47 protein-coding genes and 11 pseudogenes (2 of these 58 running past the window's edge) are annotated in these 56412 nt (G+C 72.7%); 33 read left to right on the top strand and 25 right to left on the bottom strand.

Features of this window, described 5'->3' with window-relative positions; translation table 11 throughout:
• From Pflav_RS43050 to hisF, 7 genes and pseudogenes are all read left to right on the top strand, one after another.
• Nucleotides 1–197: pseudogene (locus Pflav_RS43050) on the top strand (histidinol-phosphate transaminase); it begins 882 nt to the left of the window's first position.
• Nucleotides 194–805: an imidazoleglycerol-phosphate dehydratase HisB gene (gene hisB, locus Pflav_RS43055; protein WP_197937821.1), complete on the top strand. Its 612-nt coding sequence runs from the start codon at nt 194–196 to the stop codon at nt 803–805. Before Pflav_RS43050 ends, hisB begins: the two are co-directional and overlap by 4 nt.
• Nucleotides 802–969: a hypothetical protein gene (locus tag Pflav_RS43060; RefSeq protein ID WP_197938898.1), complete on the top strand. Its 168-nt coding sequence runs from the start codon at nt 802–804 to the stop codon at nt 967–969. The genes hisB and Pflav_RS43060 overlap by 4 nt, the downstream gene beginning before the upstream one ends.
• Nucleotides 970–981: 12 nt before the next feature.
• Nucleotides 982–1576, top strand: a pseudogene (gene hisH / locus Pflav_RS01530) (imidazole glycerol phosphate synthase subunit HisH).
• Nucleotides 1569–1886 (top strand): hypothetical protein, encoded by a 318-nt coding sequence (locus Pflav_RS01535; protein WP_173033144.1) that lies wholly within the window; start codon nt 1569–1571, stop codon nt 1884–1886. Before hisH ends, Pflav_RS01535 begins: the two are co-directional and overlap by 8 nt.
• 17 nt (nt 1887–1903) lie before the next feature.
• Nucleotides 1904–2623 carry a bifunctional 1-(5-phosphoribosyl)-5-((5-phosphoribosylamino)methylideneamino)imidazole-4-carboxamide isomerase/phosphoribosylanthranilate isomerase PriA gene (priA, locus tag Pflav_RS01540; RefSeq protein WP_173033146.1) on the top strand — a complete coding sequence of 240 codons (720 nt, stop codon included), beginning with the start codon at nt 1904–1906 and terminating at the stop codon, nt 2621–2623.
• The gene (hisF, locus tag Pflav_RS01545) at nt 2620–3381 is read left to right on the top strand and encodes an imidazole glycerol phosphate synthase subunit HisF (protein ID WP_173033148.1); all 762 of its coding nucleotides are present in this window, start codon (nt 2620–2622) and stop codon (nt 3379–3381) included. Before priA ends, hisF begins: the two co-directional genes overlap by 4 nt.
• Before the next feature lie 423 nt (nt 3382–3804).
• Here the strand turns inward: hisF and Pflav_RS01550 are convergent, their stop codons facing one another.
• The gene (locus tag Pflav_RS01550) at nt 3805–4221 is read right to left on the bottom strand and encodes a hypothetical protein (protein WP_173033149.1); all 417 of its coding nucleotides are present in this window, start codon (nt 4219–4221) and stop codon (nt 3805–3807) included.
• Nucleotides 4222–4279: 58 nt separating this feature from the next.
• Between Pflav_RS01550 and Pflav_RS47075 the strand changes: the two genes are divergently transcribed.
• Together Pflav_RS47075 and Pflav_RS47775 are read left to right on the top strand one after the other, a co-directional pair.
• Nucleotides 4280–4879, top strand: coding sequence for a family 20 glycosylhydrolase (locus Pflav_RS47075; protein ID WP_173033150.1), 600 nt, complete (start codon nt 4280–4282; stop codon nt 4877–4879).
• Nucleotides 4876–5714: pseudogene (locus Pflav_RS47775) on the top strand (family 20 glycosylhydrolase). The gene Pflav_RS47075 and the pseudogene Pflav_RS47775 overlap by 4 nt, the downstream one beginning before the upstream one ends.
• On the opposite strand, the pseudogene yczE reads toward Pflav_RS47775, so the two are convergent.
• Nucleotides 5655–6325, bottom strand: a pseudogene (gene yczE, locus Pflav_RS01570) (membrane protein YczE). The pseudogenes Pflav_RS47775 and yczE sit on opposite strands and share 60 nt — an antisense overlap.
• Nucleotides 6326–6384: 59 nt before the next feature.
• Between yczE and yczR the strand changes: the two are divergent.
• Nucleotides 6385–7835: pseudogene (gene yczR, locus Pflav_RS01575) on the top strand (MocR-like transcription factor YczR).
• Nucleotides 7836–7986: 151 nt separating this feature from the next.
• Here yczR and Pflav_RS01580 read toward each other — a convergent pair.
• The 4 genes from Pflav_RS01580 to Pflav_RS01595 form a co-directional block, all read right to left on the bottom strand.
• On the bottom strand, nt 7987–9813 hold the full coding sequence (locus Pflav_RS01580; protein ID WP_173033153.1) for an AMP-dependent synthetase/ligase: 1827 nt from the start codon (nt 9811–9813) through the stop codon (nt 7987–7989).
• Between the two features lie 152 nt (nt 9814–9965).
• On the bottom strand, nt 9966–10529 hold the full coding sequence (locus Pflav_RS01585; RefSeq protein ID WP_173033155.1) for a PepSY domain-containing protein: 564 nt from the start codon (nt 10527–10529) through the stop codon (nt 9966–9968).
• A 92-nt stretch (nt 10530–10621) separates the two neighbouring features.
• Entirely contained in the window at nt 10622–11851 is a 1230-nt protein-coding gene (locus Pflav_RS01590) for a sensor histidine kinase (protein ID WP_173033157.1), read from the bottom strand.
• On the bottom strand, nt 11848–12540 hold the full coding sequence (locus tag Pflav_RS01595; protein WP_173033159.1) for a response regulator transcription factor: 693 nt from the start codon (nt 12538–12540) through the stop codon (nt 11848–11850). The genes Pflav_RS01590 and Pflav_RS01595 overlap by 4 nt, the downstream gene beginning before the upstream one ends.
• A 103-nt stretch (nt 12541–12643) precedes the next feature.
• Between Pflav_RS01595 and Pflav_RS01600 the strand changes: the two genes are divergently transcribed.
• Entirely contained in the window at nt 12644–13111 is a 468-nt protein-coding gene (locus tag Pflav_RS01600) for a hypothetical protein (RefSeq protein ID WP_173033161.1), read from the top strand.
• Between the two features lie 8 nt (nt 13112–13119).
• Here the strand turns inward: Pflav_RS01600 and Pflav_RS01605 are convergent, their stop codons facing one another.
• A complete protein-coding gene (locus Pflav_RS01605) occupies nt 13120–13749 on the bottom strand; it encodes a TIGR03085 family metal-binding protein (RefSeq protein ID WP_173033163.1) in 630 nt (209 codons plus the stop codon).
• 105 nt (nt 13750–13854) lie between these two features.
• Between Pflav_RS01605 and Pflav_RS01610 the strand changes: the two are divergent.
• Both Pflav_RS01610 and Pflav_RS01615 read left to right on the top strand, forming a co-directional pair.
• Nucleotides 13855–15659: pseudogene (locus Pflav_RS01610) on the top strand (ABC transporter ATP-binding protein).
• A 26-nt stretch (nt 15660–15685) separates the two neighbouring features.
• Complete coding sequence (locus Pflav_RS01615) at nt 15686–17419, top strand: ABC transporter ATP-binding protein (RefSeq protein WP_173042173.1); 1734 nt, start codon at nt 15686–15688, stop codon at nt 17417–17419.
• Between the two features lie 83 nt (nt 17420–17502).
• Here the strand turns inward: Pflav_RS01615 and Pflav_RS01620 are convergent.
• Nucleotides 17503–18311 (bottom strand): annotated as a pseudogene (locus tag Pflav_RS01620) (DUF2470 domain-containing protein).
• 70 nt (nt 18312–18381) lie between these two features.
• On the opposite strand from Pflav_RS01620, the gene rpsD reads away from it, so the two are divergent.
• Nucleotides 18382–18990 carry a 30S ribosomal protein S4 gene (gene rpsD, locus Pflav_RS01625; RefSeq protein ID WP_173033165.1) on the top strand — a complete coding sequence of 203 codons (609 nt, stop codon included), beginning with the start codon at nt 18382–18384 and terminating at the stop codon, nt 18988–18990.
• On the opposite strand, the pseudogene Pflav_RS01630 reads toward rpsD, so the two are convergent.
• From Pflav_RS01630 to Pflav_RS01640, 3 genes and pseudogenes are all read right to left on the bottom strand, one after another.
• A pseudogene (locus Pflav_RS01630) lies at nt 18978–19591 on the bottom strand (TetR/AcrR family transcriptional regulator). The gene rpsD and the pseudogene Pflav_RS01630 sit on opposite strands and share 13 nt — an antisense overlap.
• A gap of 70 nt (nt 19592–19661) precedes the next feature.
• Complete coding sequence (locus Pflav_RS01635; RefSeq protein WP_173033167.1) at nt 19662–20399, bottom strand: ABC transporter permease; 738 nt, start codon at nt 20397–20399, stop codon at nt 19662–19664.
• Nucleotides 20396–21117 (bottom strand): annotated as a pseudogene (locus tag Pflav_RS01640) (ABC transporter ATP-binding protein). Before Pflav_RS01640 ends, Pflav_RS01635 begins: the two are co-directional and overlap by 4 nt.
• A 122-nt stretch (nt 21118–21239) precedes the next feature.
• On the opposite strand from Pflav_RS01640, the gene Pflav_RS01645 reads away from it, so the two are divergent.
• Both Pflav_RS01645 and Pflav_RS01650 read left to right on the top strand, forming a co-directional pair.
• Complete coding sequence (locus Pflav_RS01645; protein ID WP_173033168.1) at nt 21240–21608, top strand: MerR family transcriptional regulator; 369 nt, start codon at nt 21240–21242, stop codon at nt 21606–21608.
• Nucleotides 21605–22606, top strand: a complete 1002-nt coding sequence (locus Pflav_RS01650) for an aldo/keto reductase (RefSeq protein ID WP_232070912.1) — start codon at nt 21605–21607, stop codon at nt 22604–22606. The genes Pflav_RS01645 and Pflav_RS01650 overlap by 4 nt, the downstream gene beginning before the upstream one ends.
• A 75-nt stretch (nt 22607–22681) precedes the next feature.
• On the opposite strand, the gene Pflav_RS01655 is transcribed toward Pflav_RS01650, so the two are convergent.
• Nucleotides 22682–26254 carry a midas domain-containing protein gene (locus tag Pflav_RS01655; protein ID WP_173033169.1) on the bottom strand — a complete coding sequence of 1191 codons (3573 nt, stop codon included), beginning with the start codon at nt 26252–26254 and terminating at the stop codon, nt 22682–22684.
• 281 nt (nt 26255–26535) lie between these two features.
• Nucleotides 26536–26739, bottom strand: coding sequence for a hypothetical protein (locus tag Pflav_RS01660; RefSeq protein WP_173033170.1), 204 nt, complete (start codon nt 26737–26739; stop codon nt 26536–26538).
• Nucleotides 26740–26994: 255 nt separating this feature from the next.
• Between Pflav_RS01660 and hisI the strand changes: the two genes are divergently transcribed.
• From hisI to Pflav_RS01675, 3 genes and pseudogenes are all read left to right on the top strand, one after another.
• The gene (gene hisI / locus Pflav_RS01665) at nt 26995–27456 is read left to right on the top strand and encodes a phosphoribosyl-AMP cyclohydrolase (RefSeq protein WP_232070913.1); all 462 of its coding nucleotides are present in this window, start codon (nt 26995–26997) and stop codon (nt 27454–27456) included.
• Nucleotides 27453–28971 (top strand): annotated as a pseudogene (locus tag Pflav_RS01670) (anthranilate synthase component I). Before hisI ends, Pflav_RS01670 begins: the two are co-directional and overlap by 4 nt.
• Nucleotides 28968–29465 (top strand): Trp biosynthesis-associated membrane protein, encoded by a 498-nt coding sequence (locus Pflav_RS01675; RefSeq protein ID WP_173033171.1) that lies wholly within the window; start codon nt 28968–28970, stop codon nt 29463–29465. The pseudogene Pflav_RS01670 and the gene Pflav_RS01675 overlap by 4 nt, the downstream one beginning before the upstream one ends.
• Here the strand turns inward: Pflav_RS01675 and Pflav_RS44610 are convergent.
• Nucleotides 29378–29662 (bottom strand): hypothetical protein, encoded by a 285-nt coding sequence (locus tag Pflav_RS44610; protein ID WP_232070914.1) that lies wholly within the window; start codon nt 29660–29662, stop codon nt 29378–29380. The genes Pflav_RS01675 and Pflav_RS44610 overlap by 88 nt on opposite strands.
• 333 nt (nt 29663–29995) lie before the next feature.
• Here Pflav_RS44610 and trpC point away from each other — a divergent pair, with 333 nt between their 5' ends.
• The 3 genes and pseudogenes from trpC (at nt 29996) to trpA (ending at nt 32874) form a co-directional block, all read left to right on the top strand.
• A complete protein-coding gene (gene trpC, locus Pflav_RS01680; protein WP_173033173.1) occupies nt 29996–30865 on the top strand; it encodes an indole-3-glycerol phosphate synthase TrpC in 870 nt (289 codons plus the stop codon).
• A pseudogene (gene trpB / locus Pflav_RS01685) lies at nt 30862–32077 on the top strand (tryptophan synthase subunit beta). Before trpC ends, trpB begins: the two are co-directional and overlap by 4 nt.
• Nucleotides 32074–32874: a tryptophan synthase subunit alpha gene (gene trpA, locus Pflav_RS01690; RefSeq protein WP_173033175.1), complete on the top strand. Its 801-nt coding sequence runs from the start codon at nt 32074–32076 to the stop codon at nt 32872–32874. The pseudogene trpB and the gene trpA overlap by 4 nt, the downstream one beginning before the upstream one ends.
• Here trpA and Pflav_RS01695 read toward each other — a convergent pair.
• From Pflav_RS01695 to Pflav_RS01705, 3 genes are all read right to left on the bottom strand, one after another.
• Nucleotides 32864–33235 carry a type II toxin-antitoxin system VapC family toxin gene (locus Pflav_RS01695; RefSeq protein ID WP_173033177.1) on the bottom strand — a complete coding sequence of 124 codons (372 nt, stop codon included), beginning with the start codon at nt 33233–33235 and terminating at the stop codon, nt 32864–32866. The genes trpA and Pflav_RS01695 overlap by 11 nt on opposite strands.
• Nucleotides 33232–33489, bottom strand: coding sequence for a type II toxin-antitoxin system Phd/YefM family antitoxin (locus Pflav_RS01700; protein WP_173033179.1), 258 nt, complete (start codon nt 33487–33489; stop codon nt 33232–33234). Before Pflav_RS01700 ends, Pflav_RS01695 begins: the two co-directional genes overlap by 4 nt.
• A gap of 87 nt (nt 33490–33576) precedes the next feature.
• On the bottom strand, nt 33577–34071 hold the full coding sequence (locus Pflav_RS01705; RefSeq protein ID WP_173033181.1) for an NUDIX hydrolase: 495 nt from the start codon (nt 34069–34071) through the stop codon (nt 33577–33579).
• Between the two features lie 177 nt (nt 34072–34248).
• Between Pflav_RS01705 and lgt the strand changes: the two genes are divergently transcribed.
• From lgt to Pflav_RS01725, 4 genes are all read left to right on the top strand, one after another.
• Complete coding sequence (gene lgt / locus Pflav_RS01710; RefSeq protein WP_232070915.1) at nt 34249–35499, top strand: prolipoprotein diacylglyceryl transferase; 1251 nt, start codon at nt 34249–34251, stop codon at nt 35497–35499.
• A gap of 17 nt (nt 35500–35516) precedes the next feature.
• Nucleotides 35517–36713, top strand: a complete 1197-nt coding sequence (locus Pflav_RS01715) for an FAD-dependent oxidoreductase (protein WP_173033186.1) — start codon at nt 35517–35519, stop codon at nt 36711–36713.
• A gap of 134 nt (nt 36714–36847) precedes the next feature.
• Nucleotides 36848–39205: an AfsR/SARP family transcriptional regulator gene (locus Pflav_RS01720; RefSeq protein WP_173033188.1), complete on the top strand. Its 2358-nt coding sequence runs from the start codon at nt 36848–36850 to the stop codon at nt 39203–39205.
• The gene (locus tag Pflav_RS01725) at nt 39103–39885 is read left to right on the top strand and encodes a tetratricopeptide repeat protein (protein WP_173033190.1); all 783 of its coding nucleotides are present in this window, start codon (nt 39103–39105) and stop codon (nt 39883–39885) included. Before Pflav_RS01720 ends, Pflav_RS01725 begins: the two co-directional genes overlap by 103 nt.
• A gap of 13 nt (nt 39886–39898) precedes the next feature.
• On the opposite strand, the gene Pflav_RS01730 is transcribed toward Pflav_RS01725, so the two are convergent.
• Complete coding sequence (locus tag Pflav_RS01730; RefSeq protein ID WP_332107727.1) at nt 39899–40501, bottom strand: GNAT family N-acetyltransferase; 603 nt, start codon at nt 40499–40501, stop codon at nt 39899–39901.
• A gap of 373 nt (nt 40502–40874) precedes the next feature.
• On the opposite strand from Pflav_RS01730, the gene gltB reads away from it, so the two are divergent.
• Both gltB and Pflav_RS01740 read left to right on the top strand, forming a co-directional pair.
• Nucleotides 40875–45443 carry a glutamate synthase large subunit gene (gene gltB, locus Pflav_RS01735; protein ID WP_173033192.1) on the top strand — a complete coding sequence of 1523 codons (4569 nt, stop codon included), beginning with the start codon at nt 40875–40877 and terminating at the stop codon, nt 45441–45443.
• Entirely contained in the window at nt 45436–46911 is a 1476-nt protein-coding gene (locus Pflav_RS01740) for a glutamate synthase subunit beta (RefSeq protein WP_173033193.1), read from the top strand. The genes gltB and Pflav_RS01740 overlap by 8 nt, the downstream gene beginning before the upstream one ends.
• A 1-nt stretch (nt 46912) precedes the next feature.
• Here the strand turns inward: Pflav_RS01740 and Pflav_RS01745 are convergent, their stop codons facing one another.
• From Pflav_RS01745 to Pflav_RS01755, 3 genes are all read right to left on the bottom strand, one after another.
• Nucleotides 46913–47308, bottom strand: a complete 396-nt coding sequence (locus tag Pflav_RS01745) for a type II toxin-antitoxin system VapC family toxin (protein ID WP_173033194.1) — start codon at nt 47306–47308, stop codon at nt 46913–46915.
• The gene (locus Pflav_RS01750) at nt 47305–47577 is read right to left on the bottom strand and encodes a type II toxin-antitoxin system VapB family antitoxin (RefSeq protein WP_173033195.1); all 273 of its coding nucleotides are present in this window, start codon (nt 47575–47577) and stop codon (nt 47305–47307) included. Before Pflav_RS01750 ends, Pflav_RS01745 begins: the two co-directional genes overlap by 4 nt.
• A 77-nt stretch (nt 47578–47654) precedes the next feature.
• On the bottom strand, nt 47655–48722 hold the full coding sequence (locus tag Pflav_RS01755; RefSeq protein WP_173033196.1) for a hypothetical protein: 1068 nt from the start codon (nt 48720–48722) through the stop codon (nt 47655–47657).
• A gap of 163 nt (nt 48723–48885) precedes the next feature.
• Here Pflav_RS01755 and Pflav_RS01760 point away from each other — a divergent pair, with 163 nt between their 5' ends.
• Nucleotides 48886–49185 carry a hypothetical protein gene (locus tag Pflav_RS01760; RefSeq protein ID WP_173033197.1) on the top strand — a complete coding sequence of 100 codons (300 nt, stop codon included), beginning with the start codon at nt 48886–48888 and terminating at the stop codon, nt 49183–49185.
• Nucleotides 49182–50777 (top strand): amidase, encoded by a 1596-nt coding sequence (locus Pflav_RS01765; protein WP_173033199.1) that lies wholly within the window; start codon nt 49182–49184, stop codon nt 50775–50777. Before Pflav_RS01760 ends, Pflav_RS01765 begins: the two co-directional genes overlap by 4 nt.
• 153 nt (nt 50778–50930) lie before the next feature.
• Here Pflav_RS01765 and Pflav_RS01770 read toward each other — a convergent pair whose 3' ends face one another.
• The 4 genes from Pflav_RS01770 to Pflav_RS01785 all read right to left on the bottom strand — a co-directional run bounded on the left by Pflav_RS01770 (nt 50931) and on the right by Pflav_RS01785 (nt 54997).
• Nucleotides 50931–52469: a putative PEP-binding protein gene (locus Pflav_RS01770; protein ID WP_173033201.1), complete on the bottom strand. Its 1539-nt coding sequence runs from the start codon at nt 52467–52469 to the stop codon at nt 50931–50933.
• Nucleotides 52466–53086 (bottom strand): dihydroxyacetone kinase subunit DhaL, encoded by a 621-nt coding sequence (gene dhaL, locus Pflav_RS01775; protein ID WP_173033203.1) that lies wholly within the window; start codon nt 53084–53086, stop codon nt 52466–52468. Before dhaL ends, Pflav_RS01770 begins: the two co-directional genes overlap by 4 nt.
• Before the next feature lie 29 nt (nt 53087–53115).
• Nucleotides 53116–54114, bottom strand: a complete 999-nt coding sequence (gene dhaK, locus Pflav_RS01780; protein WP_173033205.1) for a dihydroxyacetone kinase subunit DhaK — start codon at nt 54112–54114, stop codon at nt 53116–53118.
• A 97-nt stretch (nt 54115–54211) separates the two neighbouring features.
• Nucleotides 54212–54997: an IclR family transcriptional regulator gene (locus tag Pflav_RS01785; RefSeq protein WP_173033207.1), complete on the bottom strand. Its 786-nt coding sequence runs from the start codon at nt 54995–54997 to the stop codon at nt 54212–54214.
• Nucleotides 54998–55069: 72 nt separating this feature from the next.
• On the opposite strand from Pflav_RS01785, the gene dhaM reads away from it, so the two are divergent.
• From dhaM to pyk, 3 genes are all read left to right on the top strand, one after another.
• Nucleotides 55070–55462 carry a dihydroxyacetone kinase phosphoryl donor subunit DhaM gene (dhaM, locus tag Pflav_RS01790; RefSeq protein ID WP_173033209.1) on the top strand — a complete coding sequence of 131 codons (393 nt, stop codon included), beginning with the start codon at nt 55070–55072 and terminating at the stop codon, nt 55460–55462.
• A complete protein-coding gene (locus Pflav_RS01795) occupies nt 55446–55706 on the top strand; it encodes an HPr family phosphocarrier protein (RefSeq protein ID WP_173033211.1) in 261 nt (86 codons plus the stop codon). Before dhaM ends, Pflav_RS01795 begins: the two co-directional genes overlap by 17 nt.
• A gap of 166 nt (nt 55707–55872) precedes the next feature.
• Nucleotides 55873–56412 carry the start of a pyruvate kinase gene (gene pyk, locus Pflav_RS01800; RefSeq protein ID WP_173033213.1) on the top strand. 915 nt of this gene lie beyond the right edge of the window, so the window shows 540 of its 1455 coding nt (coding positions 1–540); the start codon lies at nt 55873–55875; its stop codon lies beyond the right edge, outside the window.

Genomic DNA, 56412 nt, shown 5'->3' on the forward strand with positions numbered 1-56412 from the left:
GTCGCCGACAGCGACGCCAACTTCGTGCTCTTCGCGGTCCACGGCGACCAGAAAGCGGTCGGCGGCGACCAGAAAAAGGCCTGGCGGGCGCTGCTCGATCGTGGTGTGCTCGTGCGCGACGTGGGCCTGCCCGGGTGGCTGCGCGTGACCGCCGGTACCCCTCGGAAACGGACGCCTTCCTGGAGGCACTCGCATGACTCGCACCGCCCGGATCGAGCGCGTCACCAAGGAGACCAAGGTGCTGGTCGAGATCGACCTCGACGGCACCGGCAAGGGCGAGATCAGCACCGGGGTCGGCTTCTACGACCACATGCTCAACCAGATCGCCCGGCACGGCGGCTTCGACCTGACCGTCAACACGGTGGGCGACCTGGAGATCGACGCGCATCACACGATGGAGGACACCGCGCTCGCGCTGGGCACGGCGTTCGCGGAGGCGCTCGGCGACAAGGCGGGCATCCGGCGGTACGGTTCGGCCGTCGTACCCATGGACGAGGTGCTCGTGCAGGCCGCGGTCGACCTGTCCGGCCGGCCGTACGTGGTGCACGACGAGCCCGCCCTCGCCCCGTACATCGGGCCGGTCTACCCGACGAGCATGACCCGCCACGTGTGGGAGTCGTTCGGCCAGGCGGCCAAGGTGACGCTGCACGTGACCGTGCTGCGGGCGGCTCGCCCCGGCGGCCACCCGGACGCGCACCACGTGGTGGAGGGGCAGTTCAAGGCGGTCGCGCGGGCCCTGCGCGAGGCGACGTCGATCGACCCGCGCTCGGCCGGCGCGGTGCCGAGCACCAAGGGGATGCTATGAGCTTCCTGCCCGTCGTCCTCTTCGCCCTCGCTGGGGTGCTGGCCGGCGGTGCCTGGTCGCTGCACAAGCAGGGCGCGGCGCGTGGCGCGGTCGGCCTGGTCGCGGTGCTCGCCGCGCTCGCGGCCGGCGGTGGCGTGCTGTGGCTGATCCCCGGGGAGGGATGACGTGGCCCCAGCGTGGTGGTCCTCGACTACGGCTCCGGCAATCTGCGTTCCGCCGAGCGGGCCCTTTCCCGGGCCGGCGGCGACGTCACCGTAACCCCCGACCTCGACGCGGCCGCCGCCGCGGACGGGCTTGTCGTGCCGGGGGTCGGCGCGTTCGCGGCGTGCATGGCCGGCGTCGACAAGCTGGGCGCCGGCCCCGTCATCGCGGCGCGGGTCGCGGCCGGGCGGCCGGTGCTCGGCATCTGCGTCGGTGCGCAGATCCTCTTCGAGTACGGCGAGGAGCACGGCACGGTCACCCAGGGCCTGGGCCTCATCCCGGGCGGCGTGACCCGGCTGCCCGCCACCCGCGTCCCGCACATGGGGTGGAATACGGTCGAGCCGGCCGCCGGCTCGGTGCTCTTCGCCGGGCTGCCGGTGGGCACGCGCTTCTACTTCGTCCACTCGTACGCCGCGTTCGGCTCCGGCCCGGCGTCACCACGTGCACCCACGACGTGCCGTTCGTGGCGGCGGTGGAGCGGGGGTCGCTGTCGGCGACGCAGTTCCACCCGGAGAAGTCCGGTGACGCGGGGCGGCGCTGCTGCGCAACTGGGTAGCGACCCTTGTCTAAGGAGCGGGCCAGGCGGCGGGCCGAGCGGGAGGCGCTCGCCGCGCGGGAGAAGGCGGCCGCCGCTCGCCGCCGGCGCCGCCGCGAGGCACTGCGCCGCCTCAAGCCCACCCTGCCGCGCCGCCGCCGCACCGGGCGCCTGCTCGCGCGCCGCAACCGGTACGAGCGGGCCGGTATCGCCGCGGTCACCACCGTGCTCGTCGCCGCCGCCTGGTTCCTCGTCGACCCGCTGGGCCTGCGCCTTGTGCTGATCGTCCTGCTCGTGCTCGTCCTGCCAGCCGTCGTGGTCATCGCGCTCGGCCGCCGCACATAGTCCCGCTTGGAGTCTCCGTGAGCCTTGTCCTCCTCCCCGCCGTCGACGTCGCGGACGGCCAGGCCGTCCGTCTCGTGCAGGGCGCCGCCGGCAGCGAGACCGTGTACGGCGACCCGCTCGAAGCGGCCCTCGCCTGGCAGCGCGACGGTGCCTCGTGGGTGCATCTCGTCGACCTGGACGCCGCCTTCGGCCGTGGCTCCAACGCCGAGCAGCTCGCCGACGTGGTCGGCCGGCTGGACGTGGCCGTGGAGCTGTCCGGCGGCATCCGCGACGACGAGTCGCTGCGCCGCGCGCTCGGCACCGGCGCGGCCCGGGTCAACATCGGCACCGCCGCCCTGGAAAACCCGGAGTGGTGTGACCGGGTCGTCGCGGAGTACGGCGACCGCGTGGCGATCGGCCTCGACGTCCGCGGTCACACCCTGTCCGCGCGCGGGTGGACCAAGGACGGTGGCAACCTCTTCGAGGTGCTGGAGCGCCTGGAGAAGGCGGGCTGCCAGCGGTACGTGGTCACCGACGTGCACCGCGACGGTACGCTCACCGGCCCCAACCTCGACCTGCTGCGCGAGGTCTGCGCCCGTACCGACCGGCCGGTCATCGCGAGCGGCGGTGTGTCTACTCTGGACGATCTGCGCGCGCTGGCCGCCCTGGAGGCCGACGGGGTGGAGGGCGTGATCGTGGGCAAGGCGCTGTACGCCGGGGCGTTCACGGTGCCCGAGGCGCTGGCGGCCCTGTCGTGAGTGTGGCGGTTCGGGTCATTCCCTGCCTGGACGTGGACGACGGCCGGGTGGTCAAGGGCGTCAACTTCGTCGACCTGCGCGACGCCGGCGACCCGGTCGAGCTGGCCGCCGCCTACGACGCGGCCGGCGCGGACGAGCTCACGTTCCTCGACGTGACCGCCTCCTCCGACGACCGCGGCACGATGCTCGAGGTCGTGCGCCGTACCGCCGAGTCGGTCTTCATCCCGCTCACCGTGGGCGGCGGCGTCCGCTCGGTGGACAACGTGGACACCCTGCTGCGGGCCGGCGCCGACAAGGTGGGCGTCAACACCGCGGCGATCGCCCGCCCGGAGCTGATCGCCGAGATCGCCGACCGGTTCGGCAACCAGGTGCTGGTGCTCTCGCTCGACGTGCGCGGCACGGGGGACACACCGAGCGGCTACGAGGTCACCACCCACGGCGGCCGGCGGGGCACCGGCATCGACGCGGTCGAGTGGGCGCGGCGCGGGGCCGAGCTTGGCGCGGGCGAGATCCTGCTCAACTCCATGGATGCCGACGGCACCAAGGCCGGCTTCGACCTGCCGCTGATCCGGGCGGTCCGCGAGGTGGTCGAGATCCCGGTGATAGCCAGCGGCGGGGCCGGCGCCCGAGCCCACTTCCCACCAGCCGTCGAGGCGGGCGCGGACGCGGTGCTGGCGGCGAGCGTGTTCCACTTCGGAGAGCTGACGATCGGCGAGGTCAAGCAGACGCTCCGCGAGGCGGGCACCCCTGTCCGCTGACCCCGCGGGAGCGGCGATCAAGGGCTTTTAGAGGGCTGCCGCGATGTCCGCGGTGGTCCGGACCGCTGCTCCCGCGGCCTCACCCATCCGCTGTTCACAACCACCCCGGTGCTCGCGGCCCGCGGCGTCGCGCGGCTTCGTTTACGGGTGCTCTCGAGCTGGGCGCAGCACTGCGCCCAGCCGGTTGCGGTCGCCTGGCGGCGACCGGCGCCGGTTGCTCGCCGGGCGCATCCGCGCGCCCAGGTCGAGAGCTTGTCGTGGCAGAGCACGGCCGCTGGCCGCGCGGGCGGGGGTTGTGTGACGCGGAGGGTGAGGCCGCGGGAGCAGCGGTCCGGACCACCGCGGACATCGCGGTAGCCCAAATCTTCATCCCTCAATAGACCGTCTCGGTCCGCTGAAGCTGCGGGCTGACTGAGCAGTCGGTCAGGGGGCGAAGGCGGCGCGGACCGCGGCCGTGTAGTCGGACTCGGCCAGGGTCCAGGTGGGGTCCGAGCCGGGTGGCCGGTTGCGGGTCAGGATGCCGTGCATGGTGTCGACGGTGCTGGAGAGGCCAGATCGCGGCCGTGTGCGCCAAAGCGTCTCGCCGGCGGGTGTCAGGCGGAAGAACCCGTCATGGACCGTGACCAGGCCGGCGCCGCAGAGGCGCTGGACGGCAGTCTCTACCTCGTCGCGGCCGGGGACGGCGTCCTGGAGGTGCTCAGCGGTGGCGAGCAGCCCGGCCAGCGGCACGCCCTCGGGCCGGCGGGTGTTGGGGGAGCGCAGGTGCCGCCCGGCGCCGCCGCCGATGACCACCGAGACGAAGATCCAAGCGTCACTCCGATCCCAACCCGCCTCCACCATGGCGACATCTTGCCTTGGGGGCCTGCCTACCGGTAGTCCATGTGATTTGCTGATCAGTATGCTGCTTCCTCGATCCGCGGGCGCCACTGTCCAAGATGGACACTTCGAGCTGGCCGAAGGGGTTGGCCTGAGCGGCCCGCCCGCGATCGCCGATCTGGTGCGTGAGCTGCTGCCGTTGCCCACTACGGACGGTGACGCCATCACCTTCCAGATCCGCGACGACCCCGCGCTCGGGGCCGAGGGATATCACCTTCTGGTCACCCCCAGTGGGGTAACCGCCACCGCCGCCACCGAAGACGGTTTGCGCTGGGCGGTGCAGTCGCTGCTCCAGCTCATCCCGGACCGCGAGCCGCGGCGGCTGCCCTGCGTCGACGTTGTCGACCGCCCCGTGTACCCGTGGCGTGGTTCACTCCTCGACGTGGCGCGCTGGTGCCATCCGATGCCGTTCATCTACCGGTACGTGGACCTGCTCGCCATGCACAAGCTCAACACCCTGCACTTGCACCTCACCGACGACCAGGGGTGGCGCTTCGAGGTGCGGAAGTACCCTCGGCTCACCGAGATCGGCGGCTTCCGCCGCGAGTCGCCGGAAGGGCACGCGCGGGAGGGGCGCGAGGACGGTGTACCCCATGGGGTTTCTACACCCAGCGCGAGCTGAGCGACCTCGTCGCCTACGCCGCCCGCCGCGGCGTCCGGATCATGCCGGAGATCGACCTGCCCGGCCACACCCAGGCGGCTATCTCCGCCTACCCCGAGCTGGGAAACGTGCCCTCGCGGCAGCACGAGACACGCACCACCTGGGGCATCTCCAGCCACATCCTCAACCTCTCCGACACCACGATCTCGTTCGTGCTCGACGTGCTGGACGAGGTGGTGGACGTGTTCCCGTTCGAGTTTGTGCACATCGGCGGAGACGAGGTCCCCGTCGAGGAGTGGCGGGCCAGCGCCGACGAGTTGGCCCGGGCCGCGGCGCTGGGGCTGGACGACGTGCGCGAGTTGCAGGGGTGGTTCGCCGGGCGGCTCGCGGAGCACCTGGCCGCGCGGGGCGCAAGGTGGGCATCTGGGACGAGCTCGTCGACCGCGCGGCGCCGGCCGGCGCCACGGTCTTCGCGTGGCAGGCGGAGCGCCGGGTACGGGTCGCGCTGGACGCCGGCCACCCGGTGATCGCCGCGCCGCAGAGCCACACGTACTTCGACTGGGCCGAGACGGTGGAGGACCCGGACGAGCCGCTCGCGATCAACGGCCCGCTTCCGCTGGAGAAGGTGTACGGCTACCGCCCCGACGACGGCGTGATCGGCGTGCAGGGGCAGCTGTGGTGCGAGTACCTGCCAACGACCGACCTCGTCGAGTGGCGGGCGTTCCCGCGGCTTTCGGCGCTCGCCGAGCTGGGGTGGACCGGGCCGGGTGGCGACTTCGGCGAGTTCCGGCAGCGGCTAACCGGCCACCTCGGTCGATTGGACCGCCTCGGGGTCCGGTACCGCCCGCTGAGCTGAGGGCTGCGGGGCCGGGCGTGGCGGCACGGTGAAGAGCGGGATGAACGCGTGCGCGAGTGGGCCGATCGCCACCGCGTAGAGCACCGTGCCCACGCCGACCGTGCCGCCGAGCAGCCAGCCCACCGCCAGCACAGTCACCTCGATGACCGTGCGCACCAGGCGGATCGAAAACCTCGGCTTCCGCGCCACGAAACCGGTCATCAGCCCGTCCCGTGGGCCGGGCCGAGGCGGGCGCCGATGTAGAGGCCGGTGGCGACGCCGTTCAGCACGACGCCGGCGACCAGGTACGTGATCCGGAGCGCCATCGGCCCGGCGGTGGGCAGCAGCATGAGTACGGCGTCCACCGCGAGGCCGACCACCACCACATTGGCCACCGTGCCGATGCCAGGGCGCTGGCGGAGCGGGATCCACAGCAGCAGCACGGCCGCGCCCACGAGGATCACGATCAGCCCGAAGCGTAAGCCGGTGACCTCGGATAACCCCTGGTGGAACACGTCCCACGGGTCGAGGCCGAGCCGCGACTCGATCATCAGGGCCATGCTCGCGCCGTACAGCGCGAGGCCGGTGAAGAGCTGCGTCAGCCGTCGAGTGGCCCGCTCGATCACGATCATGATGTCCACTCTCGTGCCAGATTGGTATTCTCTCCAACGGCCAATCTAGGGAGGGTGGCATGACCAGCACCGTCAGAGGCAGCCAGCTCGCTCGCCTGCTCGGCCACTGGCACGCGCTGCCGGGCCGCCGGCGCAACCCCGACTACGCCGCGCTCGCGGGCGCCATCCGGGGGTTGCTCGCCGACGGGCGGCTGCCATTGGGGTACGGCTCGCGGCCGAGCGGGAGCTAGCCGAGGCGCTCAAGGTGAGCCGCACCACCGTGACGGCCGCGTACCGCGAGCTGCGCGAGTCGGGCCACCTTACGAGCCGGCGGGGCGCGGGCAGCTGGACGACCCTCCCCGGCGGTCACCGGGTGGCCAGCTCGGGACTGTGGACCCCGCAGGACGACCTCGACATGATCGACCTCGGGTGCGCCGCACTCGCCGCCCCGCCCGAGCTGATGCCGGCCGCCGCGGCCGCCGCGCAGGGCCTCCAGCGGTACGTGTCGGGCGCCGGCTACCACCCGACCGGCATCATCGAGCTGCGCGAGGCGGTGGCACAGGGGTACACCGACCGTGGCCTCACTACCAGCCCCGACCAGATCATGGTGACCAGCGGTACCCAGCACGCGCTCGACCTTGTGCTGCGGCTGATGGCACCGCCCGGCGCACCCGTACTCCTGGAGTCGCCGACCTATCCCAACGCGCTGGCCGCGCTCTCCGCACGGCGCGCGCGGATCGCCACCCACGGCCTGGACAACGACGAGGGTGGGACACCGACCTGCTGCTGGACGGGCTGCGGCAGACACGGCCGCGACTGGCGTACCTGATCCCGGAGTTCCAGAATCCCACCGGCCACCTCATGCCGGCCGCGCTGCGCGAACGGGTCGTGGCGGCAGCGCACGCCGCCGGCACCGACCTGGTCATCGACGAGTCCTTTGTGGACCTCCCGCTGGACGGCACCGAGATGCCGCCGCCGGTGGCCTGTTACGACCGCCACTCGCGGGTGGTGTCGATCGGCGGGATGAGCAAGCCGTACTGGGGCGGCCTGCGCATCGGCTGGGTGCGCGCCTCGGCCCCACTGGTGCAGCGGCTGGCCGCGCTGCGGGTCGGCGTCGACATGGCCAGCCCGGTGCTCGACCAGCTCGTGGCCGTGCAGCTGCTCGACCGCGCGGACACGATCGTGCCCGAGCGCCGCCGCCAGCTCGCCGAGCAGCGCGACGCACTCGTCGCGGCGCTGGAGCGCGAGCTGCCCGAGTGGGGATCCGCGTGCCACGCGGCGGCGTGACACTGTGGGCCGAGCTGGACGGCCCGGTGTCGAGCGCACTGTCCCGCGCGGCCGAGGAGGTCGGCGTGCGGCTGGCGCCAGGCCCGCGCTTCGGGGTCGACGGCACGCTGGAGCGCTTCGTCCGCCTGCCATTCACGCTGCCAGCCTCCGACCTGGAGGACGCGGTGAAGCGACTGGCCGCCGTCCGCTACGACCTAGACCGCACCCGCCGCCCCAGTGGCGCGAGCCCGCCATCCTCACCTGACCCCGGCCCACCCCTCCAAGACGAAGATTCGAGCTACCGCGACGCCCGCGGTGGTCCGGACCGCGGTCCGGACCAGCGCGGACATCGCGGTAGCTCAGATTATTTGATGGGGGCGAACCCGGAAGCCGGATTCGCCCCTCGAACGCGTGGGTTAGATCTCGGCGAGCGCGCCCTCGTACATGCTCTCGATCTCGCCGGCGAAGTTGGCCTCCACCATGCGGCGCTTGATCTTCATGGAGGGCGTCATCTCGCCGTCCTCGATCGTCAGGTCGCGGTGCAGGATCGTGAACTTCTTGATGGTCTCCCAGCGGTTGAGCTTGGTGTTCAGTTGCTCGACGTAGCCGGCCACCATCGCCTGGGCCTCGGCGGAGGCGGCGATCTCACCGTATGGCCGGCCGGCCAGCGGCGTGCCGGCTGCCCACCCCACGATCGCGTCGGGGTCGAGCGTGACGAGCATCGTGCAGTAGTTGCGGCCCTGCGTGATCACGACCACCTGCGAGGTGTACGGGCACAGCGCCTTGAACATGCCCTCGATGTGGGACGGCGCGATGTACTTGCCGCCGGAGGTCTTGACCAGGTCCTTCTTGCGGTCGGTGATGCGCAGAAAGCCGTCCGCGTCGAGTTCGCCGATGTCGCCGGTGCGGAAGAACCGGTCCTCGGTGAACGCCGCCGCCGTCTCCTCGGGCAGGTTGTGGTAGCCGCGCATGACCGGCTTGCCGCGGAGCAGCACCTCGCCGTCCTCGGCGATCTTGCATTCGAGGTCGCCCAGCGCCGGACCGCACGTGCCGATCTTGACCCGCTCGCGCCGGTTGACGAAGTTGCCCGCGCTCGTCTCGGTCAGCCCGTACCCCTCGCCGATCGGCAGCCCCGCCGCGGCGAAGAACTCGGCGATCGGCACCGACAGCGGCGCGGCGCCGGAGACGAGCTTGTGGATGCGGCCGCCCAGCCGGGCCTGGAGCTTGCTGAAGACGAGCCTGTTGGCGACGCCGTACCTGGTCGCGAGCCCGAACGGCACCGGCTTGCCGGCCTGCTCCAGCGCCACCTTCTGCTTGCCGGTGCGCACCGCCCACGAGAAGATCTTCGCCTTCATGCCGCCCGCGTCCTGGGCCGACGACACCGCACGGTTGTACACCTTTTCGAAGATGCGCGGCGCCCCACACATCAGCGTTGGCTTGATCACCGAGAGGTTGTCGACGAGCTTGTCGAGCCGCCCGTCCACGTACGTGGGCATGCCGACGTGGATGATCCCGCTGATCAGCGTCTTGCCGAACGAGTGGGAGAGGGGCAGCCACAGGTACTGGAGGTCGTGCGGCTCCATCAGCCCCGGTCCGGCCTGCGCCACCGCCTGCCAGCACCACCCGCCGTGCAGCAGCTCGACACCCTTGGGGCGGCCGGTGGTGCCCGACGTGTAGATCAGCGTCGCGAGGTGGTCGTGGGTGATGCCCTCGGTGACCTTCTCGATCAGGTCGGGCTCGCTCGCCAGCCGCTCCGCGCCCGCGGCCTCCAGGTCGGCGAGCGTGGTCTGCGGCGGCGAGGCGGCGGGGTCGGCCGTGCCGTCGATGAGCACGACGTGCTTCACGTCCGACAGGCTGGCACCGGCGAGCTTGCCCGCCTGGGTGGCGTTTTCGGCGATGACGACGATCGAGCCCGAGTCGCCGATGATGTACGCGACGTCCTCCGGCTCCGTCGTCGGGTACACGGTGGTCGTCGCGCCGCCCGCGCACATGATGCCGAGGTCCGCGAGGATCCACTCCAGCCGCGTGTTGCAGATGATCGCGACGCGGTCCTCGACGCCGACGCCGAGCCCGACGAGGCCGGCCGCGATCGCCTTGGACCGGCGACCGATCTCCGACCACTTCAGCCACACCGGCCCGGAGTCGTCCGGTGCCGGGTGGGCGAGCGCGTCGCGGTCGGGGGTGGCCGCGACACGCTTCAGGAACATGTCCGGTATGGATCGGTATGGAATCTCAAGAGACATAGCGGGGGCCGCCTCACAGGTCTACGACGTGATCGCCGTCACGTTAAGGTAGTGTGACCAAAGGGTATTGACGCCCCGCCGTATCGCCAAGTCCCGCACAGCGGTGTCGGCCACATCCGGGCGGGACGCGGCCGACACTTCGCTACGCGGGATCAGTCGTCGTAACCGCCGCGCCCCTTGCCGCCGCGGTCGTCGTCGCCCCCGTGCCCGCTGCTACCACTGCCGCTGCGGTCGTCGTCGCGGTCGTACTTGACGATGCCGCCGGTCTCGCGGTCGACGTAGACCTTGTACTCCACGCCGCCCTTCACGATCTCGATTTTCCAGGCCGGCCGGCCGTGCTCCCACTCCCGCTCGGTGTCGACCACCGTGCCACCACCGGTCTTGCCGAGCGCGATGTCGATCGCCCGGTCCCGGCTGACCGCGTCGGCGGCGGGCGCCTTCGAGGTCGGGTCGTCCGACGGCGGCGTGCTGTTGTCGTCACCCGGCGGCGTCGAGCTGTCCTCGGACGGCGTGCTGTCGTCCGAAGGCGTGGTGAAGTCGTCGGACGGCGTGGTGAAGTCGTCCGACGGTGTGCTGTCGTCCGACGGCGTCGACGAGACCGCCACACCGAGCCGGTCGTTAGAGCCACCCGTGAACGCCGCCGCGGCCGCTCCGGTCGCGATGACCCCCACGGCGGCCGCTCCGGCGACCATTACCAGCAATGACTTGCGTGCCATGACGCACCTCCTTGACATGGAGGTTCGCGCGGCGCTGGCTAGGGGCGCGCTGTGCGAATGCTAAGGCCGCGCTAAGAGCGCCGGCGGAGCCGTCACCGGAGTTTCAGGGTGACCACCGCGCCGCCGGCCGGGGCGGCCGACAGCACGAGGGCGCGGCCGGCGCGGCGGGCGATGTCCAGGCCGAGGCCGGTGGAGCCGGCGCTGCTCTCGCCGCGTTCGCCGGCGCCTTCCGGGAGGCCGGGACCCTCGTCTGCGACCGTCAGTACGCCGTCGGCGGTCAGGCTCACCGCGAACGGGGTCCCGTCCGGCGTATGCGCGAAAACGTTGCCGAGCAAGGCGTCCACCGCCGCCGCCAGGTCCTCGGCCGCCACCGGGACCGGGAGCGGGCCGGGGACCAGGTCCAGCCTGACCGCGCGGCCGGTGTCCTCCGCCAGCACCGACCAGAACGCCACCCGGTCGCGTACCACGGCGGCGGCGTCGCACTCGGCGAGGAACGGTGCGGGCGCGGCGCGGCGGGCGGCGCGGATGAGGCCGCTCACCGCGCGTTCCACCGCGTCGACCCCGGATGTCACGCGCGCGGCCTCGGCGGGATCGGCGAGGGCCTCGGCCTCCAGGCGGAGCGCGGTCAGCGGGGTGCGCAGGCGATGGGAGAGGTCGGCCACCTGCTCGCGTTCCTCGCGCAGCAGGTCCTGGATGCGGCCGGCCAGGTGGTTGAGGGCGCCGGCCACGTCGCGGAGCTCGGCCGGGCCGGCGGGGGTGGCGCGGGCGTCGAGCTCGGCGCCGGCCAGGCGATGGGACACTGTGGACAGTTCGGTGATGGCGGCGACGAGCGAGCGGGCGAGGCGGTCGGCGACGAAGAGGCCGACCAGCACCAGCGCCACGCCCAGCGCGGCCAGCACCAGCCAGGCACGGGTGACGCCCCGGGTGAGCTCCTCGGCCGGCACGAACGTGCGCAGTACCACCGTGCCGTCCGGCCGGCCCTGCACGCCCACCACGATCTCGCGGCCGCCGTCGGCCTCCGCGGTCAGGCTGCGGCCCCGGGCGGCCAGCTCCACAGCGGGGGTACGGGGTGCCGGTGCGCCAACCGGTGGGCCGTCGGGCGGGTACACGGTGACCGGGCGGCTGGCACCGGACGCGAGCGCGGCCAGGTCGGCCGTGTCGGTAGTGGCGGCCAGCGGCACCAAACCTTGCAGCTCGCCGGTGGCGGTGACCACCGCGCGGTCCTCGGCGACGGCGCGGATGAGCACGGCGAGCGGTACGAGGAACGCGACAAGCACCAGGCACGCCGTCGCGGTGACGAGCAGCGCCAGCCGCTGCCTCATGAGGTGCCCGTGGCCGGGGCCGAGAGCCGCACCCCGACACCGCGGACCGTGTGCAGGTAGCGGGGCTCCTGCGCGGTCTCGCCGAGCTTGCGGCGCAGCCACGACAGGTGTACGTCGACGGTCTTGTCCGCCCCGCCGTACGGCACCTGCCACACCTCGGTCAACAGCTCGCGCTTCGTCACCACCTGCCCAGCGCGGGCCGCGAGGTGGTGCAGCAGGTCGAACTCGCGCGGGGTCAGGTCCAGAGCCGTCCCGCCCAGCGTGGCCTCCCGCGAGCGCGGGTCGACGCGCAGCTCGCCGACCACCACCGCGGACTCACCGGGGTCGCCGGCGCCGCGGCGCAGCACCGCGCGTACCCGGGCGTCGAGCTGGGCCGCCGTGAACGGCTTCACCACGTAGTCGTCGGCGCCCGCGTCCAAGCCGCGCACGATCTCCGCCTCGTCGTCGCGGGCGGTGGCGATGATGACGGGTACCGTGCTCACGCCGCGCAGCATCCGCAGCAGCTCCAGCCCGTCGAGGTCGGGCAGGCCGAGGTCGAGCACCACGAGGTCGGGGCGCTCCTTGAGCGCGGTCTGAAGCCCGTCCATCGCGGTGTGCGCGGCCGCCACCGCGTGCCCGCGCTCGCGCAGCGCCCGGATCAGCGGGGTACGGATCGCGAGGTCGTCCTCGACGAGCAGCAGGCGGGCCACAGAAGGCAACCTATCCCGCACCGGTACGCCACGGGATCCTCGTTAACCGTCCCTTAGGGTCGCCCGGCGCCCGCCTTAACGCGGGGAGGGCATAGTCGTGGACATGGGTAGCCGGACCGTGATCGCGATGGTGGGTTGGCTCGTCGCGGCCGCCGCCGCCACGGTCGTCGGACTGGGTGCGGTGCGGGTGATCGGCGAGGGCATCACCGGTACGGCCGCGACGACCCTCACCCAGGAAGAGGTCGCCGAGGCCCTCGCCTCACCGATCCCATCCCCGAGCGCGGCGGCCACCGCGAGCCTTCGCCCGAGCCCGGCGCCGACCACGAGCGGGCCGCCGCCCACCCCGCTCCGCCCGGCCGGCAGCACGATCACCGCGCACTGCGAGGGCGGCCAGGTCGAGCTCGACGGCGTCACGGCGCCGCTCGGCTACCAGATCGTCGAGTACGACCGAGGGCTCACCGACGAGGCCGAGGTGCGGTTCGAACGCGGCGGCAAGGGGCACGGCAACGGCCGGCTCGAGGTGCATGTCACCTGCGTGGACGGCCGGCCGCGGGCCACCGTCGACGACTGAGCCAGGCGCTAGACGCCGAGCTTGGCCGTGCGCAGGAACGCGGTCAGCTCGGGCGACCCGTCCACCTGTACGCGCGCGGCCCGCTGCCGCCCGCTCAGGAAGATCGCCAGCTCGCCCGGCGCCCCCACCAGCCGAACCTGTTCACCGCCCAGGCCGGCCGTCGTCTCCCCGTACCCGGGAGCCTGGATGCGCACCGCGGCGCGCACGCGGCGCAACGCCAGCCTCGCGGTCCCCTTGGCCTGCCGCCACAGCGCCGCCTGCTGCGCGCGGGGCAGCTCGCGCGGCAGCCACCCGGGCCGGCCCCGGCGGACGTCCTCGTGATGGACGAAGAACTCGACGGTGTTCGCCGCGGAGTCGGCGAGCCGGTTGCTCACCGGGCTCCACCAGGGCGCCGCGCGCACCATGCCGACAAGCTCCGGGTACGGCCGCGCCGCCAGCGACAGGCGCACCCGCTCGGAGTGGCCGCGCAGCGGGCCGAGCAGGATGCCGGCGGCCGCGTCCGGGCGGCGCTCCCGCATGACGAGGTGGGCGGCGAGGTCGCGGGCCGTCCACCCCTCGCACAGCGTCGGCGCGTCGGGCCCGACCGTGAGGAGCAGGTCGGCGAGGAGCTGCCGTTCACTCTGGGCGTACCGGGCCATGGCCCAAGACGCTACCTGTGATGGCTGACACAGCGCATAAGCGGTCGCCACCAGGCGTTTCCTCCGGTAAGGATAGGGAGGACGAAAGAGGCTTACGGGGGAACGGTGGCGGAGAGAACCAGCCGGGATGTGTTGGTCCGGGGCCTGCGCATTCTGGGTAAGGCGATCCGCGAGGAGCCTCGCATCTTCGCCATCTCGGTGGTCGGCAGCGGCGGGTTCGGCCTGCTCACGATCGGCGGCGCCTACGTCGTCGGCGCGGTCGTCGGCGACATCGTCGTGCCGTCGCTGGAAGACGGGCGGGTGGAGAACGGCGTGCTCTTCCTCGCCGCGGCCGTGCTCGTCGCGCTGAGCCTGCTCAAGGTCGCCGCCATCTTCGCGCGCCGGCTCGGCGCCGCGTTCATGCAGTTCCGGCTCCAGGCCGCGTACCGCCGCCGCGTCACCCGCCGCTACCTCGAGCTGCCCGTCGCCTGGCACCAGCGCAACGCCACCGGCACGCTGCTCTCCAACGCCAACTCCGACGTCGAGGCGACCTGGTTCCCGATCGCGCCGCTGCCGTTCGCGGTGGGCACGCTCATCATGCTGCTCGGCGCGTTCGTCTCGCTCTTCGCCACCGACTGGGTGCTCGCGCTGGTCGGCGCGGCCATCTTCCCGGCGCTCTTCGCCCTCAACGTCGTGTATTCCCGCCGCATGGCCCCCGCCAGACTCGCGCCCAGGCCCTCCGCGGCGAGGTGAGTGCGATCGCGCACGAGAGCTTCGACGGCGCGCTGGTGGTCAAGACGATGGGGCGCGAGGCCGAGGAGACCGCCCGCTTCGCCGTCCGCGCCGGCGAGCTGCGCGACGCGCTGATCTCGGTGGGGCGGCTGCGCGGCGTCTTTGACCCGATGCTGGAGACGCTGCCCAGCCTCGGCACGCTCGCCGTGCTCTTGGTCGGCGCGTGGCGGCTGCGGCAGGGCCAGGTAACGGTCACCGAGCTGGTGAGCGTCGCGTTCCTGTTCACCGTGCTGGCGTTCCCGGTGCGGGCGATCGGCTGGGTCCTCGCCGAGCTGCCGCGCAGTGTCGCCGGGTGGGAGCGGGTGCGGCGGGTGCTCACCGCGGAGGGCGAGATGCCCTACGGCGCCGGCGTCCGCGATGCGCACGGCAGGCCCGCGACATTGCGCTTCGACTCCGTTTCATTCGGGTACGAGGACGCGGCCGTCCTGACCGACGTTTCGTTCACGGTGCCGGCCGGCCGGACCGTGGCGCTCGTGGGCCCGACCGGCTCGGGCAAGTCGACGATCGCGTCGCTGGCGGTACGCCTTGTCGACCCCGGCTCCGGCACGGTGTTCCTCGACGACACCCCGTCGCACGAGCTGAGCGCCGCTTCCCTCGCCGAGACGATCGCGCTGGTACCGCAGGTGCCGTTCGTGTTCGACGACAGCGTGCGGGCCAACGTCACGCTCGACCGCCCCGGCGTCGCCGACGAGGACGTGTGGGCCGCGCTGCGGATGGCCCAGGCCGACGGCTTCGTCGCCAGCCTGCCCGAAGGGCTCGACACCCACGTGGGTGAGCGCGGCGCCACCCTCTCCGGCGGCCAGCGGCAGCGGCTCACCCTCTCCCGGGCGCTCGCCGGACGCCCCGGCCTGCTCGTGCTCGACGACTCCACGAGCGCGGTCGACCCCCGGGTGGAGGCGGCGATCCTCGCCTCGCTGCGGTCCGCCGACCCACCCGTCACGATCCTCGTGGTCGCGTACCGCCGCGCCACCATCGCCCTCGCCGACGAGGTCGTCTACATCGAGCAGGGCCGGGTGATCGCCACCGGCACGCACGCCGAGCTGCTGGCCACCGTGCCCGGGTACACCGACCTGGTCACCGCCTACGAGCAGGCCGAGGCCGAGCGGGAGCGCGAGCGGGCGTTCGAGGAGGCCTTGTGAGTACCTCGACCTCGACGTGGGCCACGATGCGCCGTGGCCTGGCACTCTCGCCCGAGCTGCGCACCGGCCTCGCCGGCACGCTCGCGCTCGCCGTCGTGTCGATGGTCGGGCGGGCGGCGGTGCCCGTCGCGATCCAGCAGGGCATCGACCGCGGCCTCCGCGCGCCCGGCGGGCCGGACCTCGCCGTGGTGAGCACCGTCGTCGGGATCACCGCCGCCGTGCTCGTCGTCACGACCCTCTGCGGGTACCTGATGATGCTGCGCCTCTTCACGGTCAGTGAGACCGCGCTGGCCAACGTGCGGGTGCGCACCTTCCGGCACGTACACGACCTGTCGATGCTGCACCAGCAGTCCGAGCGGCGCGGCTCGCTCGTCTCCCGGGTGACCAGTGACGTCGACCAGATCACCCAGTTTCTCCAGTGGGGCGGCGTGATCCTGCTCATCAGCACCGGCCAGGTCGTGGTCACCACGATCGTGATGGCCGTGTACTCGTGGCAGCTCACGCTCGTCGTCTTCCTCGCGTTCCTGCCCGCGGTCGTGGTGATCCGGGGCTTCCAGAAGCGTCTTGCCGGCGCGTACGGCGTCGTGCGGCAGCGCATGGGCGCGATGCTCGCCGCGATCTCGGAGAGCGTGGTGGGCGCGGCGGTCATCCGGTCCTACGGCGTCTCCGGCCGTACCGCCGCCAAGCTCGACAAGACCATCGACGCGCAGCGGTCGGCGCAGAGCCGGGCGATGAGGCTGAGCGTGACAAGCTTCTCCACCGGCGAGCTGGCCTCCGGCCTGGCACTCGCCTTGGTGGTGATCGTCGGCGTGCGGCTCGGCGTCGACGGCACGCTGTCGATTGGGCAGCTGACCGCGTTCCTCTTCCTGGTGGCGCTCTTCGTGCAGCCGGTTCAGATCGCCACCGAGGTGCTCAACGAGGCGCAGAACGCGATCGCCGGCTGGCGCCGCGTCCTCGACGTGCTGGAGCTCGAGCCGGACGTGGCCGACCCGGCGAAGGAGGGCGTCGACCTGCCAGCCGGCCCGCTCGGCATCCGCTTCGCCGACGTCTCGTACGCGTATCCCGGCGGCCCGACCGTACTGTCCGATGTGGACATGGAGATCGCGCCCAGGTCACGCGTGGCGGTGGTCGGCGAGACGGGGAGCGGCAAGACCACGTTCGCCAAGCTGCTGACCCGGCTGATGGACCCGTCGACCGGGGAAGTGCTGCTGTCCGAGGTGCCGCTGGACCGGGTGCGCTTCAACTCGCTGCGCAGCCGGGTCGTGATGGTCCCGCAGGACGGCTTCCTCTTCGACGCGACGGTTGCCGAAAACGTGCGGTTCGGCCGCCCCGGACTCGGCTCCGACGGCCTGGCGCTCGCCTTCGCCGAGCTGGGCCTGGCCGACTGGGTCGAGGGCCTCCCGATGGGCCTGGCCACACCGGTCGGCGAGCGCGGCGAGGCGCTGAGCGTGGGGGAGCGGCAGCTGGTGGCGCTGGCCCGCGCGTACGTGGCCGACCCGGACCTGCTCGTGCTCGACGAGGCGACGAGCGCCGTGGACCCGGCCACCGAGGTACGCCTCCAGCGCACGCTCGACGCGGTCACCCGCGGCCGCACGACGGTGGCGATCGCCCACCGCCTCTCCACGGCCCAGGCGGCGGACGAGGTGATCGTCGTGGACAAGGGCCGAATAGTCCAACGCGGCCCCCACGCGAAGCTAGTTAAGGAAACCAACTCCATCTACGCCCGCCTGTACGCCTCCTGGCTCGAACAAACCCGCTGACGCGTGACCGGGCCCAGCCGGGACGGCCCTCCCAAGCTCCCCAGCTGGCCCCGGCCACGGGCTTGCGTCCCCCTCGCTGTTGATCAGGGAGTTGGTGGGCGTGTCGTGCGGCGCGTCGCCCCATTAAGTCCCTGATCAACGGCAGCAGGGGTAGCGCAGCGGCGGCAGAGGACCGGGTGCAGCAGGCGGGCCAGGTCGGCGCGGTTGGCGACCGGGCGGGGGAAGGCTAGGCGGGCGCGGTACTCGCGGCCGGGGGCGCCCAGCGCGACCACGAACCCGTAGCGGTCCAGGCGGACCACGCGGGGCGGCGGGCCGGCCGGGCTGCGGTGGCCGCTGTCCGCGAGCTGGCGTCCGATGTACTCGGCCATCTCCGGCACGTGGTGGTCGGCCAGGTCGGTCAGCAGGTCCCATTCGACGGCCTGGAGCGGGTCGGGCTCGGCCGCGGCGTACTCGTCCGGGTCGACGTCCCTGATCCGCCCGCCCGCCTCCAGCCGGACCTCCGCCGGTTCCATCCGGAAGAGCACCTGGCCGCGCCCCACATCGAGCAAGTCGCCGACCGGGTCGATGTCCACGAAGTCCTGTGCGGCCGTGCGTGCCTCGACGCCGGTGAGCGGCCTGGCCCACCCGGAGACCCAGACGCGGCCGAGCGTCGGCGAGCCCGCCACCGGGGCACGTCCGGCACGTCCAGCACCGCCGCCACGTCGTCCGCGCCCTCGGCTGGGCGCAGCGCCTCGGCCAGCTCGCCGTCCGCCGGTACAAGCATCAGCACCCGGCCGGCCGCGTCGGTGGCGTGGCGCACCCGGTGCGGGCTCGGCCGGCAGGCGATGTGCGCGTTGCCGGGGAGCCGGCCGGCGGCCAGCGTGCGGGCGACCTCGGCGGGGCTGGGCTGCATGTCGGGGACCTCCGGCAGTTAGGTTAGGCTTAGTAAGGGCAGGCTAACCTACTTGAACGGAGACGTCTACGTGAACGAGGCACGACCCAAAGCGCGCATCTCGCGGGCGCTCGGCATACCGCTGACCCGCAAGGACACGAAGTACTTCGAGCGCCGTCCATACCCGCCGGGCGTGCACGGGCGGTCGCGCCGCAAGTCGTCCGACTACCAGGTGCGGCTGCTGGAGAAGCAGCGGCTGCGCTTCCAGTACAACATCAGCGAAAAGCAGATGCGCCGCGCTTTCGACGAGGCGCACCGCAGCAGCGCCAAGACCGGTGACCTGCTCGTCTCGCTCCTGGAGCGGCGGCTGGACGCGGTGGTCTCCCGTGCTGGGCTGGCCCGCACCATCTACCAGGCGCGCCAGGTCGTCGCGCACGGCCACATCACCGTCGACGGCGTCAAGGTCGACCGCCCCTCGTACCGCGTGCGGCCCGGCCAGGTCGTGCGGGTGCGGGAGTCGAGCCGGGAGAAGGCGCCCTTCCAGATCGCGGCCGCGGGCGCGCACGTGGACGGCCCCACCGCGCCGTACCTCTCGACAGACCTCGCCGAGTTGACCACCACGCTGCTGCGCGAGCCGGAGCGCCGCGAGGTGCGGGTGATCTGCGACGAGCAGCTTGTCGTGGAGTTCTACTCGCGCTGAGCCGCTGGAGACCCCAGATCGCCGGTCACGTACCGCTGGATGTTGGGGCCACCGCCGCCACCACGACCTCGGGCGGGGCGGACGCCAGCGGTTCCAGCTTCAGCACGTACCGGACCATGGCCAGCCCGGCCATCTGGGACGCGACAAGGGTGGCCCGCAGCGGCGCGTCCGCCGGGTCGACGGTGAGCTTGGGCAGCACGTGGCGGATCATCTGCGTGGTCACGAACTCGCGCAGCAGCCGCGCGGTCCAGTCGTTGGAGACCGCCGAGCGCATCAGCGCGACCGCGGCCACCCCCGCCGGTGAGTCCCAGACGCGGAGGAAGAACCGCACCAGCCGCTCGCCGATCTCCGCGGGCTCGCCGGCGAGCACCTGCGGGAGCACCTCGGCCGGGTCGACCGGAAAGTCCATGCAGGCCCTGAAGAGCTGTTCTTTGGTACCGAAATAGTGATGGACCAGCGCCGGGTCCACCCCGGCGCTGGTCGCGATGCCTCTAATGGACGCCGCCTCGTAGCCGCGCTCGGCGAACGTCTCCCGGGCGGCCCTGAGAATGGACTCGCGGGTGTCCGGGTTACCGGGGCGGCGCCCGGTGCGTCTTGCCATGTGCTTCCTTGATCCTTGCTTCTTTGCCTGGCGGCTTTGCTCGTTCCTGGCGGCTTCGTCGGGCAGCTTCTCAGGCGGTGCGGCGGCGTAGCGTCGCCGCGGCCAGTATCAGGGCGACCACCACGCACCCGGCCACGATGCCGAGGTCTCGCCAGAGGGTGGCGGTGGGATTCGCGTTGGCGCCGACCTGCTGGAGCGCCTCCACCGCATACGACAGCGGCAGCACGTTGCTGATCGCCTCCAGCCAACCGGCCATTTGCTCCCGAGCGACGAACAGTCCACACAGCAGGATCTGCGGGACCGCCACGACTGGCATGAACTGTACGGCTTGGAACTCCGTGCGGGCGAAAGCGCTGCAGAACAGGCCGAGCGCCACACCGAGTACCGCGTTGACGACCGCGATGAGGATGACGAGCCAGGTGCTGCCGGCGGTGTCGAGACCGAAGAGCCAGTAGGCCAGCGCGGCCGCCACCGAGGCCTGGACCGCCGCCGCGAGGCCGAACGCTATGCCGTACCCGAAAAGCAGATCGAGCTTGCCCAGCGGTGTGGTCAGCAGGCGCTCGAGGGTGCCGGTCGTGCGCTCGCGGAGCATCGCGATGCTGGTCACCAGAAACATGATCACGAACGGGAACACGCCGAGCATCACCAGCGCGACGCGGTCGAAGACCATGGGCTGGTCGTCGTACATGAAGTAGAGCAGCGCGAGCAACAGCGCCGGCACGACGACGAGCATGCCGATCGTGCGCGGGTCGTGCAGCAGCTGGCGGAGGATGCGGACGATCGTGGCGCCCAGAATCCGTGGGCTCATGCCGGTGCCACCTCCTGTGCCTTGATCAGCCGCAGGAACGCCTCGTCGAGGTCGTCGGTGCCGGCCCTCTCCCGTACCGCCGCGGGTGTGTCGTCGGCGATAAGCGCGCCTTCGCGGATCAGCAGGAGCCGCTCGCAGCGCCCGGCCTCGTCCATCACGTGGCTGGAGACCAGGATCGTGGCGCCCCTGCCGGCCAGGTCGTGAAACTGCTTCCACAGCTCGTCGCGGAGCACCGGGTCCTGCCCGACGGTGGGCTCGTCGAGCACCAGCAGCTCGGGCTCGCCCATGATCGCGCAGGCCAGCGACGCGCGGCTGCGCTGCCCGCCGGAGAGGGTGGCCACGAGCTGCCGCGCCGCCTTGGCGAGCCCCACGTCCGCGATCGCCCGCTCGGCGGTGGCCGCGTCGTACCCGTACAGCGCGGCGAAGTACCGCGCGTTTTCCCGGACGGTCAGGTCCGCGTACACACTCGGGGCCTGGGTGAGGTAGCCGACCTTGCGGCGCAGCGGTGCCGACCCGGCCGGCTCGCCGAGCACGCTGATCGAGCCCGACTTGACGACCTGCACGCCCACCACCGCGCGCATAAGGGTGGTCTTGCCGCTGCCACTGGGACCGAGCAGCCCGGTGACGCTGCCCGCGGGATCGTGCACGTGAGCCCGTGCAGGACCTTTCTCTTTCCACGCTCCACGACGAGGTCCCGGACCTCGATCGCGCTGGTCATGATGCCCTCCCAACAAATTCATCACCTGATGAACTCAACGCTAGATGAAATCTTGGCCGGCCTCAAGCCGTACCTGTGTGAGCCTTGACTTCGAGTGGGCTCTAACTGGAAGTGTGGAAGCCATGACGATGACGGTCAGCGAGGCCGCTGAGCAGGTCGGCCTCACGACGTACACACTGCGGTGGTACGAGCAGGAGGGCCTCGTCGAGCCGGTGGGGCGCGACTCGGCCGGGCGCCGCCGGTACACCCAGCAGGACCTCGACTGGCTGATCCTGCTGACCCGCCTGCGCCGCACCGGCATGCCGGTCCGGGACATGCGCTCGTACGCGGAGCTGGCTCGCCAGGGTGACAGCACGCTGGGCGCGCGCCGCCGCATCTTCGAGGCGCACCGGGACCGCGTACTGTCCCGCATCGCCGAGCTGGAGGAGGACCTGAAAGTCCTCAACTACAAGATCGAGGTGTACGGGAAGATGGAGCAGGAGCTGCTGTGAGGAGCCGCCACATCGCCGGCGCGCCGGTGGCCGCGATCGGCCTCGGGTGCATGGGCATGAGCATGGTGTACGGCCCGGCTGACGACGCCGAGTCCACCCGCGTCCTGCACCGCGCGCTCGACCTGGGCGTCAACCACTCCGACACCTCCGACGCGTACGGGGCGGGCGCCAACGAGCGGCTCCTCGGGCCGGTGGTGCGGGCGCGGCGGGACGAGGTGTTCCTGGCGACGAAGTTCGGCATCCGGCTGCCGGACGGCGCTGCGCACTCGGCGGTACCGGGCACGCGGATCGACAGCAGCCCGGAGTGGGCTCGGGCCGCGTGTGATGGCTCGCTGGAGCGGCTCGGCGTCGACACGATCGACCTGTACTACCTGCACCGCCGCGACCCCGCCACGCCGATCGAGGACACGGTCGGCGCGATGGCCGCTCTGGTGGCGGCCGGCAAGGTCCGCCACCTCGGCCTCTCCGAGGTCAGCCCGGCAACGCTGCGGGCCGCCCACGCGGTGCATCCGATCGCGGCGGTACAGATGGAGTACTCGCTGTTCAGCCGCGAGGTCGAGGACGGGATGCTGGCGGTCTGCCGCGAGCTGGGCGTGACGCTGGTGGCGTACTCGCCGGTGGGTCGAGGCATGCTGACCGGCACGATCAGCGGCACCGACCAGCTCCAGCAGGACGGCGACTACCGCGCCACCGGCGCACCCCGCTTCTCCGCCGACGCCCTTCCGACCAACCTCGTGCTTGTCGACGAGGTGCGGAAGGTGGCCGCCGAGATCGGCTGCACGCCCGCCCAGGCCGCGCTGGCGTGGGTCCTCGCGCAGGGCGACGAGGTGGTGGCGATCCCGGGTACCAAGCGGTTGCGCTACCTGGAGGAGAACACGGCGGCGGCCGACCTCACGCTGACCCCGGAGCAGCTGTCCCGCCTGTCCGCAGCGGTACCGCGCGACGCGGTGGCCGGTGCCCGCTACGCCGAGGGTGCGATGCGCTTCATCGGCCACTGAGCCAGGTACGGGTACGGGGGGCCAGCCCATCGGCTGGCCCCCGTTCCGGCAGAGCGTTTTGGTCAGGGCGTCCCGTCAGAGGGCCAGGACCCGGTCGAGGAAGTCGCGGTACTGGCGCATGGCCACCCGCAGCGCCTCGGTGTCCGGGGTGTCCGACTGCCGGCGCGGGTCGAGGTCGACCTGCTCGGCCAGCAGCCGCTCGCCCAGGGCGTGCACCGCGCTGGCGACGAGGGCCTGCGCCTGCGCGACGGCCGAGACCGGGTCGTCGACGAAGTTCGACTTGATCTGCTGCCAGTCCTCGCGGAACTGCCGGGCCGCGTCCTCACTCCAGACCGCGATCTGCGTCTCGGCGAGATCGCCCGGCTTGAACTGCTTGGCCTCGACGAGCTCGCCGCTGTGCGCCTCACCCTCACCGAGCACCGCGAGCGCGGCCGGCGCCGCGGTGGCCGCGACAAGCTCCTCCGCGTCGTCATCCTCAGCCTCGGCGGCGATCTCCTCGACATCGGCCGCGGTTTCGTCGGCCGCCGCGGTTTCGTCGGCACCGGCCGCGACCACCTCGGCTACCGCCTCGGTCGCGGTTTCGTCGGCCTCGGCCGCCGCCTCGGTCGCGGTGGCGTCCGCCGCGGTCTCGTCGGCTGCGATGTCGGTGGCCGCTGCTGCGTCGACGGCTGCGGTCTCGTCGGCCTCGGCAGCCACGGTGTCGTCGGCTGCCGTCTCTTCGGCTGCCGTCTCGGCGGCTGCGCTTTCGTCGGCCGTGGCGTCGGCGGCCGCTGTTTCGTCGGCTGCCGTTTCGTCCGCGGCCGGGATGATGCCCACTGCGGGAAGGCCGTCGGCCGGCGGGTGCGTCCAGTCGTGGTCGTCTCCGACCGGCGGCCCACTGGCCGTCAACGGCGCGACGTTCGGCTCCGGGTTGGACCAGTCCTTGTCCAGCGACCCCGCGGACGGGCTGACCTCCGGCTCGATGGCGGCTTCTGTCGGTTGAATGATTTCCTCCTCGATGAGTGTCTCGTCAGCCACCCGACCCGCCGGCTCCGCCCACGCGTCGGTGACGGCCGCCCCGTTGATGCCGGGCACGGCCTCGGCAGGAACATCAGCAGGCGAAGGCGCCCCAGAGAGCACGGCGAACGCGCCAACCTCGGCCGGCTGCTCCAGGCCCAGGTCAGAATCAACGCCGGCGCCGTAGCCACCCGCCTCGTCGTCGTCCACGTAGACAGCGGCATCCAGCAGCGCCCCGTCGGTACCCGCGGCGTCGTCCGCGATCTCGGCGTCGGTCGCAGCGCCCTCCGCGTCAAGCGCACCGTCGACCTCGGCCACGTCCGCCTCAGGCACGGTGCCGCTCTCGTCGGCCTCGGCCTCGGTCGCGGCGGCGTCCACATCGGTCACCTCGGCCGCGTCGTCTCCGGCATCCGCCCCGGCAGTGTCCGCGTCCGCAACGGCTTCCTCGCCGCCGACGGCATCGTCAGCCACGGCGTCAGTTTCGGAGACGGCAGCGTTGACCGCGACGATGTCGCCGCCTTCGGCCGGCTCCTCGTCCGTCGCCGCTTCGCCCTCGCCCGCGAGCTCGGTCACGGCCTCAGCCTCCGCGCCAGTCTCGGTCTCGGCCGCGCCACCCGCTTCAGCGGCCACCGCCGGCTCGGCGTCGGCTTCGCCGTCCGCTTCGACGGCGGCCTCTGCGTCAGGCTCGGTCTCGGCTGCGGCGTCTGCCTGGCCGTCCGTGTCAGCGGCAGCCTCTGCCTCGGGCTCGGTCTCAGCGGCGTCGGCTTCGTCGTCAGCGTCAGCCGTCGCCTGGGGCTCGGTCTCAGCCGCGGCGTCCGTGTCGCCGGCCGCTTCAGCGGTGACCTCTGCCTCGGGCTCGGTCTCGGTCTCGGTTGCCGCGTCTGCCTCGCCGTCCGCTTCCGTGGCGGCCTCTGCCTCGGGCTCGGCCGCAGTGGCGTCCGCCTCGTCTTCCGCGTCGGCTGCCGCCTCGGTCGCGACCTCCGGCTCCGCAGCGGCGGCGGCCTCGGGCCCGTCCTCAACAGCGGCGTCGGCCGCCGGCTCCTCCTCGGTGGCGGCTTCGGCTTCTGGCTCTACGTCGGCTTCGGATTCCCCGGCGACCTCCGCGTCAGGCTCCGCCGGGTCACCCTCCGCAGCCACCTCGGCGTCAGATGCGGCCGGCTCCTCCGCGACGGTCTCTGCCGCAGCCTCGGCTGGCGCGTCTGCGTCGTCGGCGGCCGGTTCGCCTTCGAGAGCAGGTGCGGTGGCGAGGCTGGCCTCGGCGTCCACCTCTGACTCTGCGTCGGTGCCCGCGTCCGAATCCGCCGCAGCGTCCACGTCGGACGCCGGCTCAGTGTCCACGCCGGACACCGCGTCCGCTTCAGGGTCGGTCGCCGGCTCGGCTGTGGCTTCGACGTCGTCGGTGTCCGCCGACTGGGTGTCCGCCTCCGCGTCGGTCGCCGCGTCCTCCGTGGCCGCCTCCGCCCCTGCCTCCGGCGTTACCTCCGCATCAGCGTCCGCGAGGTCGGCCGACTCGACGTCGGCGTCCTCAGTGGACTCCGGCTCGGTGGCCAGGCCCGCGGTCGCCTCCTCTGCGTCGGCTGCCGGCTCGGCGTCCGCGTCCGCGTCGGCCTCAGCCACGGTTTCGGCGTCGGCCTCCGCCTCGGCGGCCGTGTCACCGGCGGGCTCGACCGCAGGCTCGGCAACCGCTGCGGCTTCGGGCTCGGTCTCGGTGGCGACTTCGGCTTCGGGCTCGGTCTCAATGGCAGCTTCGACCTCGGCCGCCGCGGGGGCGTCGGCGCCGGTGTCGGATTCGGCCTCCGGCTCTGCGGGCGCGTCGCCCTGAGCGTCGGGCAGCGGCTCGGCCTCGGCGACCACGCCTGCCTCGGCGTCGGCGGCCGTCCCGCTGTCCACCTCGGCCTCGCCGGCTTCGGCCTCGGGCGCGACCTCGTCGGCAGCATCCACCGCATCGGCCGGGGCGGCTTCAACGGCCTCGGCCGTCGCGGTGTCCGCACCGGTCTCAGCGTCCGCGTCGGTGGCGTCGGCGTCGGCGCTCGCCTCGGTGGTCTCAGCGTCCGCTGCGATCTCGGTGTCCGCGCTGGTCTCAGCGTCCGCGTCGGTGGCATCGGCGTCAGTGCTCGCCTCGGCCGTCTCGGCGTCGGCACCAGGCTCGGTGTCCGCGTCGGTGGCGTCGGCCGCGGTGTCCGCGTCGGCGGCCTCGGTGCTCGCCTCGGCAGTGGCGGTCTCAGCGTCGGCGTCGGCATCCGCCGGCGCAGTGTCCACGTCGGACTCGGCGTCGGCCTCGTCGCTGTCCACCTCAGCCTCGATGGCAGCTTCGGCCTCGGTCGCCGTGGCCGCCTCGTCGACCGTCGCGTCTGGCTCGGCGTCGGCGGGCGCGGCGGCGTCTGCCTCGGGCGTGGTGGCGTCTGCCTCCAACTCGGCGGACGCGTCGGCGTCCGGCTCCGCCGCGTCCGTCGTGGTGGCGGCGTCCGTCGTGGTGGCGGCGTCCGTCGTGGTGGCGGCGTCCGGGTCGGGAGCGGTTGCATCGCCCGCGTCGGGCTGGGCGAGCGTTTCGGCTACGGCGTCGGTCTCGGGCGCCGCCTCCAGGTCCGGCGCCGCGTCCACCGGGGCGTCAGGTGCGGCTTCGGGCTCGACTGCCGTCTCGACCGCAGCCACGGGCTCGGTCGCCACCTCGGCGGAGGCCGCCGCGTCTGGCGCGGCCTCGGTCTCCGTCTCGGTGGCGGAGCCAGCGTCCGTCTCGGTGGTGGAAGCAGCGTCCGTCTCGGTGGTGGAAACCGCGTCCGCCTCGGTGGTGGAAGCGGCGTCCTCCGGGGAAGGGGCGTCCGTGGCGGGAGGGGCGTCCGTGGGAGAGGAGGCGTCTGTGGCGGTTGCGGCGTCAGGAGCCGCGGGGGCGTCGGGCGGGGCGGGCGTGGCCGGGGGCGTTGCGGAGGAGTCGATCAGCTGGGTGGCGAGCGGCGGCAGGGGGACTCGTCGGCGCGCTCGCGCGGGACGATGATCGGGATCTCGGACGTGGGCTCGTTGAGGGCTGTGGTCTGCTCCGAGGGCGGTCGCTGGCCGGGAAGAAGCCCGGCGGGTACGACGGGAAGTGGGGCTGTCGTCTCGGTGTCGTGCTGGGGACCTGACGTGGGGGTGGGCTGCATGACTCTGGTGTCCTCCGTCCGCTCGGCTGGGCCCCGGCGAGCGGATGCCGGGGTGCCCGGTGCGCCCATACGTGATCTTCGGCAGGGCGCAGCCCACGAAAAGGCGGACGACGCCCGAACCGTTGCGATTCTGGCCCAGCCTGACAACTGGGCACCCCGCCGGAGACCCTGGCGGCGCACCGACAACCTACCGTCCAGCGGTGCTCAGCACAGCCCTCGAAAGGCACCACTTCCCGTGCGGAACAATTGGACACTGTGCCAGTACCTGAACCGCCGACCCAGGCCGTCCGACCGTCCTCCCTCGATCCGGTTATCGCCGCCCGACTGAGCCGCAACGAGGCCGGTCTCGTGGCCGCGATCGTGCGCGAGCACGGCACCGGAGACGTGCTGATGATGGCCTGGATGGACGACGAGGCGCTGCACCGCACACTCACCACCGGGCGGGCCACCTACTGGTCGCGCAGCCGCCAGGAGTACTGGGTGAAGGGCGAGACGTCGGGCCACCACCAGTACGTGAAGGCCGTCTCCCTGGACTGTGACGGCGACGCCGTACTGGTCACCGTCGAGCAGGTGGGCGCGGCCTGCCACACCGGCAACCACACGTGCTTCTTCGACGAGCTGCCCGTAACGGCGCCAAAGACAGAGCTGCCCGCGACGGCGACAAAGACAGGACTGCCCGTCACGGCGCCAACGGCAGAGACGGGAACGCAAGCATGACCACCGGAGTGGTGACACCGGACCTGGACACGTTCCGCGCCCTCGCCGCTACCCGCCGCGTCGTGCCGGTCACGCGGCGGCTGCTGGCCGACGGGGAGACGCCGATCGGCGTGTACCGCAAGCTGGCCGGCGGCCCCGGCACCTTCCTGCTGGAGTCCGCCGAGCAGGGAGCGGGCACCGCGTGGTCGCGCTACTCCTTCATCGGCGTGCGGAGCGCGGCCACCCTCGTCGAGCGGGACGGCCGCGCCGCGTGGCTGGGCACCCCGCCGGCCGGTATCCCCACCGAGGGCGAGGTCGTCGACGTCCTGAAGCAGACGGTGGCCGCCCTCACCAACAACGAGACCCCGCCGGCCTCCCACCGCTCACCGGGGGCATGGTGGGCTACCTCGGGTACGACCTGGTGCGCCGCTTCGAGCGCCTCCCCACCCTCGCCGAGGACGACCTGGCGCTGCCCGAGCTCGGCATGATGCTTGCCACCGACCTCGTGGTGCTCGACCACTACGAGGGCGCCGCGATCCTCGTGGCCAACGCGATCACGGAGGACGGCGACCCCGACCCGGCGTACCACCACGCGGTCGGGCGGCTCGACGCGATGACCACCGCCCTCTCCCGCCCCATCCCGCCGATGATTTCCACAGTGGACAGCCCGGCGCTGGGCGAGGTGCGCAGCCGCACCGGGTCGGGGGAGTACCCCAAGGCGGTCGAGGTGGCCAAGGAGGCGATCCGCGCGGGCGAGTGCTTCCAGATCGTTGTGGCGCAGCGCTTCGAGCGGGAGACCACCGCCGACCCGCTCGACGTCTACCGGGTGCTGCGCACGACAAACCCCAGCCCGTACATGTACCTGCTTCGCTTCGACGACTTCGACATCGTGGGCTCTTCACCGGAGGCGCACCTCAAGGTGACCGGCGGGGCTGGAGACACGCCGCGGCGGGCACTGCTCCACCCGATCGCCGGCACCCGGCCGCGCGGCGCCACGCCGGAAGCGGACGGCGGGCTGGCCGCCGAGCTGATCTCCGACCCCAAGGAGCGGGCCGAGCACGTGATGCTCGTCGATCTCGGCCGCAACGACCTCGGCCGGGTCTGCCGCCCGGGCACGGTCGAGGTGCCGGAGTTCGCGACCATCGAGCGGTACAGCCACGTGATGCACATCGTCTCCACCGTCGTCGGCGAGCTGCGCGAGGACCAGACGGCGTTCGACGCGCTGGCCGCCACGTTCCCGGCCGGCACGCTCTCCGGTGCGCCCAAGGTGCGGGCCATGGAGATCATCGAGGAGCTGGAACCGACCCGCCGCGGGCTGTACGGGGGACCGTCGGCTACTTCGGCTTCGGCGGCGACATGGACATGGCGATCGCGATCCGCACCGCGCTGATCCGCGGCGGCCGGGCGTACGTGCAGGCCGGCGCGGGCATCGTCGCCGACTCCGACCCGGCCGCGGAGGAGCGGGAGACCCAGAGCAAGGCGGCCGCCGTCCTGGCGGCCATCGCCGCCGCGGAGACGTTACGGCCGGCACGATGAACGAGCGCCGCCAGCTCGCGTACACCGTGATCCTCTGCCTCGCCGGCGCGGGACTGGCGCTCTTCGCGGCGACCCGCACCTGGACGGTCGAGGTGGTCACGAGGGCGGAGCCGCTGACGCCGACCCGTACCGCGCGGACCGGGGGCGACATCCTGCCCTGGCTCCCGCCCCTCGCAGTGGTTGGTCTTGCCGGGTCGGGCGCGATCGTGGCCACCCGTCGCTTGGCTCGACGGTGGGTCGGCGTACTACTGCTGCTTGTCGGTCTTGGGGTGGCGGCTGGCGGAGCCTACGGTCTCAGCGAGACCACGGCGTGGGCCCTCGCCTGCCTGGCGGGTGGGCTGGCGCTGGCCGCTGGCGGCGCTCTGACGGCCGTGCGCGGGCCGTCCTGGCCCGGTCTGGGTACCCGCTACGAACGGGCGGCGCGGCGGCCGGCAGACGGTCCTACGGCGGCCTGGGACGCCCTCGACCGGGGCGAGGACCCGACGCTGAGCTGACTGATCAGGCGGCGCACCTCGTTGTGGCGGTCGGCCCGGGCCCGGTCGGCGCAGATGGCCTCCCACGCGTTGCGGCGCGCGGTGCGCACGTTGGCGTCGCCGATCACCACCCGCTCGACGGTGTCGATCATGCCGACAGCGATGGAAAGGACCGAACGGGGTATCTCGACAAGGCCGCTAGGTTGCGTGTCGCTCATGGTCGCGCTCCGGTATCGGGTGTCAGGCACCGCCGAACAGTCTGCCTGACGTTGATCGTGCGGGAGGTCTGTTTCGGGCCGATGACCCGTCGGTCAAGTGTCCCGGAACGCACCCCGAAGACGGCCACCGCACGGCCCGAACGTGACGCGGCGAACAGCCGGCCGGGCGGCGACGGCCGGCACGGTCCGGCCTGGTCAACGCGCCCCTCGGACCGGATCTTGCCGGCATTATGCCCGAGTCCAACACGCGAGGCTCTTCATACCCCGGACTCGGAGTCGTCGGTGGCGCCCCCTAGCATCGGGCGAATGACACCCGGAAAGGGGAGTCCGTTGGTGACTGCTGAGCATGCGTACGCGGACGACGAGGGCGGCAAGCCGGCCGCCGGGGGACCCGCGAATGTCCTCGACGAGATCCTCGCGGGTGTGCGGGCGGACGTCGAGCTGCGAGAACAGCGGGTCTCGCTGGAGCGGGTGAAGGAGCTCGCGGCCGCCGCGCCGCCGGCACTCGACGCCTACGCGGCCCTGCGCCGCCCCGGCGTCGGCGTGATCGCCGAGGTCAAGCGCTCCTCCCCGTCCAAGGGGCAGCTGGCCGAGATACCGGACCCGGCGGATCTTGCGACGGAGTACGCGGCGGGCGGCGCCCGGTGCATCAGCGTGCTCACCGAGGGGCGGTGGTTCGGCGGCTCGCTGGACGACCTCGTCTCGGTGCGAGCCGCGGTCGGAGTGCCTCTGCTGCGTAAGGACTTCGTCGTCTCCAGCTACCAGGTGCACGAGGCTCGCGCGCACGGCGCCGACCTGGTGCTGCTGATCGTGGCCGCGCTGGAGCAGAATGTGCTGACCGGCCTGCTGGAGCGGATCGAGTCGCTCGGCATGACGGCGCTCGTCGAGGTGCACACCGAGGAGGAGGCCGACCGCGCGCTGGAGGCCGACGCCAAGGTCATCGGGGTCAATGCGCGCAACCTGCGCACGCTCGAGGTCGACCGCTCGGTCTTCGAGCGGATCGCGCCCGGCCTGCCCAACAGCGTCGTCAAGATCGCCGAGTCGGGTGTGCGCGGCCCGCACGACCTGATCAGGTACGCGTCGGCGGGCGCCGACGCCGTCCTCGTCGGCGAGGGCCTGGTCACCCAGAAGAGCCCCCGCGACGCGGTGGCCGCGCTGGTCAACGCCGGCAACCACCCCGCCACCCCCAGGCCGGTCCGGTGAACGCGTCCGCGGCCGGCCTGCTGCCCGACGTCAGCGGGCACTTCGGGCGGTACGGGGGGCGCTTCGTACCGGAGGCGCTCATCGCCGCGCTCGACCAGCTCGACCAGGCGTACCGGCACGCGCTGGCCGACGAGGCGTTCCAGGCGGAGTTCGGGCGGCTGCTGCGCGACTACGCGGGCGTACCGTCGCTGCTCTACCGCGCCGACCGCTTCTCCGCGGCGGCCGGTGCGCGGATCTTCCTCAAGCGCGAGGATCTCAACCACACCGGCGCGCACAAGGTACGCAACGTGCTCGGCCAGGCGCTGCTCACCAAGCGGATGGGCAAGACCAGGGTGATCGCCGAGACCGGGGCCGGTCAGCACGGGGTGGCCACCGCCACCGCGGCCGCGCTGATGGACCTGGAGTGCGTCGTCTACATGGGCGAGGTCGACACCGAGCGCCAGGCGCTCAACGTCGCCCGTATGAAGATGCTCGGCGCCACCGTGATCCCGGTGAAGACCGGCTCGCGCACGCTCAAGGACGCGATCAACGAGGCGCTCCGCGACTGGGTGTCCACTGTGGATGACACGCACTACCTGCTGGGCACCGCGGCGGGGCCGCACCCGTTCCCGGGCATGGTGCGGGACTTCGTGCGCGGCATCGGTGTGGAGGCCCGCCAGCAGATCCTCGACCAGACCGGCGCGCTGCCCGACGCGGTCAGCGCCTGTGTCGGCGGCGGGTCGAACGCGATCGGCATCTTCCACGCGTTCGTGGGGACGAGGGCGTCCGGCTGTACGGGTTCGAGGGCGGCGGCGAGGGCATCACGACCGACCGGCACTCGGCCCGGTTCAGCGGCGGCTCGCCGGGCGTGCTGCACGGCGCCCGGACCTATGTGCTCCAGGACGAGGACGGGCAGACCGTCGAGTCGTATTCGATCTCCGCCGGGCTCGATTACCCGAGCGTGGGGCCGGAGCACGCCTGGCTGCACGAGACCGGTCGCGCGACGTACATGCCGGTGACCGACGCCGAGGCGATGGCCGCCTTCAAGCTGCTCTGCCGCACCGAGGGCATCATCCCGGCGATCGAGAGCGCGCACGGGCTGGGCGGGGCGCTGGCCATCGCGCCCGTGCTCGCCGAGGAGCTCGGCCGCGAGCCGACCATCATCGTCAACCTGTCGGGTCGGGGGACAAGGACGTGGAGACTGCCGGTTCGTACTTCGGGCTCCTCGCGTGAGCCTCGCGGAGGTCTTCGAGAAGGCCCGCGGCGAGGGTCGGGCGGTGTCGGTCGGGTGCATGCCGGCCGGCTTCCCGACGGTCGAGGGCAGCATCGCCTCGATGATCGCGATGGCCGAGGCGGGCATCGACGTGATCGAGGTCGAGTTGCCGTACTCGGATCCGGTCATGGACGGCCCGGTGATCCAGCAGGCGAGCGAAATCGCGCTCGCCGGCGGCGTCCGCACCCGGGACACGCTGCGGGCCATCGAGGAGGTCGCCCGTACCGGCGTGCCGGTGGTGCTGATGACGTACTGGAACCCGATCGAGCGGTACGGCGTCGACGCCTTCGCCCGCGACCTCGCCGCCGCTGGCGGCACCGGCCTCATCACGCCCGACCTCATCCCGGACGAGGCGGAGGAGTGGCTGGTGGCCTCGGACGCGCACCAGCTCGACCGCACGTTCCTCGTCTCGCCCTCCTCCACCGACGAGCGGCTGGCGATGACCGTGGCGCACTGCCGCGGTTTCGTCTACGCGACCGCGGTCATGGGCGTCACGGGTGCCCGCGACCAGACGTCGGCCGCGGCGCCCGCGCTGGTCGCCCGCGTCCGGGCCGTCAGCGACCTGCCGGTCGGCGTGGGCCTGGGGGTACGTGACGGTGCGCAGGCCGCCGAGGTCGGCTCGTTCGCCGACGGGGTGATCGTGGGCAGCGCCCTCGTCCGGTGCGTGCTGGAGGCACCCGACGAGGCAGCCGGTCTTGCTTCGCTGCGCGCGCTCAGCGCCGACCTGGCCCGCGGCGTGCGAGCGGTCAAACGCTGAGCAGCGGCACGTCGTACTTCTGGATGTACTCGTCGCGGGTCACGAGCGTCAGGTCCTCGCACTGGGCCTGTGCGACAAGCATGCGGTCGAACGGATCTCGGTGAATCGGCGGCAGCCGTCCGGCGGCGAGGGCGTGCGTCGAGGTCATCGGTAGCTCCCGGAAACCGGCGGCCCGAATGCGGTCTGGCAGGTCCGCGGGCTCGAGCTTGCCGAGCGCCTGCTTGACGGAGACCTCCCACAGCGTCGCCGCGCTCACGTAGGCATCCGGCTCCACGTCGAGAATGTCCTTGATGTCGACGTGGAGCGTGGGATCGTCGGCCAGCCACCAGAGGACGACGTGGGTGTCGAGGAGCAGTCTCATCGCGATGTCTCGAAGTCGTCGGCGATCGCCTTGTTGACCGAGTCGGAATCCCAGTCGTCGGCAAGGACCAGCCGCCCGCGCAACGATCCGCGGCCGAGGCGATGGATCATGCGGGTCAACGGAACCACCTTCGCCACCGGCCGGCCGGCGCGGCTGATGATCACCTCTTCGCCACGCTCCACCCGCTCGATGATGCGGGAGAGGTTGGTCTTGGCGTCATGGATGTTGAACTGTGCCGCGGGCTCGCGAGACATCGCGCCTCCTTAGCTAGGAGGCCTAGTTTAGGCTAGTTTAGCTAGCTCGGTGGGTGGGCCGAGTCTGTTTTCGCGCGATGTGATGGCTCAGCTGGCGGCGACCGCGAGCGCCTCGACCTCGGCCGCGTCGGGGATCTCCGGCTCGCTGTCGCGCTCGACGTGGCGGAGCACCCCGGAGTGGCCGGCCACGGCGTCCGCGATCGCCGCACGGGCGACCGGGGTCATCGGGCCGGGCAGCGCCGCTGTGTCGTGCCACGACACCCAGCAGATCCGGCCGGGCGAGTTGACGCTCGCCTCGCCGCCGTCGATCTGGCCGCGGAAGACGTACTTGAGCACGTCGGGCATGTCTTCGCCGCAGGCGTCGCCGGTCAGTTGGTAGATGCCGACAAGGTCGACCATGTGGGTTTCCAGGCCGGTCTCCTCGCGGATGTCGCGGATCGCCGCGTGGACCGGGCTCTCGGCCTGGCGGATGCGACCGCCGGGCAGGCACCACAGCCGGTGCCCCTGACTTTGCTGGCAGAGCAGCACGCGGCCGGCGGCGTCGGTGATGACGGCGGCGACCGCGGAGGTCAAAGAGCTCATGTCAAAAGAGCGTACGACTGCCTCACCGATTAGTCAGCCGTCGTTCACCGTTGACCTCTGGCCGTTGTCACGGACGCTGCTATGCGAGGTGCGACGGGCGCCAGGATAGTGGCGGTGTCCGATTTGGGCGTGACCGGGCTAACGGAAGCCCAGCCCACGACGGTAGCCTGTGCACCCGTGACAGTCGCCGCAATTCCGAGCCCCAGCTCAGCGGTCTGGGAGCTCGGTCCGATCCCGATTCGGGCATACGCGCTCTGCATCGTTCTCGGCATCGCCGTCGCCTGCGTGGTGACCGAGTTTCGGCTGCGCCGCCGCGGTGGGCCGCCGTGGGCGGTCCTCGACATCGCGGTGTGGGCGGTGCCGTTCGGCATCGTCGGCGCGCGCCTCTACCACGTGATCACGTCGCCGGAAGACTACTTCGGCGCGGGCGGGAGCCCGGCCGACGCCTTCAAGATCTGGGAAGGCGGCCTCGGCATATGGGGCGGGGTCGCCGGCGGGGTGCTCGGCGCCTGGATCGCCTGCCGCCAGCTCGGCATCCCGCTGACCACCGTCGCCGACGCGGCGGCACCGGGCCTGCCGCTCGCGCAGGCGGTCGGCCGGGTCGGCAACTGGTTCAACAACGAGTTGTACGGCGGCGTCACCACCCTGCCCTGGGGCCTCAAGATCCACCAGATGGATCCGGAAAACCCGGGCCACGCCCTCCGGGACCAGGACGGCAACCCGATCCTCGAGCCCGATCTCTACCACCCCACGTTCCTCTACGAGGCGCTGTGGAACATCGGGGTCGCGGCCATGGTGCTGCTCGTCGACCGCCGGGTCAAGCTGGGCAAGGGGCGGGCCTTCGCGCTCTACGCGATGGGGTACACCGCTGGGCGGTTCTGGATCGAGATGATGCGCACCGACGAGGCCAACACCATCCTCGGGGCGCGGGTCAACGTCTGGGTCTCCGCGCTCGTGTTCCTCGGGGCGCTGATCTACTTCCTGCGCACCCGTGGTCCGCAGGAGTTCCTCGTGCCCAAGGACGCGCCCGTGCTGGCGGCGGTCGGCAGTGGGGGCGGCGACGTCTCGCAGCGCGACGTCTCCGGCAGCGACGCCGAGCGGGCGGAGGCGAAGCCGAGCGGCTACCGCGTGGTCACCGAGGAGCAGTTCGAGCGGTACAAGCAGACCGGCGAGCTGCCACCCGACGACGGGCCGGGGCGTGGTGAGGCGGGCGACCTGCTCGACGACTTCGCGGACGACGAGCCGGCCGAGCGGACCGGCGACGTGGCGATCACCGAGGACGCCGGCGGAGACGACGACTCCAGCCGGGAGAAGAAGGCGGACGCGAGGTCCGACGCCGAGGCCGCCGCGGATGGTGACAATGACCCGGCCGGCGATGCCGACTCCGACCCGCCGGACCGCGCGGTCCGATCCTCCGACGACCGCTGAAGTAGGGAGCGCCACCCATGCGTACGGCTGTGGTCGTCGGGGCGGGCATCGGCGGCCTGGCCGTAGCGGGCGCACTGGCCCGGTCCGGCTGGCAGGTGACGGTCCTGGAGCGTGACGACCGGGTCCGCGCCGAGCGCACCGCGCTGATCCTCTGGCCGAACGCGGTACGTGCCCTCGACGCCCTCGGCCTCGCCGCCGGGCTCGACGCGATCGCCACGCCGCTGCCCGAGAGCGGCATCCGCCGGCCGGACGGGCAGTGGCTCGTCCAGCCGCGCGGGGCGAGCGGGCGCGGCCCGGTGATCGTGCACCGCGAGGACCTGCACGACGCGCTCGTGGCCGGGCTCGGCGACCAGGTCGAGATCCGTACCGGCGTGGCCGTGCGCACGGCGCGCGCGGACGAGCGGGAGCGGCCCGCGGTGGGCGACGGTCGTACCACGTACGAGGGCGACATCGTCGTTGCCGCGGACGGCATCGACAGCGCGGTGCGGCAGCGGCTGGCGCCGGAGTCCACTGTGGTCAGCTCGGGGTGCGCGGCCTGGCGAGCCGTCATCCCCTGGTACCGCGTGCCGCCGCTCAACGAGGGGCGCCCGGTGGTGGGGGAGACGCTCGGCGCGGGCTACCGCTTCGTCGCCGCGCAGCTCGGGCAGCGTGGCTCGTCCGGTGCCTCCACGCGCGGCGGTATCTACTGGGTCGCCACGGCCGCCGGCGCGCCCCGGCCCGAGCCGCCCGCCACCCAGCTCGCGTTGCTGCGCCGGTGGTTCGCGGAGTGGCACCCGCCGATCGGGGATCTGCTCGCCGCCACCGAGCCGGACGAGCTCGTGCAGCACGAGGTGCGCGAGCTGCGGCCGCTGCCCCGGGAGTACGGCTTCCCGGCCGGCCCGGGTGGCTTCGCCCTCCTCGGCGACGCCGCCCACGCGATGCCGCACCACCTGGGGCAGGGCGCCTGCCTCGCGCTGGAGGACGCGGCGACGCTCCGATCGGTGCTGCGCGACGCGGTGCCCGGCCGGCAGACGCAGGAGGCGATCGCGGAGTACTCCCGTATCCGCCGCCCCCGCGCCGCCACGGTCGTGCGCCAGACCCGGCGGATGTCCGCGGTGCTCCAGGCCCGCGGCCGGCTCGCGCTGCGTGCCCGGGATGCCGCTCTGGGTACGATCAGCCCCCGCCTGATGGGCAGCGCGGCGACCGCCGCGGCGGCCTGGAAACCACCGGCCTGAGCCTTGCCCGAGGAATCTGCCCGAAGGGGGCGGTCACGCGACCGGGCGGACAACCAGCGCGCCACACGGCGGGGGCCGAAGTCGGACCGAACGGATGCTGACCGTCGCTGCGCGCGAGGGGGACACTACGCGCAATGACGGATGGCCTACGCGTACGCCCGGGGCAGGTGCGCCTGCTGGGGGCGGTGGAGCTGGCCGGTCCGGGCGGGCCGGTCCCGCTCGCCACCGGCGCGCGCCGGCTGCTCGCCGTGCTCGGCCTGCGCGGCGGTGAGATCGTCGGGTGGGCACAGCTGAGCGCGGCGGGCATCGACCCGGTGGCCCTCGACCGCGACTCGGCGGCGCTCGCCGGCGGGCTGGCCCGGGGCGGCCTGCGCGGCGCGCTTCAGACCCGGGCCGCCGGCATGCGCCTCGCCGGGCGGTATGTCGACGTGCTTCGCTATCACGACGAGCTGCGCCGGGCCCGCTCCCGCCGTACCGCCGGCGACCTGCCCGGCGCCGTCACCCTCTACGACCGCGCGCTGGCCCGCTGGCGCTCGGACACGCCGCTCGACGGCATCGCGCTCACCGGCTGGGCCGCGGCGGAGGCCAAGCGGCTGCGCGAGAGCCGCACCCGGGCCCGCGAGGAGCGGTGGGACTGCGTGCTGCGCACGGCCGCCGCCGCGGTACGGGCCAGCGGCGCGCCGGTCGCCGACCGGGCCGCGGTGCGCGCGGGCATCGACGCCACCAAGGCGGCGGAGGTGGCCGCCAGCGAGCTTGAAGCGGGCGTGGTGCGGCACCCGCTCCGGGAGCGCCGCTGGGAGCTGCTGCTGACCGCCACGCTGCTCAGCCGAGGGCGGGCGGCCGCCCGGTCGGTGTACGAGCGCGCCCTACAGACCTTCGCCGACCAGCTCGGCGTCGAGCCGGGCGAGCGGCTGCGCGCGCTGGCCGCGGCCGCCGAGCGGGGCGACATCGCCGAGCTGCCGGCCCCGGCCCGCCCTCAGCCGCGGATGCCACGGCGGGTGGCGGCGCCTCCGGTGCCGCTGACCAGCCTGCTCGGCCGCGACGCACTGCTGGACGACATCGACGTGCGGCTCGCCGGGCACCGGCTGGTGACGCTTGTCGGCCCCGGCGGCGCCGGCAAGACCCGGCTCGCCATCGCCGCGGCGGGCCGGCCCTGGGCCTCGGCCTCTGTGGCGGCCGCGACCGACGAGGCCGGCGCTCTCCTGGGTGAGCAGGCGTCCGCGGGCGGGCCGGTGGCCTGGTTCGTCGACCTCACCGTGGTCGACCGGCCGGGGAAGGTGCCGGCCGCGGTCGCCGAGACCCTGGGCCTGCGCCAGGACCCGGGCCTCGACCCGGTCGACGCGATCGCCGAGGAGATCGGCGCCCACGAGGTCCTGCTCGTGCTGGACAACTGCGAGCACCTGGTCGCCGGCTGCGGCGAGCTGGCCCGCCAGCTGCTGGCGCGCTGCCCGGGGCTGCGGATCCTCGCCACGAGCCGGGCGCCGCTGCGGGCCGACGACGAGGCGATAGTGCCCGTTCCGCCGCTTCCGCTGCCCACGGCCGTCGCCGGCCACACCCTCGCCGACCTGGCCACCCACGCCGCGACCCGGCTGTTCCTGGAGCGGGCCCAGGCTCGCGGCCGCCCCGTGCCCGAAGGCAGCGCCGACGCGGTGGCCCAGCTCTGCGTGGAGCTCGACGGGCTGCCGCTCGCGATCGAGCTGGCCGCCGCGCGCACCCCGCTGCTGAGCGTGCCCGAGATCGTCGCCCGCATCCGTACCGACCAGCGGCTGCTGCACAGCCCCGACCCCACCACCCCGCCCCGCCACCGCACCGTGGCCGCCGCGGTCGAGTCGAGCCTGGAGCAGCTCCCCCCGGACGTGCAGGTGTTCTTCGACCGGCTGGCGGTCTTCGCGGGCGGCTTCGACACCGGCGCGGCCGATGCCATGCGGGCCGGTGCCAGCTCCGACCCCACCGCGCTCGACCAGCTTGTCAACGCCTCGCTGGTGGAGGAAAACGCCGGCCGGTACCGGCTGCTCATGCCCATCCGCCGGCACGCGCTGGCCCGCCTGCACGCTGACGCGCCCGCCGCCCGTACCGCGCACGCCGCCCACTACCTGCGCGTGGCCGAGGCGGCCGACACCGACCTGCGCGGCCACGCCCAGGAGGTTGGGCTGGCCCGCCTGCGCGCCGACGCGGCAAACCTGCGCGCCGCGATGAGCTGGCTGGCCGAGGCCCGCCCGAGCGCCGTGCCGTACGGCGACCTGCGTCTCGCCACCGCGCTGGCGATGTTCTGCCGGGTCGAGGGGCACTACCAGGAGGCCCGCGCCTGGCTCGCTGCCGCGCTGGCCCGCCACCCCGCGCCCCCGTCCTGCTGCGCGGTGCCGCCGCCGCCGACGCCGCCATGCTCGCGATGCTGCTGTGCGACTACTCCGCCGCCGCCGAGTACGCCAGCACCGCCCGCGCCGCGTACCGCGCCATCGGCGACCGCCGGGCCGAGGCCCGGGTGGAGATGATCCTCGGCGCGGTGGCCCGCGAGCGCGCGCAGTACGAGGCCAGCGCCGCCCACCTCGACAAGGCCGCCGGCATCTACGTGGAGTGCGGCGACGAGCTGGGCGAGGCCCGCGCGGTACAGCTGCGCGGCTTCACCGCCTGGCTGGCCGGCGACTTCGACCGCGCCGAGCTGCGCCTGCGCGCCTGCCGCCGTTGGTTCGAGCGCCTGGGCGACGCCGAGGCCGCCGCCTCCGCCCTGATGAACCTCGGCGCGGTCGCGCTGTACCGCGGCGACACCGACCGCGCCACGAGCCTGCTGGACGCCGCGCTGGAGCGGTACGCGGCGCTGGGCTTCCCGGAGGGCGTCGGCTGGGCGCACAACCTGCGCGGCCTCGTCGAGCTGCGCACCGGCCGGGCGGACCGGGCGGAGGAGCACCTCGCGCTGAGCCTGGCGACGCACCGCAAGGTCGGCGACCGTTGGCGCACCGCCAGCGTGCTCGAGGCCCTCGCCGAGGTGCACCGCCGTGACGACCCGACCCGCGCCGCCCAGCTCCTGGCCGACGCGGGCCGCATCCGCGACGAGATCGGCGCCCCCATCCCGGCGTGCGAGCGCCCGGACACCGAGGCGACGGCGGCCGCGCTCCGGGCCGCCCTGGGCGATGGCACGCCCTTGCCCGCACGCGCCCTGATCCCGCCGGTCTGAACCTTCGAGCCGGTCAGGCCGTCGGGAAGATGGACGGGGTGGCGATACAGGCGGTGCCCACGCGCCGGAAGCCGGCCCGCGCGTAGATGCGGGCGATGTCGTCGCTGCCCGCGGACAGGAAGACGAGTTCGACGCCGGCGTCCAGGGCGTATCGGGCCAGGGCCGCCGTCACCGCCGCGCCAAGCCCTCGGCGCCGCGCCGTCGGGAGCGTCGCCACGCCGGCGATCTCGGCCACGTCGTCCACCCGCTGGAGGATGCCGCTGGCCAGGACTCCTTGCAGCTCAGGCTCTGCCGGGGGCGAAGGTTGCGGTGACAAATATCCCAACACCGAGGCGCGGCGACCGGCCCGCATCATGCGGCGCTCGTCCGCCAGCTCCTCCGCGGAGACCGGCAGCACCACAGCGTCCCGGTCTTTGGGACCGGGCAGGCCGGTCGAGGTGCCCGGCGCACCGAATCCGACCGCGCCCACCGCCCGGCGCACGGCGACGTCGTCGGCGAAGGACGGCGCCTCGGCGTCCAGGAAGCGCAGATCCGCGCCCACCGGTGTGACCAGGGCGGACGGGTCCAGCACCAGCAGAGGTGCCTCGAGGACCGCCAGGCCCGCCGAACGGGCCACCGCCAGCAGGTCCGGTGTGACTTCGTGTACCCATTCAAACGCTTCCGGTGCACCTATCGCACGCTGTCTCGCCCGAACCGAGGTAATGTCAGCGGCGGAAGGCGGCTCTTCGGCGCCCAGGCGGGGGCGCGCGTAGAACGGCCATCCCGGTCCGTCACGGACGAATAGCACGAGTCCACCAAAGTCCTCGGTGTGCGCGCCGTCCCTGGGTACGGCGTCGTAGAAGCGTTCCAACCTTTCGAACAGTTCAGCCACGTGTGATCAATCTCCGCTGGTGGAGTACAGGAACCCCTAACGTAGACTCGAATGACTCAGCAGGGCCGACGTCGTCCCGATCTATCCCCACGTAGCGCGAGCGACGACAGGAGGCCCGGTGGTTCATCCGTACCCTCAGCGCACCTCCGAAGGGCTCTACGACCCGGCGTATGAGCATGACGCATGTGGCGTGGCCTTCGTGGCGGATTTGGCAGGCAATCGTTCCCATGACGTTGTCGCCAAAGGCCTGTCGGCGCTCTGCCGGCTCGACCACCGGGGTGCCCGCGGCGCGGAGTCCAACACCGGTGACGGCGCCGGCATCATGCTCCAGGTGCCCGACGAGTTCTTCCGGGCCGTAGTCGACTTTCCGCTCCCACCCGCAGGGCAGTACGCGACGGGGCTTGTCTTCCTCCCGCACGACGAGGATGAGGCGGCCCGCGCGGTCCGGGTGCTGGAGAAGTACGCGCTGGTGGAGGGTGCCGACCTGCTGGGCTGGCGCGAGGTGCCGGTCGACGCCAGCGAGCTGGGCGAGAGCGCCGAGGCGGCCCGCCCGCGGATCCGGCAGGTGTTCTTGGCCGCGCACCGGCTGAGCGACACGCCGGGCGGCCCGGCGGGCAGCCCGCTGAGCGGGATCGACCTGGACCGGGTCGCGTTCTGCGTGCGCAAGCAGACCGAGCGGGAGACCGCCGAGCGCGGTGTGACGGCGTATTTTCCGTCGCTGTCGTCGCGCACGATCACGTACAAGGGGATGCTCACCCCGGCGCAGGTGCCGGCGTTCTTCCCAGACCTGGGGGACGAGCGGGTCGCCAGCGCGATCGCGCTGGTCCACTCGCGCTTCTCGACCAACACGTTCCCGTCGTGGCCGCTGGCCCATCCGTACCGGTTCATCGCGCACAACGGCGAGATCAACACCATCCGGGGCAACAAGAACTGGATGAACGCCCGCGAGGCGCTGCTGGCCTCCAGCGCGATCCCCGGCAGCCTCAAGCGGCTCTTCCCGATCTGCACGCCGGACGCCTCCGACGCGGCAAACGTGGACGAGGTGCTTGAGCTGCTGCACCTGGCCGGGCGGAGCCTGCCGCACGCGATGCTCATGATGATCCCCGAGGCGTGGGAGAACGACCCGGAGATGGAGCCGGCGCGGCGCGCGTTCTACCGCTTCCACGCCAGCCTGATGGAGCCGTGGGACGGCCCGGCCGCGGTGGCGTTCACCGACGGTACCGTCGTCGGCGCGGTGCTCGACCGCAACGGCCTGCGCCCCGGCCGGTGGTGGCAGACCAGCGACGGCCTTGTGGTGCTCGGCAGCGAGGCGGGCGTGCTCGACCTCGACCCGGCGACCGTGGTGGCCAAGGGGCGGCTCCAGCCGGGGCGGATGTTCCTGGTGGACACCGCTGCCGGCCGCATCGTGCAGGACGACGAGATCAAGGCCGAGCTGGCCGCGGCCCAGCCGTACGACGAGTGGCTGCACGCCGGTCTCATCGACCTCGCCGAGCTGCCCTCGCGGAAGCACATCGTCTTCACGCACGACTCGGTGCAGCGGCGGCAGCAGACCTTCGGGTACACCGAGGAGGAGCTGAAGATCCTGCTCGCGCCGCAGGCGCGCACCGGTGCCGAGCCGATCGGCTCGATGGGCACCGACACGCCGATCTCGCCGCTGTCGACCCGGCCCCGCCTGCTGTACGACTACTTCCACCAGCTCTTCGCCCAGGTGACCAACCCGCCGCTGGACGCGATCCGGGAGGAGCTGGTCACCAGCCTCCAGTCGACGATCGGCCCGGAGGGCAATCTGCTCAATCCGGGGCCGGCCAGCTGCCGGCAGATCGTGCTGCCGTACCCCGTCATCGACAACGACGAGCTCGCGAAGATCCTCTCCATCGACGAAGACGGCGACCTGCCGGGCTTCAAGGCGGTGCGGGTCTCCGGGCTGTACCGGCTGCGCGACGGCGCGGCCGGCATCAAGGCGCGGCTCACCCAGATCTGCCGCCACGTCTCCGAGGCGATCGAAGACGGCGTGCGCATCCTGGTGCTCTCCGACCGCGACTCCAACTCCACGCTCGCCCCGATCCCGTCGCTGCTGCTGACCGCCGCCGTGCACCAGCACCTCGTGCGGGAGCAGACGCGGACGCAGGTGGCGCTCATCGTGGAGAGCGGCGACTGCCGCGAGGTGCACCACGCGGCCGTACTTGTCGGGTATGGCGCGGCGGCGGTCAACCCGTACCTGGCCTTCGAGTCGGTCGAGGACCTCATCGCCACCGGCGCGCTGCCCGGCATCGAGCCGGCGAAGGCCGTGCGCAACTACGTGAAGGCGCTCGGCAAGGGCGTCCAGAAGATCATGTCCAAGATGGGCATCTCGACGGTCTCGTCGTACTGCGGGGCGCAGGTCTTCGAGGCGGTCGGCCTCGACGCCCGGCTCGTGGAGCGCTACTTCGCGGGTACCCCGGGCAAGATCGGTGGCGCCGGGCTCGCCGAGATCCACGAGGAGGTCATGGCCCGCCACGCCCGCGCGTACCCGGCCAACCAGGCCGAGCGCACCCACCGTCGGCTGGAGGTCGGCGGCGAGTACCAGTGGCGCCGCGAGGGCGAGCTGCACCTGTTCAACCCGGAGACGGTGTTCCTGCTCCAGCACGCCACCCGCAGCCGCCAGTACGACGTGTTCCGGAAGTACACGTCCACTGTGGACGAGCTGGCGGCTAAGGCCGGCTCGCTGCGGGGCCTCTTCACGCTCCGCACCGGCGCCCGCCCGCCCGTGCCGCTCGACGAGGTCGAGCCGGTCAGCGAGATCGTCAAGCGGTTCGCCACCGGCGCGATGTCGTACGGGTCGATCTCGGCCGAGGCGCACGAGACGCTCGCCATCGCGATGAACAAGCTCGGCGGCAAGTCCAACACCGGCGAGGGCGGCGAGGACGTCGAGCGGCTGCACGACCCGTCCCGGCGTTCCGCGGTGAAGCAGGTCGCGAGTGGACGGTTCGGCGTCACGAGCGAGTACCTGGTGAACGCCGACGACCTCCAGATCAAGATGGCCCAGGGTGCCAAGCCCGGCGAGGGCGGCCAGCTGCCCGGCAACAAGGTGTGGCCGTGGATCGCCAAGACCCGGTACGCCACGCCCGGCGTCGGCCTCATCTCGCCGCCGCCGCACCACGACATCTACTCCATCGAGGACCTCGCGCAGCTTGTCCACGACCTCAAGTGCGTCAACCCCGCGGCCCGCGTACACGTGAAGCTCGTCTCGGAGGTCGGGGTCGGCACCGTCGCCGCTGGCGTGGCGAAGCTCAAGGCCGACGTCATCCTGATCTCCGGCCACGACGGCGGCACCGGAGCGTCCCCGCTCAACTCGCTCAAGCACGCCGGTACCCCGTGGGAGCTCGGCCTCGCCGAGGCGCAGCAGACGCTGCTGCTCAACCGGCTGCGCGACCGCGTCACCGTGCAGGTCGACGGCCAGCTCAAGACCGGCCGCGACGTGATCGTGGCGGCGCTGCTCGGCGCCGAGGAGTACGGCTTCGCCACCGCGCCGCTCATCGTCTCCGGCTGCATCATGATGCGGGTCTGCCACCTCGACACGTGCCCGGTCGGCATCGCGACGCAAAACCCGGTGCTGCGCGAGCGGTACACGGGCAAGCCGGAGTTCGTGGAGAACTTCTTCCTCTTCCTCGCCGAGGAGGTGCGGGGATACCTGGCCGAGCTGGGCTTCCGCTCGCTCGACGAGGCGATCGGCCACGCCGAGATGCTCGACATCGTGCCGGCGGTCGACCACTGGAAGGCGCGCGGCCTCGACCTCGGTCCCGTGCTGCATGTGCCGCAGCTGCCCGAGGGCGCGGCCCGGCGGCGCATCCGCGGCCAGGAGCACGGCCTCGACCGCGCGCTCGACAACGAGCTGATCACGCTCGCCGCGCCCGCGCTGGAGCACCGCGAGCCGGTCCGCGCGGTGGTCCCGGTCCGCAACGAGCACCGCAGCGTCGGCGCCATGCTGGGTGGCGAGGTCGCCCGGCGGTACGGCGGCGCGGGCCTGCCCGACGACACGATCGACGTGACGCTGCACGGCACCGCCGGCCAGTCGTTCGGCGCGTTCCTGCCGCGGGGCGTGACACTGCGCCTCTTCGGCGACGCCAACGACTACGTCGGCAAGGGCCTGTCCGGCGGGCGGATCGTGGTGCGGCCGTTCAGCACCGCGCCGTTCGCGGCCGAGGAGCAGATCATCGCCGGCAACACCATCCTCTATGGAGCGACCGACGGCGAGGTGTTCCTGCGCGGCCGGGTCGGCGAGCGTTTCGCGGTCCGCAACTCCGGCGCGGTGGCCATTGTGGAGGGTGTCGGCGACCACGGCTGCGAGTACATGACCGGCGGCACCGTCGTCGTCCTCGGCGGCACCGGGCGCAACTTCGCGGCCGGCATGTCCGGCGGTACCGCGTTCGTGTGGCGCCTCGACAAGGGCCGGGTCAACCCGGAGCTCGTCGAGCTCGAGCCGCTCACCGACGAGGAGCAGGTCACGCTCCGCGTGCTGGTCGAGCGGCACTTCGCCGAGACCGATTCGGCCGTCGCCGAGTACCTGCTCAAGCGCTGGCCCGAGACGGTGGAGGAGTTCACCGCCGTGGTGCCGCGCGACTACAAGCGCGTCATGGAAGCAATCCGCACCGCCGAAGCCGCCGGTCGGGACATCGACGAAGCGGTGATGGAGGTCGCTCGTGCCTGATCCTCAGGGCTTTCTTCGGTACGGGCGCCGGCTGCCGAGCCGGCGCCCGGTCCCGGTCCGCATCCAGGACTGGCGCGAGGTGTACCCGTCCGCGGGCGACGAGCTGATCCGCGAGCAGGCCACGCGGTGCATGGACTGCGGTATTCCGTTCTGCCACGACGGCTGCCCGCTGGGCAACCGCATCCCGGACTGGAATGACCTGGTCCGCACCGACAGCTGGGCCTCGGCCATCGAGTCGCTGCACGCTACGAACAACTTCCCGGAGTTCACCGGCCGGCTCTGCCCGGCGCCCTGTGAGGCGGCGTGCGTGCTCGGCATAGCGGGCGGGGAGCCGGTAGCGATCAAGCAGGTCGAGGTCGAGATCATCAACCGGGCCGTCGAGCGGGGGTATGTCACTCCCCAGGCCGTACCGCCGCCGTCGGGCAAGCGGGTCGCGGTGGTGGGCTCCGGGCCCGCCGGTCTCGCCGCCGCACAGCAGCTCGCCCGCGCCGGTCACCAGGTGACGGTGTACGAGCGGGACGACGCGATCGGTGGGCTGATGCGGTACGGCATCCCCGACTTCAAGCTGGAGAAGGAGCACATCGACCGGCGCCTTGCGCAGATGGCCGCGGAGGGCGTCGAGTTCCGGACGTCGGTGAACGTGGGCGTGGACGTGACGGCCGAGGCGTTGCGCGCGGAGCACGACGCGGTTCTGCTCGCCTGCGGTGCGCTCGCCGGCCGGGACACGCCGGATACGCCCGGGCGGCAGCTGCGCGGCGTACACCTGGCGATGGACCACCTCGTCCCCGCCAACCGCGTCGTCGCCGGCCTCGCTGCCTCCACCCCGATCGACGCCAAGGGCAAGCACGTGGTCATCATCGGCGGCGGTGACACCGCGGCCGACTGCCTGGGCGTGGCCCACCGGCAGGGCGCGGCCGGCATTAACCAGCTCGACCTGTACCCGCAGCCGCCGGACGCCCGCGACGAGGCGCGCGACCCGTGGCCCACCTGGCCGTGGATCCTGCGCAACTACCCGGCGCACGAGGAGGGCGGCGAGCGGGTGTTCGCGGTCGCGGTCCAGGAGTTCGTCGACGATGGCGCCGGCAACGTGCGGGCCGTGCGGATCGCCGAGGTGACCGTGGAGAAGGTCAACGGGCAGCGCATCCTCACGTACGTGCCGGGCTCCGAGCGCGAGCTCCCGGCCGACCTCGTGCTGCTGGCGATCGGCTTCGAGGGCACCGAGGAGCAGCCGCTGCTGGACCAGCTCGGCGTGCGCCGCAACCGGCGCGGCGCGATCGACGCCCGCCCGGACTGGCAGACCGACGCCGACGGCGTCTTCGTGGCCGGCGACATGCACCGCGGCGCCTCGCTCATCGTGTGGGCGATCGCCGAGGGCCGCGCCGCGGCCGCCGCCATCCACTCCTACCTGGGCGGCGAGGGCTCCCTCCCCGCCCCGGTAACCCCAGCGGCCGTCCCGCTGAGCGTGTAGCTCAGACCTCGACGAGCGAGAGGTCCGTCCGAGCGAAGTCATTGCCAAGGCAGAGCAATGGCTCGCTCGCGACGCGGCCGACCGCGTACGTGAGGCAGTCGCCGAAGTTCAATGCGGCGGGGTGGCGACCCTTGCCGTACCGCAGGTAGGCGTCGACGGCCACGGGCCAGTGGTCCGCGGTGAACGAGATGACCCGCAGCGAACTCTCTTGGATGAACCGTGCGAGCAGGGTCTTTCCGGGAATGCCGAGCCGGGCTGCCAGCACGATGCCGGTCTCCACGAGGGTCGGGGCCCCTACACCGGCCGGATCCTCCGACCCCACGAGTCGGTCCAGTAGCGGCTCCCAGCCCGGCTCTTGGAGCAGGATCGCGACGATCGCCGAGCTGTCGACGATCACACGCCCTCCGACCCGTAGCCCAGGATCTCCTCGCGCTCGGCCTTCGTCAGCGCGGTGCCGCGTACCTCGTCGGGCACCTGTGGCCACGCCTCGTCCGTGAGGAAACGGCGAAGGCGTGCGCCGCGATCGCGTGCGGCGCCTGCCGCCATCAGACGGGCGCGGCGCTCCCTCAGGGCGACGTTGATCGCCCGGGTCTTGCTTTCCCCGGCGAGCGCGGCCACCTCGGCCGCGAGCTGCTCGGTCTCCGGGTCCTTCACGTTCAGTGCCATGGTGTAAGGGTATTTCCTACGGTGTAAATCCACCAGATGCGGTCGGGGGCCGGCTGGCGGCCCCCGACCGGGTTTGCTCAGAACTCGGAGTTGTAGCTGGTGAACGAGCCGCTGCCGACGCGGGCGCCGGCCGGCGTGTAGCAGGCCACGTTGCGGACCAGCACGGTCGTGCCGCTGTACCCCCAGCCGGCCTGGAGGTTGCAGAACTCACCCGCCTGCCCGAACGCCGTCACCTGCACGTTGTCGGGCCGCTGTGCCAGGGCGCGGAAGCTGACGAGCGTCAGCCCCAGGCCGGAGGCGGTGGCGGTGTTGGTGCCCGGGCCGAGCTGCGAGTTGAAGTTCGTCGACGGCGGGCCGACGTTGGGCGTCGGCGGTGGCGGCATGTTCCAGAGGTAGCCGAAGAATCTCGGCGGGGCCACCGAGCCGAAGAGCGACCGCTCGTACTGGTAGCTCAGCGTGAACCAGGTGTTGAACGGCGTGCCCACCCCGTCGAAGCAGAGCACGATCACGTCCTGGCCGCCGGGGTTGGAGGCCCACTTGGCCACCTCACAGTGCGCGCCGATGTTCGGGTCCGCGGCGGTGACCTGGACGCTGCCGTCGACCGGCCCGAACGTGCCGAGTCCGGGCAGCCGCACGTGGTACTGGCCGGGCGGGCCGAGCGGCGTGACCGAGTTGGCCAGCAGCGACGAGTTGTACTGGCTGATGATGCCGCCGGCGGGGTTCGAGTGGACGTACCCGTAGCGCCCGGCCAGGCCGTCCGGCGGCGAGCTGCTCGCGAAGACGGCGCTGAACGGCGTGTCGACCGGCGCCCCGCCCACGGTGTAGCAGCGGACGTAGACGACCTCGTCGGCGCCGGACGGGCCCCAGCGCAGCGCCTGGCACCACACCGGGCCGCCGCTGACGGCGGTCACGTGGACGACGCCGCCGCGTGCGGCCTGTCCCGGGAAGATGATCCGGTAGAGCCCGGAGCCGCCCGGGGTGACGATCGTGGCGGCCGGCCAGGTGCTGCCCGGTACCGTTGCCGCGCCGTTCCACAGCACGAAGCCGTGCCCGTCGGGGACGGCCGCCTGTGCGGGTGCCGCGAGTCCGGCGGTGGCCAGGGCCGCGGCGACGCAGACTCCGGCCAGCTTTCGGAAGATTCCCATTTCGCTCCTTCGTGGGTTGGGGAATGGGATGTCTAAATAGAGGAGTTGATCGATGGACTGATCTGGCGGGTTGCCGACAGCCGAACGGCTGGATTTGATAAGACACGTCCGCGTGATCTTGGGGATACAGCCCGGACACAGCCAGCTCCAAGAGTGATCAACCATGGCTCCCACCCCACCCACGGATGCCGAGCTCGACGTGATGATCAGAGCTCGGCTCGCCTCCCTCGGAATCGACCTGGACCAGCTGCCGCCCGGCACCGCGTCCGACCCGGCGACCGGCTCACCCGGCCGCGACTCCGTACTCGCCTCGCTGCGCTCGTTCGTCCGCGGCACCGTCGGGGCGCTCGCCGCGTACCAGCTGCCGGCCCCCGCGGGCAGCGACCCGGCGCACGCGGCCGCCCTTTCCCAGCAACCCGCGCCGATGCTCTACCCATCGATCAGCACGGAGTGGCGCAAATGACCACTGTGGATAGACGCGCTTTCCTCGCCCGTACCGCGGCGGTCGCCGCGGTCGCCGCCGCCGGTGCCTCGGCCATCCCGGGCGTCGCCTGGGCGGGTGGGGCGGCCCGCTTCGGAGCCGGCGCGTACGTGCGGCCGCGCCCCGAGGCCTTCGCCGACCCGACCGAGCTGACGCTCGCCGAGGCGGCCTGGATGATCAAGAATGGCAAGCTCTCGCCGGCCGAGCTCGTCGAGGCGTACCTGGCTCGGATCGGCGCGTACGAGCCGGCGTACCAGGCGTTCAACACGGTGCTGGCGGACCAGGCGCGGGCGGCGGCGAAGGCGGCCGGCCGCAGGAAGCACACCGGACCGCTGCACGGCATCCCGCTCGCCATCAAGGACAACTACTGGACCGCCGGTGTGCGGACCACCGCCAACTCGTACCTCTTCCAGGACTTCGTGCCCCCGTACGACGCGACCGCCGTGGCCCGGCTCAAGGCGAACGGCGCGATCGTGCTCGGCAAGACCCAGATGGGTCCACTCGCGACGACCCGAGCGACCACACCGGACGGTCGCGTCACGACGGTCAACGCGTGGACACCCACGATCCCCGGCACCGACCCCGGCGGCTCGTCGACCGGCACGGCCACGTCGGTGGCTGGGCGGATGGCGACATCGGGTACGGGCACGCAGACCGGCGGCTCCATCACGGCACCGTCGAACGCGCAGAACCTCACCGGCCTCAAGCCCACCATGGGTCGTGTGTCGCTGGCCGGCATCATCCCGCTGAGCTACACCCGCGACCACCCGGGCCCGCTCGCGAGGGACGCCAAGGACGCGGCCATCATGCTCACTGCGATGGCGGGGGAGGACCCGGCCGACCCGCGCACGCAAGGGTTGCCGCGGGTGCCGGACCTGATCGAGGCGGCGACCCCGGTGTACTCCGGGCGGCGGCTCCGGGCGCGGTGGAGCACCCGCGTCGGTGTGCTTCCCGGGTACGCCGACGGCACCTCGGCCACCGCGCTGGCCCGCCAGGCGTTCCTCTCCACAGTGGACAAGATTGACGGCGTGCGCCTCGTCGACGTGCCGTTGCCGGACGAGTGGGACCTGCTGACCGGCAACGCGTTCAACAACGTCCGGCTGCCGGAGCGCAGCGAGCCCTTCATGCCGTACCTCCGTACCGACCTGCGCGGCTTCGGCGTGTCGGTGACCGGCTGGCTACAGGGTGCGCTGCTCGGGGCGAACGAGTTCATCACCGGCCAGCGAGCCAAGCTGCTGCTGCTGGAACGGGTGCTGGACCAGATCTTCGACCACTGCGACGTGGTGGTACAGACCGGTCCGGTGCCCTTCGACATCCTGGGCCTGCCGGAGATCGGCTTCCCGATCGGCTTCACGCCGGCCGGCGTCCCGATCGGCACGATCCTGGGCGGCGAACCCTATGCCGAGGACCGCCTGCTCTCGGTCGTGGCCGCCTACCAGGCCGTGACCGACTGGCACTGGCGCCGCCCGCCGAACCCGCCCGTGGCCGCCGGCGCGTCGGCGCTGCGCTCGGCCGCCCCGGCCGAGGACCGCGGTCGCCTGACCGCCGAGGACGTGGCAGCCCAGATGCAGTAAAGCTTTGCGGTGGAGAGACGGGCCCGGCGTTGTGCGGCGCCGGGCCCGCCGCCGTCCCCCGCATCCGCCGAACGACCGTGGCGCGCGGCCCGCTGCCCGCGCGGGGCAGGGCTCGGCGCCGTCCCGCGGAGGGGCCAAAGACTGGCGGACGGCTCAGGCCAGCACCGCGGCGGCCGCCGCGGCGCACTCCGCCGTGTCGAGCGAACGGACCTGGGCGCGGACCGCGTCCAAAGCGGACGGTGCCACCGACAGGATGCGGCAGCCCACACCGACGAGCAGCGGGATGGCGTACGGGTCGGCGGCCGCGTCGCCGCAGACCGACACCGGGCGGCCGTGGCGCTCGCGGGCCGCGACCGTGGCGGCGATGGCGCGCAGCACCGGCGGCTCGGCCGCGCGGGCCGGGGTGAGGGCGGGATCCAGGCGGCCAAGGCCGAGCAGGGACGCGGTCAGGTCGTTGGTGCCGATGGAGAGGAAGTCGGCCGCGGCGGCTATCTCGTCGATGGCCTCGACGGCGGCGCCGGTCTCCACCATCGCCCCGAACGGCACGGCCTCGGGCAGCAGCGCGCGAGCCTCGCGTACCTGCGCCGCCGACTGGACCATCGGGAGCATCACGCGCAGCCGGGTCGCCGCGCCGGCCGCCGTGATCGCGCGCAGCTGAGCGCCGAGCGCCTCTGGGGGCGGCTGGCCCGGGTACGACCGTCCAATGAGGAACGGGGGCAGCTTGTCCGGCGCGAAGTCCAGCGTGCGTACCGTCGCGACAAGGCCGGCCAGCGGGCCCAGCACCGGGCGGAGCGCGGCGGCGTGCGCGGCCTCGTCCGGCCAGCCCAGCGCGGTAAGAAATGTCAGCTCGGTACGGACCAGACCAGCGCCGTCGGCGCCCGCCGCGACAGCTGCCCGGGACTCCTCGGCCGTGGCCACGTTGGCGAGCAGCGTGATGGTCTGGCCGTCACGGGTGACGGCGGGCAGCGTACGGCCGGCGGCGAGGTCGGCGCGGCGCCGCTCGGCCGCGCGCATCGCCTCGCGGGCGGCGTGCTCCTGCTCGCCACTGGGCTCCACGACAAGCGTCGCCCCGTCCAGCACCGCGGGCAGACCTTCAGCGGCGTCCGGGGTGATGCCGAAGGCCAGCGGCACGCCCAGCGCGCGGGCGACGATGGCGACGTGCGCGTTCGGCCCGCCCAGCCCGGACACCGCGCCGGCCAGGTCGTCCGCCACCTCCAGCAGGTCGTCCGCGCCTAGCTCGGGCCCGACCAGGATGACCGGGCCATCGAACGTGGCGGCGGCGTCGCCGCGCAGCATGGCGACGACGCGGCGGCCCACCTGCCGTACGTCGGCCGCGCGCCCGGCCAGCGTCGGGTCGGGGAGGGCGGCCAGCAGGTCGGCGTAGGTCGCGGCGGCCGCGGTCACCGCCTCGGCGGGCTCGCGGCCGGCGTCCAGCCCGGCGGTGGCGGCGGCGCGCAGGTCGGGATCGTCGGCGATAAGCGCCATCGTCGCCACGATGTCGGCCGGCTCGATGTGGCCGTCTGCTCGCAGCGCGTCCGCCCGCTTGCGCAGCCGCGCGGCCACCGCGTCGAAGGCCACCCCGAGGTCCGCGGGGGACAGGGAAACGTCCATTTCGGACAGTCCGGCGGTGTGCACCCACCGGATCCGTCCCAGGCCGACCCCGGGCGCGCCCAGCACCCCGGTGTACCTCATGCCGCGACGTCCGCCAGCGCCTGGAAGATGAGCCAGGTCGAGGTGGCGCCCGGGTCCTGGTGGCCGACGCTGCGCGGCCCGAGGTACGACGCGCGGCCCTTGCGGGCGTGCAGCTCGGTCGTCGCCCGCATGCCCTCGGCAGCGGCCTCCGCCGCGGCCCGCGCGGCCGCCGGAAGCCCGTCGTCGGCCGCCTCTTCGAACGCGGCGACCGCCGGCCCGTACGCGTCCACGATCGTCTTGTCGCCGGGCACCGCCGCGCCGAGCTTCTGTACCGCGGCCAGCCCGGCTCGCAGCGCCACGCCCAGCTCAGCGGCGTCCACAGTGGAGCTGTCGGCGGGGAGCGCCTTGCCGATGGCGCGGAACGCCGTGCCGTACAGCGGTCCGGCCGCACCGCCCACCTTGGACACCAGGGTGGTGCCGGTCTTCACCAAGACCTCGGCGACGGTCCTCGGGTCGGCCGTGTCGAGCGCGGTCACGACGGCGGTGAAGCCGCGGTTGAGGTTGACCCCGTGGTCGGCGTCGCCGATCGCCGAGTCGAGCTGGGTCAGGTAGTCAGCCTGCTCGGCGACCGCCGCGGCGATGGCGGCGATCCACGAGCGGGCGAGCGCGACGTCCACGGTGACCTCCCTGGGGGAGCGGGCCAGAACTACACGCCCCAGCGCAGCGCCGGGGTGCGGACCGGCGCGTCCCACAGCCGCAGGATCTCGGCGTCCGCCCGACACACGGTAACCGACATGCCGGCCATGTCCAGGCTGGTGACGTAGTTGCCGACGAGGTTGCGTGCGACCTGGACGCCGGCCTTGTCGAGTAGGGCGGCGACCTCCCCGTACAGCAGGTACAGCTCGATGAGCGGGGTGCCGCCGAGGCCGTTGACCAGCACGATCGCCTCGGTACCGGCGGCGAGCGGCTTGGCGCCGAGGATCGCTTCGACGGTCATCGCGGCGATCTCACGGGCCGGACGCAGCTTCTCCCGCCGCCGCCCCGGCTCGCCGTGGATGCCGACGCCGACCTCCATCTCGTCGTCCGGCAGCTCGAAGCCGGGCTTGCCGGCGGCCGGCGTCGTACAGGCGGTGAGCGCGATCGCGAACGACGCCGACTGCTCGTTGACCCGCGAACCGGCGGCGGCCACCGCGGCGGCCGAGGCGCCGGCCTCGGCGAGCGCGCCGGTGACCTTCTCGACGATCAGCGTGGCGCCGGTGCCGCGGCGGCCGGCGGTCCAGGTCGAGTCCTCGACCGCGACGTCGTCGTCGACGAGCACGGTCTGGACCTCGATGCCCTCGTCGCTGGCGAGTTCGGCGGCCATCTGGAAGTTCATGACGTCGCCGGTGTAGTTCTTCACGATGTGCACGACGCCCGCGCCGCCGTCGACCGCCTGGGTGGCGGCCAGGATCTGGTCGGGTACCGGCGACGTGAACACCTCGCCGGGGCAGGCGGCGTCGAGCATGCCCAGCCCCACGAAGCCGCCGTGCAGCGGCTCGTGCCCCGACCCGCCGCCGGAGAGCACGCCGACCTTGCCGGCGCGGGGCGCGTCCGCACGTACCACGATCTGCTGCTCGATGTCGACGCGGAGGTCGGGATGGGCGGCGGCGACGCCGGCAAGCGCTTCGCGGACGACCGCCGCGGGGTCATTGATGAACTTCTTCACGGCCGCGTTCCTTCCGGAGGGCTGGGACGTCGTTCAGCAATGCTGAAGTGTGTTCGGAAACTAGGCCCGGTTACGACCGTGTGTCAAGCGTAGGATGTCACGACGCCGCGGCCACCCAGCGCCGGGTCGCCGGGCGTCCGGCGCCGAGGTCGCGGGAGAGGTGGCGGGCGGTCTCCCGCACGGCGACGGCAAGCCCGCCCCGGGCCTCCTCGGCGAGCAGCCGCTCCACCGGACCGATCACCCCGATCGCGCCGACCACGTCGCCCGTGTGGTCGAAGACCGGGGCCGCGATGCCGGCGTCGCCGATGGCCGCCTCGCCGTCCTCGACCGCGTACCCGGTCGTCCGTACCCCATCCAGGTCCTGGACCAGCGCGGACGGCTCCGTCCGCGTGGCGCCGGTGAGCGCGGCCAGCGGTCCACGCAGCAACGCCGCGCGGTCGGTCTCGGGCAGGTGCGCGACGATGGCCTTGCCCAGCGCGCAGGTGTGCCACGGGATGACCGCGCCCACCTCCAGGATCTGCACCGCGCCCTCGGGCCGGAACGCGTGGTGCACGACGAGCACGTGGTCGGCGGAGAGCACGCCCACCCACACCGCCTCGTTGGCCCGGTGGGCCAGGCCGTCGGCCCAGGCGACGGAGCGGACGCGCAGCTCGTGGGTCTCCAGGTAGGCGTTGCCGAGCTCGAGGAGCGCGGGCCCCAGCCGGTACTTGCCGGTCTCGTGGTCCTGCGCGACGAGCTGGCCGGCCTCGAGCGTGCGCAGCAGCGCGTGGGCGGTGGGCTTGGCGACGCCGATGCGCTCGGCCACCTCGGTCACGCCAGCGCCCCGGGCGGCGGTGCCGAGCACGCGCAGTATCTGGATCGCGCGCGCTACCGACTGGACCATGGCCGCCGCCCTTCAACCCACGAGACCGTTCAGTATTGCCGAACGGTGTTTGGGAACATACCATTTTCGGTCATGACGGGATCCGTGGGCATCGTACTCGTCTCGCACAGCGCCGAGCTGGCCGCTGGCCTGCGGGAGCTGCTGTTGCAGGTGGGTGGTCAGTCGCTCGCGGTCGAGGCGGCGGGCGGCACCGACGAGGGTGGCATCGGCACCAGCTACGACCTGGTGCGCGCCGCGATCGAGAAGGCGGACGGGGGAGCGGGCGTGCTCGTGATCCCCGACCTGGGCAGCTCAGTGCTGACCGCGCGGGTGGTACTGGACGACCGCCCCGCCCCGGACGTCGTGATCGTCGACGCGCCCTTCGTGGAGGGGGCGATGGCCGCCGCGGTCATCGCGGGCACCGGCGCCGACCTGGCGGCCGCGGTCGCGGCCGCGGAGGAGGCACGCGATGTCCGTAAACTCTGAGACCGCCGTCGTGCTCCCGGCCCACCTGCACGCGCGCCCGGCCGGCCAGGTGGTCCAGGCGGCGGCGCGGTTCCAGGCCGACGTCGAGATCGAGTACGCCGGGAAGGTCGCCAACGCCCGCGGTGTGCTCGCCGTGATGGCGCTCGGCGCCACCGCGGGTACCACCGTGACGCTGCGTGCCACCGGGCCGGACGCGGCCGAAGCCCTGGACGCGGTGGTAGCCGTGCTGAGCGCGGCGCAGTAGGGACTTTGAGGCACCTTCAGGAGTACTTCATGTGCACCTCATGTGGGGGACGCCGCCGTGGGATCCGCCGGACTAAGCTGCGCGGTGACGGTCGCCGACGCCCGCCGCCATCAATCGTCCGACAGGGGCCGGTCGCACAGCCGACCCGGCGGAGGGACTAGCCTTGTTGTCCGTGAATCGCCGCGCGAAAATTGTCTGCACTCTGGGCCCTGCCACTTCCTCTCCGGAGCGCATCCGTGGCCTCGTAGACGCTGGTATGGACGTGGCCCGACTCAACTTCAGCCACGGCAGCCACGAGGACCACGAGTTGGTGTACCGGCGGGTGCGGGAGGCGGCCGAAGCGGGCGGCCACGCCGTGGCCGTCCTCGCCGACCTCCAGGGCCCCAAGATCCGCCTCGGCAAGTTCGCCGAGAGCCCCGTCGAGTGGCGCACGGGCGACACCGTGGTGATTACCGGTGACGACGTGCTGGGCACCGCCGACCGGGTCTCGTGCACGTACCGCAAGCTTCCGCACGAGGTCAAGGTCGGTGACCGCCTCCTGATCGACGACGGCAAGGTCGCCGTCGAGGTCACCGCCGTCCACGACAACGACATCCGCTGCCTTGTGGTCGAGGGTGGCCCGGTCTCCAACCACAAGGGCGTCTCCTTGCCGAATGTGGCGGTGAGCGTGCCGGCACTGTCCGATAAGGACGCGGCCGACCTGCGC

Origin of the sequence: Phytohabitans flavus, assembly GCF_011764545.1 — a bacterium.
Classification (GTDB): Bacteria; Actinomycetota; Actinomycetes; order Mycobacteriales; family Micromonosporaceae; genus Phytohabitans; species Phytohabitans flavus.

Coding starts and splice junctions, on each gene's coding strand:
- hisB (WP_197937821.1), top strand. CDS start 194: ATGACTCGCACCGCCCGGATCGAGCGCGTCACCAAGGAGACCAAGGTG.
- Pflav_RS43060 (WP_197938898.1), top strand. CDS start 802: ATGAGCTTCCTGCCCGTCGTCCTCTTCGCCCTCGCTGGGGTGCTGGCC.
- Pflav_RS01550 (WP_173033149.1), bottom strand. CDS start 4,221: ATGGTGGAGGCGGGTTGGGATCGGAGTGACGCTTGGATCTTCGTCTCG.
- Pflav_RS47075 (WP_173033150.1), top strand. CDS start 4,280: ATGCTGCTTCCTCGATCCGCGGGCGCCACTGTCCAAGATGGACACTTC.
- Pflav_RS01580 (WP_173033153.1), bottom strand. CDS start 9,813: ATGTCTCTTGAGATTCCATACCGATCCATACCGGACATGTTCCTGAAG.
- Pflav_RS01585 (WP_173033155.1), bottom strand. CDS start 10,529: ATGGCACGCAAGTCATTGCTGGTAATGGTCGCCGGAGCGGCCGCCGTG.
- Pflav_RS01590 (WP_173033157.1), bottom strand. CDS start 11,851: ATGAGGCAGCGGCTGGCGCTGCTCGTCACCGCGACGGCGTGCCTGGTG.
- Pflav_RS01600 (WP_173033161.1), top strand. CDS start 12,644: ATGGGTAGCCGGACCGTGATCGCGATGGTGGGTTGGCTCGTCGCGGCC.
- Pflav_RS01605 (WP_173033163.1), bottom strand. CDS start 13,749: ATGGCCCGGTACGCCCAGAGTGAACGGCAGCTCCTCGCCGACCTGCTC.
- Pflav_RS01615 (WP_173042173.1), top strand. CDS start 15,686: ATGCGCCGTGGCCTGGCACTCTCGCCCGAGCTGCGCACCGGCCTCGCC.
- Pflav_RS01635 (WP_173033167.1), bottom strand. CDS start 20,399: ATGAGCCCACGGATTCTGGGCGCCACGATCGTCCGCATCCTCCGCCAG.
- Pflav_RS01645 (WP_173033168.1), top strand. CDS start 21,240: ATGACGATGACGGTCAGCGAGGCCGCTGAGCAGGTCGGCCTCACGACG.
- Pflav_RS01660 (WP_173033170.1), bottom strand. CDS start 26,739: ATGCAGCCCACCCCCACGTCAGGTCCCCAGCACGACACCGAGACGACA.
- Pflav_RS01675 (WP_173033171.1), top strand. CDS start 28,968: ATGAACGAGCGCCGCCAGCTCGCGTACACCGTGATCCTCTGCCTCGCC.
- Pflav_RS44610 (WP_232070914.1), bottom strand. CDS start 29,662: ATGAGCGACACGCAACCTAGCGGCCTTGTCGAGATACCCCGTTCGGTC.
- Pflav_RS01695 (WP_173033177.1), bottom strand. CDS start 33,235: ATGAGACTGCTCCTCGACACCCACGTCGTCCTCTGGTGGCTGGCCGAC.
- Pflav_RS01700 (WP_173033179.1), bottom strand. CDS start 33,489: ATGTCTCGCGAGCCCGCGGCACAGTTCAACATCCATGACGCCAAGACC.
- Pflav_RS01705 (WP_173033181.1), bottom strand. CDS start 34,071: ATGAGCTCTTTGACCTCCGCGGTCGCCGCCGTCATCACCGACGCCGCC.
- Pflav_RS01715 (WP_173033186.1), top strand. CDS start 35,517: ATGCGTACGGCTGTGGTCGTCGGGGCGGGCATCGGCGGCCTGGCCGTA.
- Pflav_RS01720 (WP_173033188.1), top strand. CDS start 36,848: ATGACGGATGGCCTACGCGTACGCCCGGGGCAGGTGCGCCTGCTGGGG.
- Pflav_RS01725 (WP_173033190.1), top strand. CDS start 39,103: ATGCTGCTGTGCGACTACTCCGCCGCCGCCGAGTACGCCAGCACCGCC.
- Pflav_RS01750 (WP_173033195.1), bottom strand. CDS start 47,577: ATGGCACTGAACGTGAAGGACCCGGAGACCGAGCAGCTCGCGGCCGAG.
- Pflav_RS01755 (WP_173033196.1), bottom strand. CDS start 48,722: ATGGGAATCTTCCGAAAGCTGGCCGGAGTCTGCGTCGCCGCGGCCCTG.
- Pflav_RS01760 (WP_173033197.1), top strand. CDS start 48,886: ATGGCTCCCACCCCACCCACGGATGCCGAGCTCGACGTGATGATCAGA.
- Pflav_RS01765 (WP_173033199.1), top strand. CDS start 49,182: ATGACCACTGTGGATAGACGCGCTTTCCTCGCCCGTACCGCGGCGGTC.
- Pflav_RS01770 (WP_173033201.1), bottom strand. CDS start 52,469: ATGAGGTACACCGGGGTGCTGGGCGCGCCCGGGGTCGGCCTGGGACGG.
- Pflav_RS01785 (WP_173033207.1), bottom strand. CDS start 54,997: ATGGTCCAGTCGGTAGCGCGCGCGATCCAGATACTGCGCGTGCTCGGC.
- dhaM (WP_173033209.1), top strand. CDS start 55,070: ATGACGGGATCCGTGGGCATCGTACTCGTCTCGCACAGCGCCGAGCTG.
- Pflav_RS01795 (WP_173033211.1), top strand. CDS start 55,446: ATGTCCGTAAACTCTGAGACCGCCGTCGTGCTCCCGGCCCACCTGCAC.